This is a genomic window from Candidatus Thiosymbion oneisti, from assembly GCF_004359955.1.
GTDB classification, from domain to species: Bacteria; Pseudomonadota; Gammaproteobacteria; order Chromatiales; family Chromatiaceae; genus Thiosymbion; species Thiosymbion oneisti.
The window spans coordinates 1-57186 of sequence record NZ_SMSC01000002.1 but is presented as its reverse complement, the minus strand read 5'-3'; the positions used below and the strand labels follow the sequence as shown (position 1 = coordinate 57186).

Sequence of the window (57186 nt, the reverse complement as noted above, 5' to 3'; positions counted from 1 at the left end):
CCTGGCCTTCGGTCTCTACAAGGCGGCCAAATACTACTACTACCCCGGCTTTCACGAGCCGGGCACCACACTGGAGGCCATTATCAACCGGGCCGCCTTCGAGGCCCTGCCTGCGGATCTGCAAGCCATCGTGCTCAACGCCTGCAAGGTCGTGAACCAGGATATGTTGGCCGAGTACACTGCCCGCAACCCGGTGGCGCTCCAGACCCTGATCGAGAAGCACGGTGTAGCGCTGCGTTCCTATCCGGCCGATGTCATTGCCAAGCTGCACCGGCTTGCCAAGGAGGTAGTCTCCGAATTGGCGGAGAAGGATGCATTCTCGCGGAAGGTGTATGCCTCCTACCGGAAGTTCCTCCGGCAATCGCAAGCATGGAGCAACATCTCGGAGCTGGCCTATCTGCAGGCACGTGACCTGGGTTGACCGAGCACAGTTTCTGCCTGCTGGAGGGTGTCACAAAAGCCCGTCCGTGGACTGTTGCGGGCGGAAACGGAGTAACCTGATCTCCCGTTTCTTTTTTTCTTCTGCATCACACCAAGATACCAAGCCACAAAGGGGTATAAGGATTGAGAGAAGAACGCCAGAAATCGAGAAGAATCCTTCGTGTCTTTGTGGCTTGGTGTGAGAAAAGTAGAGGGCCTTATGGCCCTCCCCCCGCTGGCGCTGTACATTCACATCCCCTGGTGTCTGAGCAAGTGCCCTTACTGTGACTTCAATTCGCATCCCCTGCATGGCAGCATCCCCGAAACGGCCTATGTGGAGTGCCTGCTTCGGGACCTGGAGCAGGAGACAACCGACCTCGCTTCCCCTCGCCCTCTGACGAGTGTCTTCATCGGCGGCGGCACACCGAGTCTATTCTCCGGCACGGCGATTGCCAGGCTGCTGCAGGGTGTGCGCGACCTGGTCGAGCTGCCGGTAGACGCGGAGATCACGCTGGAGGCGAACCCGGGAACGACCGCTGCCGCACGCCTCGCGGCCTATCGGCAGGCCGGTGTCAACCGGCTCTCCATCGGTGCCCAAAGCCTCTCGGCGCGGCACCTGGAGCGGATTGCCAGGCTCCACGGACCCGAGGAGGTTCGCTCTGCGGTCGACCAGGCGCGACGGGCAGGCTTCGAGAATCTCAATCTCGATCTCATGTACGGCCTGCCGGCGCAATCGCTCGCCCAGGCCTACCGGGACCTCGAGGAAGCCCTGGCCCTAACGCCCGAGCACATTGCTTACTATCAGCTCTCCATAGAGCCCAATACCGCTTTCCACCGGGCCCCTCCGCCCGTTCCCGATGAAGACCTGATCGCCGACATGCAGCTGCAGGGGGCCACAATGCTGGCGGCGCGGGGATTCGAATCCTACGAGGTATCCGCCTATGCGCCGGTGGAGTATCGCTGCTGGCACAACCTGAACTACTGGCGCTTCGGGGATTACTTAGGGATCGGTGCCGGCGCCCACGGCAAGCTGACATTCCCAGCCCGGCAACGGATCGAACGCCGGTGGAAGCTGCGTGACCCGGCGGCCTACCTCGACCCCGCTAACCGGGACCGCTTGGTCAGTGGAAAACAGGTCCTGTCGGAGGCGAATCTGATCCTAGAGTTCGCCCTGAATGCCCTGCGGTTGTCGGAGGGCTTCGACGCACCGCTGTTCGAACGCCACACGGGGCTCCCTTTCGCTCGGATCGCCGATCGGGTCGGCAAGGCCCGCTCGGTGGGTCTATTGGCCCCGGAGCAGGAAGATCATCGGGTACGACCAACCGAGCTCGGACGCCGGTTCCTCAACGATCTCCTCCAATATTTCACATAGCAGGTGGCAACTAGTCCGAAGGTCCGCGCAGCGGACCCTACTATCCAGCTGATTCTCTCGTTCCCACGCGCTGCGTGGGAACGCGGAAGCTCCGCGCCGCGGAGTGTCTCGGAGCGGACCGCTGGGATGTTGCGGCCATCTAGCCTGTGAAAACCACTGGTTAGTGCAGATAACAACCGGAAAGAGAACCACGGATGAACACGGATCGACACGGATGGAGACAAATCCGTGTCTATCCGTGTCCATCCGTGGTTCGAGATAGCGAGGATTAGATCGTTTGTTAATTGAGAACATCCCCTAGCAATATCGATCGAAACTAGTGTAGTGCGCTGTAAATAGTAGAACTAACAAAGCCGCCCCTGGTCGGTTGTAGAGAGCCGATGCAGACAAGAGGCAGAGAATGCGAATGGCGCCGCGATCGATTTGACGCCCGACGCGCGCAATCGCCGCTTAAGTTCCAAACAGAATGGCGCACTACACTAGGTACTAGTCGCCCATGGGAACGCTGGGAACGCCGGCATCTTGCCGGCCAGGATTCGCCGGCAAGGTGCTGTTCCAACCTGCCTTCTCCGCGGCGCGGAGCTTCCACGTCCCCACGCGCCGCGTGGGGACGAGAAGCGATGACAAGAAGCTTGTCAATCCTGTGTAATCCTGCAAATCCTGTCCGATTGGGGTTTCGCCACGAAGCTCGAGTCGGGCTCTCGTGGGCTCAAAGCGATGCCCCGCTAGCGGTTGCAAAAGCCTAGGGTCGTGACTAGAATTCATAGCCTGATTACCGAGCAATTTAGTCGGATATGGCCTTGGGTCGAGATCCGGGCATCCAGCGCGGATCTTTACCGATCGCCGGCAAGCACATAGCACACCTCAGGAGACTACCTCATGGCACACGAACTGCCCGCACTCCCATATGACAAGAAGGCCCTGGAGCCTGTCATCTCCCAGGAGACCATCGAGTATCACTACGGCAAGCACCACCAAACCTATGTCACCAACCTCAACAAACTGGTGCCCGGTACCGAGTTCGAAGGCAAGAGCCTGGAAGACGTCATCATGAAATCCTCCGGCGGTGTATTCAATAACGCCGCGCAGGTGTGGAATCACAGCTTCTACTGGAGCTGTCTGAGCCCCAAGGGCGGTGGTGAGCCCTCCGGCGCCCTGGCCGGTGCCATCAAAGCTAAATTTGGTTCTTTCGACGAATTCAAGAAGCAGTTTACCCAGTCTGCCACGACCAATTTCGGTTCCGGTTGGACCTGGCTGGTGAAGGGTAAGGACGGTTCTCTGGAGATCGTCAATACCTCCAACGCCGGTACCCCCATGACCGAGGGTAAAACCGCCCTGTTGACGGTCGATGTCTGGGAGCACGCCTACTATATCGACTACCGTAATGCTCGCCCCAAGTATCTGGAGAAGATCTGGGAGATCGTCAACTGGGATTTCGTGGTGGCCAAGTACGCCGGCTGACGCGGTCGACCGGCCGTGGGGCACCTTGAAAACGTCAAGGTGCCTTCAACCCATGACAGATTCCACGGTCTGAAATTCAAGCGCCGACAGCCCATCGGGCGACCTGTTGTCGATTTCGTCTGCTTAAATCATGCAGAATGAGGCCGCAATCGGACCGTGAGCAGTGAACCTCGACAGGGCCTAACCTCCGTCCTGTAGCCTCGGGGTACGTACGAACTCGGCAAAATCCGGATTCGTCCATCCGGGCTGGGCCAGCCTTGCGGGAGGTGGTGACAGGCGGGAGGTATAGTCCATGATGGCGGATATATCCTCGGCGCTGAATCCTTTAATCTGCTCGACCATCTCCGCGTCGGCGTTACGCCGCTTGCCCTGCGCTATCCATTCGAACTGGCGGACCAAGTAGGGGTAGTGTTGGCCCTGGATGAGGGGTGCATGCTCGTCGGCTATGCCTTCTCCGTGTGCACCGTGGCATTCCAGGCAGTACTCCCGGTACAGGCGTTCCCCTTTTTCCAAATCCGTACCCGGTCCTACGCTGTTGTTCGGATTCATCGGCAACCGGCTGACATAGGCGGCCACGTCGGCAAGTTGCTGCAGACCCAGGACGTCCAACATGGTAAAGGGAAACATGGTGGGGGTATCCCGGTTACCTGCCCGGATGTCCGCCATCTGCTTGATGATCACGGGGTAGAGCTGACCGGCGATCTGGGGGTAGAGACCGTCAGCGGTCCCCCAACCCTCCGGTTGATGGCAGACCGCACACATCAGATAGATCTCCCGTCCCCGCTCCGGGTTAGGCGTAAGCCGTAGGGCCATCTCCGCGTCCTGGGCTGCGGTATTCGCATCCGACCGGGGCTTCGGTGCGGCCGCAACCCTCGTCACCGCCATGACCGCGGCACAGGTAAACAGGGTGCCGAACACCAAGGTCACGAGTTTGGACGGACCCATGGATCCATACCCCACAACAGAGAAGATTCGGGCTGGTAACTCTATACCAAGTTATTCTGGTATATAAATATAGATCGATTCAGGCTTGTGTCAAAGTCTGGATCCTCAATGCGCCTCTTCCCAATTTCTGCCTATCCCCAGGTCGACCGCCAAGGGCACCCGCAGCTTCGCCGCTGCTTCCATCTCCTTGCGGATGCGTTCTCCCGCGGTTTCCGCCGTTGCTTCCGCCACCTCGAACACCAGCTCGTCGTGGACCTGCATAATCATCCGCACCGCGGGCAGCTCGTCCCGGATCCATCGGTCCACCGCAATCATGGCCTGCTTGATGATGTCCGCGGCCGTTCCCTGCATGGGGGCATTGATGGCGGTGCGTTCGGCACCCGCCCGCCGGCCTTGGTTGCTATGGTCGATGTCGGTCAGATAGATGCGGCGGCCGAATAGGGTATCAACGTACTTGTCCCTGCGCCCTTGCTCGCGGATGTTTTCCATGAATTCCTTGACTTTCGGATAGCGTCGGAAGTAGAGGCCCACATACTCCTGGGCCGCCTGGCGCTCGATGCCCAGCTGGCGGGCCAAGCCGAACGCGGACATCCCGTAGATGAGCCCGAAATTGATGGCCTTGGCGGAACGGCGCTGATCGCCGGAGACCTCCTGGGGCGGTACACCCCAGACCTCCGCGGCGGTAGCCCGATGGATGTCCAGGCCTGCATCAAAGGCGGCCAACAGACGCTCGTCACCGGAGAGATGGGCCATAATGCGCAGCTCGATCTGGGAGTAGTCCGCTGCCAGCATGCAGTAGCCGGGCTCGGCGATAAAGGCACGGCGGATGCGTCGTCCGTCCTCGCTACGGATCGGGATATTCTGCAGGTTGGGATCGGAGGAGGAGAGGCGGCCGGTGGTGGCTACCGCCTGATGATAGCTGGTATGCACCCGGCCGGTGCGCGGGTTGACCATCTGCGGCAGCTTGTCGGTGTAGGTGGACTTGAGCTTGGCCAACCCCCGGTATTCCAGGATGAGTCGCGGCAGCTCGTGTCCCTGCTCGGCGAGTTGCTGGAGCACGGATTCGGAGGTCGATGGGGCCCCCTTGGGGGTCTTGGCGATGACCAGAAGCCCCTGTTCCTGAAAGAAGATCTCTCCGATCTGCTTGGGAGAACCCAGGTTGAATCTGCGTCCCGCTGCATCAAAGGCGGCTTGCTCCAAATCCTGCATACGCGCCGCCATGTCGGTGCTCTGGGCGGCGAATAAATCTGCATCCACGCCTACGCCGTTGCGTTCCATACGCGAGAGCACCGGTACCAGGGGCATCTCGATCTCCTGGTAGAGGTTCAACAAGGAGGATTCCGCCTGTAGCCGGGGAAACAGCTCCCGGTGCAGGCGCAGGGTGACGTCCGCGTCTTCGGCGGCATAGGGACCGGCCTGCTCCAGGGGGATCTGATCGAAGCTGAGCTGCTTGGCGCCCTTGCCTGCAATGTCCTCGAAATGGATGGTTTCCTGCCCCAGGTACTTCCTCGCCAGGGAGTCCATGTCATGGCGGGTAGCGGTACTGGCCAGCACATAGGATTCCAACATAGTATCTTGGACGATTCCTGCCAAGTGAATGCCGTGATTGGCCAGCACACTCATGTCGTACTTGAGGTTCTGGCCCAGCTTGGGCCGGTCCGGGTCCTCCAGGAGGGGCCTCAGGCGTTCCAGCACCCAGTCCCGGTCGAGCTGTTCAGGCGCTCCGGGGTAGTCATGGGCCACCGGGACATAAGCCGCCTGGTGCGGCTCGACGGCGAAGGACAGGCCTACCAGCGTGGCCCGCATGTAATCCAGGCTGGTCGTCTCGGTATCAATGGCGAAGAGGTCCGCGGATTTCAGGCGCTCGAGCCAAGCTTCAAGGGCCTGCTTCGAATATACGATCTCATACTCATTGTTCACTGCCGGCTCTGCGACCGGATGGTCATCCGCCTGATCCAGGTCGGATTTATCCCCCAAGGTCGCCAACAGGCGTTTGGACTCGAAGCGCTCGTACCAGCTACGCAAGCGATCCAGGTCAGGAGGGATGGGTGCCAGATCCTGGGGGCCCAGATCCAAGGGGAGATCCAGCTTGAGGGTAACCAGCGTTCGCGCGCGGGGCAGCCAACTAATGCTTTCACGCAGACCCGCTCCGAGCTTGCCCTTGATCTTGTCCGCGTTCTCGATCACTCCATCCAGGCTACCGAACTCGTCAATCCACCTAGCTGCCGTCTTAGGTCCACACTTGGGCACACCAGGGATGTTGTCGACACTGTCCCCCATCAGGCTCAGGTAGTCCACGATAAGCTCCGGCGGGACGCCGAACTTGGCGATGACACCTGCCCGATCGAGCAGGGTGTCGGTCATGGTGTTGATCAAGGCGATGCGGTCGTTGACCAGCTGGGCCATATCCTTGTCGCCGGTAGCGATCAGGGTATCCAGGTGCTCGGCCATGGCCTGCACCGCGAGGGTGCCGATGACATCGTCCGCCTCTACCTCCGGGACCACCAGCAGCGGCAGACCCATGGCGCGGATGGTCTCGTAGAGGGGCGTGATCTGCTCGCGCAGATCCTCCGGCATGGGCGGCCGGTTAGCCTTGTACTCGGGAAAGATCGCGTTCCGAAAGGTCTTACCGGCGGCATCGAATACCACCGCCATGTATTGGGGCCGGTAGTCTGTGCCGAGCTTGCGTAGCATATTGAGCACACCGATCGCTGCGCCGGTGGCCTCCCCCTTCGAGTTGACGAGCTTAGGTAGGGCATGATAGGCGCGGAACAGATAGGACGATCCGTCGACGAGGATGAAGGGATAGTGTTTGGTCATGAGTGGCTAGTGGTTAGTGGTTAGTGGTTAGTGGTTAGTTGTGGTTCGGAGTTTCACTCTCAACGAATTGAGCATCTTTGATATTTCTTCCAGCAGCAGGAGAATCTCGCTGATCTGTCCTGAGGTCACGTAGCCCAACCGTTGCGCGATTAGGGTTTGCGTCTCTACCTCTGCCCGGGAACCCTGAGCGATCGACAGGAAATTCAGGAAATCCGCCGTTGTCCTGCGCGCTTGTCCCTCCGCAATGTTCGAGGGAATCGATACCACCGCGCGCCGTATCTGACTGCTCAATCCATACACTTCCTCCTTGGGGAACGCCTTTGTCATTCGATACACCCGCTCCACCAGTTCCATCGATTTCTGCCATACCACCAAATCCTGATAGCTTTTTACCCTCCACTCGCCACTCATCACTCCCCACTCCTCAGGTCACGTCTTCGTCATTCGATACACCCGCTCTACCAGCTCCATCGATTTCTGCCATACCACTAAATCCTGATAGCTTTTTACTCTCCACTCGCCACTCACCACTCCTCCTCAGACCAAGTATAGGGTCAGGGGCTCGATCTCACGATAGACCAATGCCAGAGGGGAGTGGCGACTCAAGGTCAGGATGCGGGTACCGGATGGGTAAATGACGTGATAGGTTTGCAGCAAATGCAGGTCACTCGCGCCTTTCAATAGACCCATGACGGCGTCGAACTCGGGCCGGTCCTCCGTGCCGAACCGAAGCGCCGTATCGGCGATCCGGAGCCCTTCGGGACCGAGCTCGACCTGGGGCGGACCTGCTTCGCGGTTAGTCAGGAACAGGGGGCGGAGGAAAGCCTTGACCCGAGACGTCAATATCAATCCGATCTGACCCTCACCGAGCAACCACGAAAGGTCCCGTTTTTCGTCGAAGTGTTTGTCGTGATTACCGAATGCGGTTGCCCAACCATGGAAATAGGCGGCGTAACGACGGATCTTGCGTTCTGAGATCATAAGAATCGATTGACCGGAACCAGAAGCTTCTTGAGTCGAGCACCAGCGCCACAGGCCTCTCATCCTTTGACAGCGCCTGAAAGCCGACGACTAGTGCAGTCATTCTACCTTGTCACATCTCCAACAAAAGAAACAGATGACCTAGGAATAATCTGATCGGCGAATCCATATCAGTGAAAACAAAACTGCTGATGTTCCTTGCTTCCAAGTCCAGGGTTTCGCAGGTCTCCAAATCACTGAGACTACCGAATGCCGAGTTTTAATCAATTCAAAAGGCGGTTGCAGGAATGTCTGCAACGACTTCGGGAACCGCATGCCGTGAGACTGCTCTCGGCAAATAGGATCGGGTTTTGCAACACGACCGGATATAATTACACACTTCGAGGAAAAGCCGATCCGGTCGGTTCTTTTCATCCTACATGGGTCCCTCCACTTCCCAAGGTACCCTCCAACACCGGATTCATGAGAGTCGACGTTGATCACGAAACCAGAAGGCTTTATTACATTTCAGGACCTCATCTTCACCTTAGAGCGCTTTTGGGCCGAGCGCAGCTGTGTTGTCATGCAACCCTATGACATGGAAGTCGGGGCCGGTACCTTCCATCCGGCGACCTTCCTTCGCTCCATCGGTCCGGAGCCCTGGAGAAGCGCCTACGTCCAGCCCTCACGACGCCCTACCGACGGAAGATACGGGGAGAACCCGAATCGCCTGCAGCACTATTACCAGTATCAGGTCGTGCTGAAACCTTCACCCTTGGACATCCAGGACCAATATCTGGATTCACTCCGTACCTTAGGAATCGATCCACTCGTCCACGACGTCCGCTTTGTCGAAGACAATTGGGAGTCACCATCTTTGGGCGCCTGGGGACTCGGGTGGGAGGTCTGGCTCAACGGCATGGAGATAACCCAGTTTACCTATTTTCAGCAGGTGGGAGGACTTGACTGCCGGCCCGTTACAGGAGAGATAACCTATGGGCTCGAGCGCATCGCCATGTACCTGCAGGGAGTGGAGAGCCTATATGATCTCATCTGGACCAGCACCAATGACCGCACGGTGACCTATGGGGACGTCTACCATCAGCATGAGGTCGAACAATCCGCGTACAATTTCGAGCATGCCGATATCGATTCCCTATTCCGACAATTCGATACCTGTGAGGAACAGGGCCGACACCTGATCGACACAGGGCTTCCACTTCCCGCGTATGAGCAGGTACTCAAGGCATCTCACACCTTCAACCTACTAGACGCCCGCAATGCAATTTCCGTAACCGAGCGGCAGCGCTTCATCCTGCGCATCCGTACCCTAGCCCAGGCAGTAGCCCAAGCCTACTATGACCGACGGGAGGCCCTGGGCTTTCCCATGGCACAAAAAAGCTGAATAACGGAGGCGATTTATGGAAGAGACACATGACCTCCTGGTAGAGATCGGCACCGAGGAGCTTCCGCCGAAACCCTTACAGGTGCTGTCAGAGGCCTTCAAGAAAGGATTGGAGGATCAGCTGCGGAAACATGAGCTAGGATTCTCATGGATCGAGCCCTTCGCCACACCACGTCGCCTGGGGCTACTCGTCCGGGAGTTAGCAACACGCCAACCGGACCAAGAGATCGTACGCAAGGGCCCGGCCCTACAGGTCGCATTCGATACTCAAGGCCAGCCTACAAGAGCAGCCTCCGGCTTTGCCCGCTCCTGTGGTGTCTCAGTCAAGGAGCTACAGCAGGAAGAAACGTCAAAGGGTGCCTGGCTGGTATTTCGCCAGGTCCAACAGGGCCGGAATACTATGGATCTAATCGTCGATATGACGGCAAAGGCATTGGAGGCGCTGCCTATCCCTAAGCGGATGCGCTGGGGTGAACAGGACGATGAGTTCGTTCGCCCGGTTCACTGGGTGACTATCGTCTTCGGAGAAGACCCTGTAGAAGGACGGCTATTCAGCATCAATGCTGGTCGCCTAACTCGGGGCCATCGCTTCCAGGCTCCGGTAGCCCTCCCCATTCCATCCGCCTCCCAGTACGCTGAGATTCTCCGCACCCAGGGAAAGGTCGAGCCGAGCTTCTCGACGCGCCGGGAAATGATACGCAACCAAGTACAGGCACTAGCCGAAGATGCCAGTGGTCAAGCTATCATGGAAGACGACCTGCTCGATGAGGTCACCGCACTCTGCGAGTGGCCATATGCAATTATGGGTGCTTTCGATGAAGGCTTTCTGGAGATGCCATCGGAAGTCCTCATAGAGACCATGCAGAAGCACCAAAAGTACTTTCCCCTAGTCTCCTCCAATGGCAGGTTATTGCCGCACTTCATCACCATCAGCAATATTCAAAGTCGGGATCCTGCTCAGATACGGGCCGGAAATGAACGTGTCATTCGACCTCGATTCTCAGACGCAGCCTTCTTTTTGGAGCAAGATCTAAAGCAACCCCTCCAAGCGTTCGAACCTAAGCTGGAGAAGGTCATATTCCAAGAAAGGCTCGGGACGTTAGCGGAAAAATCGGCGCGTCTTGGCCGGATTTCCGGGCAGATCGCAAGTCTTCTGGGTATAGACCAAGGACTAGCAATCAGGGCCGCTCAGCTCGCTAAGTGTGACCTGGTAACCCAAATGGTTCTCGAGTTCCCCGGTCTACAGGGCACCATAGGCCGGTACTACGCCTGGAAGGCGGGGGAGAATCCCTGTGTAGTCTCCGCCATGGAGCAACAATATCTGCCACGCCGCGCCGGGGACGAGCTTCCTCAATCAGATTGTGGCCTGGTTCTGTCGATCGCCGACAGGCTCGACACACTCGTGGGTATCTTCGCGATTGGTCAACGTCCAACGGGTGTCAGGGACCCTTACGCATTGCGTCGAGCAGCGATTGGCTTGCTGCGAATCCTTATCGAGACCCCTTTGTCACTCGATCTAAGAGAGATCCTCAACTTCTCATCGGAAACGCTCAAGGACAAGGTCGATACAAAAGGGATCGTTGCAGAAGTCTTCGAGTATTGTATGGAGCGCCTCAAGGGTTATTATCTGGATCAAAACATCAGGGCGGATATCGTCGATTCGGTATTGGCAGTGAATCCCACGGTACCAAGCGACATCCACCGTAGGATCCTTGCGGTGGAGGACTTCCGATCACTTCCCGAAGCAGCAGCCCTAACAGCCGCCAATAAACGCATACGCAACATCCTGCGCAAGCACTCGGAGAGCATACCTGAACGGATCGATACCAACCTACTACAGGATGATGCGGAACGACGCCTGGAAGCAAGGATCACATCCCTAGCGTCCGGCATCTCACCATTCCTCAAGACCCAAGACTACAAGGGCATCTTGAAGATGCTGTCGGAATTGCACAATGACATCGACACCTTTTTTGACAAGGTTATGGTAATGACCGAGCAATCGGATCTAAGACGTAATCGGCTCACACTTCTGCGAGATACCGAAGCCCTCTTTTTAAAGGTCGCAGACATATCGTTTCTGAAATCTGAGTTTCATAAACAAGATTAATTCAACCGCTGCACAGTATCTTGCCGATGAGTAGAAATATGCAGGGTATCAAGCTCGTGGTCCTCGACAGGGACGGCGTTATCAATCAAGATTCCGACGACTATATAAAAACACCAGAGGAGTGGATACCCATCCCAGGTAGCCTCGAGGCGATCGCTAGGCTTAACCACACAGGATATCGAGTTATCGTGGCAACAAATCAATCAGGCCTGGGTCGCGGTTACTTCAGCATTGATACCATCAATACTATACATCGCAAAATGCGACGGGAGCTCTCGGTATTCGGTGCGCAGATAGAAGCCATCTTCCTTTGCCCTCACACCCCCAACATAAATTGCCGTTGCCGTAAACCACTTCCTGGTCTCCTTGAGGATATTGCAAAGCGACTACGGATCAACATGGCAGGAGTACCTATGATTGGTGACTCATTTCGGGATATTCAGGCAGCAGCTGCAGTAGGTGCCTCACCATTACTCGTTTTAACCGGAAAGGGACAAGCAACCGTTGAAGAACACATGGATGACCTAACCGGTATACCTATCCACAAGGATCTTTCCACCGCCGTAGATGCACTCCTGGCTGGCTGAGAGCTGCAAGCATGGTTACACTGAGATCAATCTTGTATATGCTGTTCCTGTCGATCACCATTATCCTGTATGGATTGCCCATCGGTATCTTTGGATGGATCCTACCCTACAGGCTGGTTTCAAAGGTCAGCCAACACTGGGGGAAGATCAACCTCCAAGCACTGAAGTTGATCTGTGGGCTCGGTTATCAAGTACAGGGTAAGGAAAATCTACCATCCTCTACCTGCATCGTTCTCTGCAAGCACCAATCGGCGTGGGAGATCATCACGTTACGTGCCCTACTACCACCAGAGAACACTTGGGTGGTAAAACGCGAGCTCTTATGGGTACCTTTCTTCGGATGGGCCCTTGCGGCCCTTCGACCAATCACGATCGATCGTGATAATGCCCGCCGCTCTCTGCAAGAGCTACTCAATCAGGGTAAATACTGGCTGGATAAGGGGCGCTGGATCACCATCTTTCCGGAAGGCACACGGGTTACTTCCGGCAAAAGACAGCACTACAACAGAGGTGGAGCCATGCTAGCAAGAAAGACAGGCTATCCAGTGCTGCCTATTGCCCATAATGCGGGAGTATTCTGGCGGCGTAGGGACCTAAAGAAGTACCCAGGGGAAATTACCTTGGTTATTGGAAAACCGCTGAATCCCGAGAGACTTTCTGCGACCGAGATAAGCCGACGCGTCGAGGAATGGATCGAGGGAACCGTAGCGGAGCTGCCACGTAGAGGCTTACGGTAATACCCCCGGAGATCAAATATCGACGTTTTCTGCATCAAGCGCATACCGTTCAATAAACTCCCGGCGAGGCTCTACCTGATCCCCCATCAGGGTGGTAAAAACCTCATCCGCGGCGATTGCATCCTCAATAGTCACCTGCAAGAGCCTCCTCGTTTCAGCGTTCATAGTCGTTTCCCAAAGCTGATCGGGATTCATTTCGCCAAGACCCTTGTAACGCTGAATATGATAGCCGCGCCTTACTTCCTCGATCAGCCACTCAAGACCCTCACCAAAGCTTCCAATCATCCTCCGCTTACCACCACGGGAAACATAGGCCCCTGGCTCTACCAATCCGTTGAGCTTGTCCCCAACGGCAGTAATACGGGTATAGTCCGCACTGCGAAAAAAATCGATCGATAAGTAGCTAGTCTCTGGAATCCCGTGGTACAGGCGAGTAAACACCAGACCAGGGTAACCTGCTTCATCAGGTTCTAATCGCTTGACAGAAAACCTTTCACCAGAGCCGGACTTAGCATTCAGATACCCCTGGAGCTGAAATAGCCAACCGGTGAACCCTTCCACATCCATCAAGGTTTCCACGTCAATTCGCTGCAAAGAAAGCAACGACTCTAAAAGAGCCCGGTCATAGCGCGTAGAAAGCCTTGCAATGATACCTTGGTAGACCTGATAGTCCTTTGCCAACATCTCAAAAGCGGTATCGGCCATAGGCGGAGCATTCCCCGACACAAAGAGCTGAGCATTATCTAGTGTCGCCTGCAGCAGGGCCCCATCTAGCTCTGCATCATCGAGCAGATAGAGTTCTTGTTTCCCTCTCTTAATTTTATAGAGCGGCGGCTGCGCAATATAGATATGTTCGCGTTCTACCAGCTCCGGCATTTGACGATAGAAAAATGTCAACAATAGTGTTCGGATATGGGCCCCATCTACATCCGCATCGGTCATTATGATTATCCGGTGATAGCGCAGCTTATCAGGATCATAATCTTCGCGACCTATTCCACACCCTAAAGCGGTAATGAGCGTGCCCACTTCCGTAGAAGACAGCATCTTGTCAAAACGTGCCTTCTCTACATTGAGGATTTTACCCTTGAGGGGAAGAATCGCCTGAAACGCCCGATCACGCCCTTGCTTAGCAGAACCGCCAGCAGAATCTCCCTCAACCAGATAGAGCTCGGACCTTGTAGGATCTTTCTCCTGGCAGTCCGCAAGCTTCCCTGGCAGTCCCGCAACATCCAAAACACCCTTGCGTCGCGTCATTTCCCGGGCCTTCCGTGCCGCCTCCCTCGCACGTGCCGCCTCGAGCATTTTATTTGCAATCGTCTTGGCTTCAGTTGGATGCTCTTCAAGAAACTCAGTTAGATGCTCGATCAACAGCCCCTCAACAACAACCTTGACCTCGGAAGAAACGAGCTTTTCCTTCGTCTGGGAAGAGAACTTGGGGTCTGAAACCTTCACAGATACGACAGCCGTAAGCCCCTCACGGGCATCATCACCAACTGCCCGAACCTTATGTTTCTTCACCAGCTCCTCTCGATCGATATACTGATTAAGCGTCCTAGTCAGACCAGCCCGAAAACCAGCCAAATGAGTTCCACCATCCTGCTGGGGAATGTTATTCGTATAACAGAAAATCTTCTCCTGAAAAGACTCATTCCACTGCAACGCAATCTCCACAAGGATACCCTGGCGTTCTGAAAGAAAAGAAAAAACCGTGGGATGGATCGCAACCTTGTTGCGATTAAGATGCTCTACAAACGCCTGTATTCCGCCCTTATACTCAAAGCAATCTTTACGCCCCGTACCTTCCTGCACCAGTGAAATCCTGACACCGGAATTGAGAAAGGAAAGCTCCCTCAGGCGTTTTGCAAGAATGTCATAGTGAAATCCCAGGTCTGAAAATATCTCTCCAGACGGCCGAAACCGAATCTCCGTTCCCGTTCCATCACACTGGCCAACACTCTTCAGAGGATAAAGCGGTTCCCCCAACTTGTATTCCTGTATATAGAGATTACCACTACGGCGTACACGCATGGTGAGATGCTCGGACAAGGCGTTAACAACGGATACACCAACTCCGTGCAGACCACCGGAGACCTTGTAGGAGTCAGCATCGAATTTACCGCCAGCATGGAGAACCGTCATGATCACTTCAGCAGCGGATCGATTTTCCTCAGGGTGAATATCTACCGGGATACCGCGTCCGTCGTCCACAACGGAGACAGAATCATCCGCATGGAGGGTAACGATGATATCGCTGCAATGCCCTGCCAGAGCCTCATCGATGGAGTTATCGACCACTTCGAAAACCATATGATGAAGGCCAGTTCCATCATCCGTATCACCAATGTACATGCCGGGCCTTTTTCGAACAGCATCGAGACCCCGTAGAACTTTTATACTCGATGAATCGTAGCCCATAGAGGAAACCCTCATAAAAAAAGAGAACCATAAAGGGTTCCCAATATTAGACAACCGGAGGTGCCGGAACATTTTGTTCCACGTGGAACACTTAGAACAGCACTGTCCAGCGCTACTTGATGCGTAACTATCTAGGACCCCTTGCCAAACCGTAGGTTACCTGTGTAGCGTAGCCCCACACCTGACCAGTGCGTCCCAACCCGCTCTCTGGAAAGCTCTGACAACAAGCTGACTCAACTGCGTGTGCTGGTTGCGGAGCAGGCCATACTCATTGAGCACCAGGGCGAGCGCATCCACGAGTTAGAAGCGCGCATCCAAACGCTCGAAGCACGGCTGGCCCAGGATAGCCACAACTCCAGCAAGCCGCCATCCTCGGACCCGCCGTTCCAGAAGCTGCCACCCTGCTCGCAACGTCAACCTAGCGGGCGCAAGCCAGGTGGTCAAGCGGGTCGGCGTGGGGTACCACCCGTTCCTTGGTCGACAACCCTGATCAGCGCATCATTGTCCCATTGACGGGGACCTGCGCATGCAGACGCGGCTGCACTGAGCTCACCGCCAAGGTGCTACCGGAGCAACGCTAAGTGGTCGAGGTAGTAATCCAGCGCGAGGTCACCGAGCATCGCATCGTTGGCGGGACCTGTGCCTGCAGGCGCGTGCAGCGCAGCACCTCCCCCAAGGGGACCACAGCCCCAGTCCAGGATGGATCAAACGTATCGGCGTTTGCCGTCTACATGACCCAATACCAGTTATTGCCCTACCAGCGTACCGCCGAGGTGCTCAATGAACTGGCCAGCATTACGATCGCACCGGGTACCCTCCAGCGTGCCGCACAGATGGCCACTACCCACCTGGCGGCGCCGGTTGTAGCCATCCGCGGCGCCCTCGTCACCGCACCGGTCACGTATACTGGTGAGACTGGCCTGCAGGTAGACGGCACCCGGCACTGGTTGCACGTGCTCAGCACCGCGTGGCTGACGGCCTATTTCCCCTACCCCAAGCGCAGCGCCGAGGCGCTGGATGAATTCGGCCGGTTAGCGCAACTCGTCGGCATACTCGTCCATGACCACTGGTCGGCCTATGAGCGCTACCCCTGTTTGCACGCCTTTTGCAATGCCCATCATCGGCGTGAACTCACCGCGATCGCCGAGCCGATTCCAAGCCAGCGCTGGGCAACCAACATGATCACGCTGTTATGCGAAGCCAACGCCCAAGTGAGGGAAGCCCGCGCCCACGGGCCTCGCGGCATTGCCCGCTGCCGACAGCAAGCGCCTGCAGACTCGCTACGACACCATCCCCACCACCGCCGAAGCCTATAATCCGCGTCGTCCCCGCTCCTCTGGTACCCGCGGGCGGGTCAAGCAATCCCCGGCCTATAACCTCATCGCGCAGCTACGACAACACCGCGATGAAGTCCTGCGTGTTATCACCAACCTGCGTGTTCTCTTCGACAACAACCAGGCCAAACGCGACATCCGCATGCCCAAGCTCAAGCAGAAGGCTTCCGGCTGCTTCCGCTCCACGACCAGCATGGAAGCGTTTACCATCATCCGCTCCGACCTCTCAACCTTACACAAACAGTCTGCCCACATCTTCCAGTCACTCGTCCTGACATTCCAGGGTAGCCCTCCGACGCCTCATCATCTGTAGCTGCTAAGAGGCTGTCTAAAAAGGGCCGCAGACCAGAGTCAGGAGTAGGCTGGGTTAAGGAACGAAACCCAGCGTTTACAGGCCAGCTGGTTTGCTGGGTCTCGTCCCTCGACCCAGCCTACCGATTTAAAATCAATGGCTTAGTTTTTAGACAGCCTCTAAGGTCCACACGGACCATACCGTAGGTTGCGTTAAAACACCACCATTACAGGAGATCAGCAAGTCCCCGCGCTAGGCAGGACAGCACAGGCAGGCATTCTAAGGGTAGGGGGTAGGCGCTCACCACATCCTACACGCAAAGCAAAGCTTCCGTGAGCAGGTAGCTACAACGGCTGAAGACCGGCAGCTGAAAGCAGCTTGTTACTCACGCGCATCCAAATCCTCTGAGTAACATCAAAGTCTCATCGGCATTACCACAAACGTCTCCCTCTCCTTACCTTTATTCCGCAGAATCACGCTACCGTCTGAATCTTTAAACCCAATCTCGACTTCATCTTCTTCCAGAACATTCAGTATATCTATCAAGTACCCAACATTGAACCCAATGACCATCGGCTCTTGAGAATAGGTTATCTCCAGCTCTTCCTCTGCTTCTTCCTTTTCCGGATTCTGCGTTTGAAGCCTGAGCTCTCCCTGATCCAAACTGAACCTCACCCCTCGATACTTTTCATTCGACAAAATCGACGTCCGAAACAGCGCCTGTTTCAGTGTATCTCTATCAACATAGGCAATTCGTTCCGGCGCTGGCGGTACTACCCGCTCGTAATCCGGATAGCGGCCATCAACAAGCTTCGATGTCACCAATACATCTCCTATGACAGCTCGAAACATCTTCTCCGAGATTTCTATCTGAACTCTCTCATTTGCATCCCCCCCACCAAGCAGCCGGTTCAGCTCCAATACTGTCTTCCTCGGAAGGACGATCTGCATTCCTTCCTCAACTCCCAGCGGTAGCATTTCCTCCACCTTAGCCAGACGATGACCATCAGTTGCAACTGCTACCAACCTATCCGATTTCAGCTCCAGAAGAAGACCATTCAAATAATAGCGGACATCTTGATGTGCCATTGCAAACGCCGTTTTCTCGAAGAGATGTTTCAGCGTTTGCCGCTCAACATCGACATTCTGCATCCCTTCATTTCTCTCCATAACTGGAAAATCACTTGCCGGCAAGGTACTCAACGTAAAACGACTCCTTCCCGCAACCAAAGATGCGCGATTTTCTTCTACCTTCAACGCTATTCCCGTTCCCTCGGGTAATGCCCTGCAAATCTCGATCAGCTTCCTTGCCGGTAGTGTTATCTCTCCCGACTGCTCAACCGTCGAACCGGACTTCGCATGGACTTCTATTTCCAAGTCGGTTCCGGTAATTTGCACGGAATCGTCCTCCGCCGATATCAGCAGATTGCCAAGTATTGGGAGCGTCTGCCGTCGCTCCACGACTCCTCCTACCTTTGTGAGCGCCGGCATCAGGGTCTCTCGATTCACATGTATTTTCATTATTATATCCCCTGTATATTGATATATTTATAGTTAATCTTGTGGATAACTGAACAGATCTCTTTTTTCTTTTGCTTTCAGTTTGTTATCAATAAATGTACTATTGAAATCTCTTGTGATTCCCTGTTTATAATCTGTGGATTTATCCACAAGGTTCCGTTGTCAAAAGTTGCTCACCGGTTATCCACATCAAACCGTCAGGGTTCGCAACAGGTTTTTGTAATCTTCTTCAATAGTTATGTCACTTTCACGTAACTCCTTGATTTTTTTTGTTGCGTGGATCACCGTGGTGTGATCCCTTCCTCCAAAGGCACTGCCGATTTCAGGCAGGCTATGTTTGGTCAGCTCCTTAGTAAGTGTCATGGCAAGTTGGCGAGGTCTGGCGATCGATCTACTTCGTTTGTTGGAGGTCAGATCCGCAGACCTGATTTTGTAGTATTCCGCAACTGTCTTTTGAATGTTCTCTATGGTTACCTGCCTGTCTTGAGCAGCCAGCATGTCTCGAAGTGCATTCCTGGCAAACTCGAGGTTTATTGGAATACCGGTAAACTGTGAGTTTGCTACTAAGCGTCGTAATGCCCCCTCGAGATCTCGGATATTCGAGCGGACATGTCTCCCGACAAAGAAGGTAACGTCTTCCGGTAAGTCGATACCGATGTGGATCGCCTTATTTTGCAGGATGGCTACACGTGTCTCCAAGTCCGGAGGTTCAATCGCAACGGTAAGACCCCAACCGAATCTTGACTTTAATCTTTCTTCCAGCCCATTGACCTCTTTCGGGAACCGATCGCTTGATAACACAATCTGTTGTTTGGATTCGAAAAGGGCATTGAAGGTGTGAAAGACCTCTTCTTGTGATCGTTCCTTACCCGCGAAGAACTGGACATCATCGATAAGCAGCGTATTGACGGTTCGGTAGCGTTTTTTGAATTCCTCGATCCGATTATGCTGTAGGGATTTCACCATCTCAGTGACAAATCGTTCTGAGTGAAGGTAGGCTACATGTGCTGAGGGATTGTTATCCAACACCATATTTCCGATTGCATGCATTAGGTGGGTCTTTCCTAACCCGACACCTCCGTATACAAATAATGGGTTGTATACAGTCCCAGGGTTGGTGCCTATCTGAATCGATGCTGCCCTGGCTATTTGGTTCGATTTTCCTTCGACAAATGTGTCAAACGTAAACTCGGGGGTCAGGTTGCTTGCGGAGCGGTGTTCCCGGGACTTCACCTGAGGTACGAATGTATTTCCTCCCTTGGTTTCTGTTGGATCGCTAGGTCGTTGTAAGGTGCCGATCTCAAATAGGATTGTGTGGGTTTTCCCACCGCTCAGGTGGGAGCAGACCTCTATGATCCGTTGCTCATAGTGTTGTATGACCCAATTCCTTACGAAGTGGTTAGGGGCGTACAGCTTGAGCTGACCATTCTCTTCAGTTGCCTGGAGGGGGAGTATCCAGGTATTATACTCAGTTGTCGTCAGATCGCCTTTGAGGCGGGAGGCACATTGATTCCAGATTCCCACGGATATTCGATCTCTCTGTCTATAAGCCTGTTACTGGTGGAGATCCGCAGAAACCTGTATCGACTTTCAGTATATATCGAAGGATCTGCGGATTGTATGCCCGCATCGTGAAGATGGAAGTTTATATCGGTTTCCGTTACTTATCCACAAGCGTGGACCCCTAGAAAAGATTGCGGGAGATCTGTTTTTCCCTTAACCTGTTGTTTTTATTAATGTACTAGAGGCATTTTTAGGAAAAATGCTGGTTGTCGTTGACCTTACGGCCACTGAGAAAATATAATTCGAGCCTTTTCCAATCAGGTCACTTAGCGGCGAGTGAGCACTATGCTCCTTGAAATCGACAAATGAAAAGAACCTTCCAGCCAAGCCGGCTAAAGCGTGCCCGGACCCATGGTTTTCGTGCACGTATGTCTACTCGCGGTGGGCGTAAGGTACTAGCGGCGCGTCGTGCAAAGGGGCGTGCGTGTCTCTCAGCCTGATCACCAGGGCCCTCAGAGGAGTCCCCCTCAGAAGAGTCCTATAGATACGTGCTTTCCACACCAGGCGCGCCTAAGGCGATCAGGGGATTTTCGGAGTCTGTTTGCCCAACCGGTGACGTCGACTGATTCCTGCTTCGCGGTTTTCGCTCAGCGCAATGGTCGTAAACCGGGACGCCTGGGGCTTGCGATTTCAAAGAGATACGCTCGGCGGGCCGTTGACCGGAGCCGTATGAAACGCATTGTGCGTGAAAGCTTTCGTCAGCATCGCCATTCCCTGCAGGGTATTGATTTGGCAGTGCTCTGTCGTCCCCATGCCGTAACCTTGCCGAACAGCCGGCTCTTCTCCTCCCTAGCTGCACACTGGAAACGGGTTCGGGAACGATTATGCGTGGTCTGTTAGTTGGTCTCCTCCGTGGTTACCAATATTTAATCAGTCCGTTACTTGGGAGCCACTGTCGCTTCTATCCAAGCTGTTCCCATTACGCCGTTGAGGCGATTGAGACCTATGGGGCGCTGCGGGGTACCGGGTTTGCTTTGCAGCGCCTGCTGCGGTGTCATCCCTGGCATCCTGGTGGATATGATCCGGTCCCAGGAACATCCGACGATACCCCCCATGGTTAATCTGCGTCTCCTGTTATTCTTTGCGCTTGCTGTCGTCCTGCTACTGATCTATCAGGCATGGATGAAAGACTATGGACGTCCTGTTGTCCAGTCTGAGGCTGCACAGCAACCTCCTGTCCTGACTAAGGAGACCTCTGAGGTGGATGGTACCCCGGATATCTTGGAGATACCGGATGCGCCTACGCCGGCAGTGGCTGCCACACCTGTCCCATCCGTGCAAGCGGTGGGAAATGAAGACCTCATTCGCGTAGAAACCGACTTGTTGAAATTGGAGATCTCACGGCGGGGTGCCACTATCACCAGCGCTTGGCTGAAGGATTATGCCGTTGTAGCGGAGGATTCGGGAACCAGGTTCCGGCTGTTCAAGCCGAGTCCACCGAACATGTTCATCGCCCAATCTGGGCTCCTAGGGGGCAAGCAAGGGCAGTTACCAACACATCAGGCAACCTTTTCCAGTGCTCGCGACCACTTCATCCTTGGACCGAATGAAAATGAGCTGATTGTCGAACTGCTCTGGACCCACCCCTCTGGGGTTGAGGTAAAGAAGCGTTATAGATTCCAACGGGGCAGCTATGTCGTTCGACTTGTGCAGGTTATGACCAATAACACCGGCTCATCGCTGGCGATTCGCTCTTATGAGCAACTCCAAAGGACCGAGCTGGTTGACCCGAATGCCTCTCAGTTCATCTATACCTACACAGGAGGTGTGTACTACAGCCCGGAAGATAAGTATACCAAGGAATCCTTCGGTGACATGCGGGACAAGAAGCTGCAGCGCGTTGTTTCTGATGGCTGGATTGCCATGATCCAACACTACTTTATGTCTGCCTGGATTGCGCCTAGCGGCACCCTGGAAACCTTCTATACCAATGTCCTCAATGGGTCCCGCTATATCATCGGTAAGTACTCCGAGCCTGTGACGCTGCCTCCCGGTGTTACGCACAGCTTTGAGAACCGTCTCTTCATAGGACCCAAGTTGCAGGATACCCTTGTATCCATTGCACCTGGGCTGGAGCTTGCAGTCGATTATGGTTGGCTGACCATCCTGGCCCAACCTATCTACTGGTTACTCAGCAAGATTCACGCGGTGGTCGGTAACTGGGGTTGGGCCATCATTATCCTCACTATCCTGATCAAAGCGGCCTTCTATAAGCTGTCCGAGACCAGCTATAAGTCCATGGCCAACATGCGCAAGATGACGCCACGGATGCAGGCCCTCAAAGATCGATATGGAGATGATAAGCAACGCCTGAATCAGGCTATGATGGAGCTTTATAAGAAGGAGAAGATCAATCCCCTCGGCGGTTGCTTGCCAATCCTGGTGCAGATCCCTGTATTCATAGCCCTCTATTGGGTCTTGCTTGAGAGCGTTGAGCTCAGGCACGCGCCTTTTGCACTCTGGATCAATAACCTATCCAGCCCCGACCCCTACTTCGTGCTGCCCCTGGTCATGGGTGTCTCCATGTTCATTCAGCAGAAGCTCAATCCAACACCCCCGGACCCGATCCAGGCCAAGGTGATGATGAGCCTCCCTTTTGTTTTCACCATCTTCTTCGCCTTTTTCCCTGCCGGGCTTGTACTTTACTGGGTGGTTAATAACATTCTGTCCATTGCTCAACAATGGCATATTACCCGTAACGTCGAGAAAGCGGCGGCTAAGGCCAAGGCCTGAAGTAACTGTTTCGGTCTCCAGTTCTATTCCGGCAGGGATTGCCCGGATCCAGATGCTATGGATGGCAAAAACAGTCTAGAATGGGCAGTCTTTGCTACTTGGGGGAAGAAAGAGATGTGTCAAAATGTACGTAACTCGCTGGGGTAGGAACACACGATAGAAGAACTCTATTAAAGTTATTTGCAATTCGAGAATTCAGAAGATCGAATAGATGCCAGATTCTTGTTTCCATTGCAACTCGAGCAGTTCAACTCGTAAATGGAGCAACTAATCCTGCGGATGCTTTAATCGGAGATCTTGAAGCGGTACTTATAGTCGCAAATATGACTGATTGTCGTGGTCGAGGCCCATATTTTGCGGGAAATATTTCAGGGGCTTCCGGTTTTAAGCGCAACTTACGGGACCCCTATAATCAAGTGCAGCATGCTGTTGCTGGAATTGTTATAGGCTACCGACACGGATGGGTTGGGCATCATAAAATAAGGGTAATGGGAATCACTTTTCTCGGCAAATGAACGCAACTTGGTAGGTCGGGGTAGGCGCGCCTTGCGATTCGGGCATGGGCAACCGAGGCGGAACGCGCCGTAACCCGACATCCAAGGCTGGCCCGTGGCATCTTGTGTCGGGTTACGGCGCGTCCAAATCCTGGGACTTGACTGAACACCGAAGCACGCGCCTAGCCCGACCTACTATTCCGTGAAATGGCCGCAACACAGTCTCATCCCGAGCGGAGTGAGGGATCTTAAGATTCCTCGCTATGCTCGGATGATAGGTTTTCTCGTTCCCACGCGCCGCGTGGGAACGCGGAAGCTCCGCGCTGCGGAGAAAAGGTGGAAAGGCGGGATGCGCTACGCTTTCCCGCCCTACTATATGAATCAGAAGTAGGGTGATGTATTTGAAAGACTGATAGAATTTATTGAAGGATTGGAAACCGTGTTGTAAAGACGCCTGATAAGCCCATAAACCCGAATAACAAAAGGTTTGATAGGAAGCTCATCATACACATTAAGCGCTGCCTGGAAAGCGAGCATTGAATGGTACGGAGGCTTCTTAATTGGACTGTGAATAATGAATGTCAACGGCCCTTAATAGTTGCTGTGGCAGCACGGAGACCATAACGGCCATCGCTACACCGCCGGGCATTGGTGGTGTGGGTATTGTTCGTGTCTCCGGGCCCCTAGCTTCAGTTGTAGCTGAAGGTCTGATTGGCCGCGTACCTAAACCACGCTTTGCGACTCTGGCTGACTTTCATGCCCAGGACGGCGAGGTCATTGACCAGGGTATCGTCCTGTTCTTTCCTGCCCCCAGATCCTTTACCGGCGAGGATGTTTTGGAGTTGCAGGGACATGGAGGTCCGGTGGTCCTGGATCTACTCCTGCAACGTGCCCTGGAGCTGGGTGCCCGTCCGGCTTGCCCCGGTGAATTCAGTGAGCGGGCATTTCTGAACGGCAAGCTCGATTTGGCCCAGGCGGAGGCCGTGGCGGATCTAATTGAGAGCACCACCGAGGTAGCTGCGAGATTGGCTGGCCGCACCCTGCAAGGAGAGCTTTCGCGTCGGGTCGAAGGTCTGCTTGAAGGGATCGTTCATCTGCGTAGCTTCGTGGAAGCGGCCATCGACTTTCCTGATGAGGAGATCGACTTTATCGCCGATCCACAAGTCGAAGCCGATCTACAAGACCTGATCCATGATGCAAAAGGCTTGCTCACCAGCGCCCACCAGGGTCACCTGATCCGTGAGGGACTCGACCTGGTCATCGCAGGTCCCCCTAATGCCGGTAAATCGAGCCTACTCAATGCCCTTGCTGGGGTCGATGCCGCGATCGTCACTGATATCCCCGGCACGACCCGGGATCTGCTACGCCAGCAGATCCAGATCGGCGGTATGCCCCTGCACATCATCGATACCGCCGGGCTGCGCCCCGCACGGGACCCTATCGAGCAGGAAGGCGTTCGCCGTGCCCTTGAACAGATCGAGCAAGCCGATCATGTCCTTTGGGTCTTTGATGGGCAGTCCGACCCGGACCATAGGGACTTCGATGTAAGTAGGCTACCGGCCCATGTTCCCCTTACCTATGTGCGTAACAAGATCGATCTGACCGGAACCCCTGCGGGTCTCAAGCAGGGGCCTTCAGGACCGGAGGTTGCAATCTCCGCCCTTACGGGTGCCGGGGTGGATGTCCTATGTGAACACCTCAAGGCGATCTGCGGTTTTCCGGCATCCACCGAGGGCGTGTTTATGGCCCGAAGGCGTCATCTGGATGCCCTGGATCGAACGTTGGTTTGCCTGGATTCCGCGTTGGAGCTGCTGAGGCAGGCCCCTGCTGTGGAGCTGGTAGCGGAGGATCTGCGTCAGGCCCAGCGGGCCCTTGGGGAGATTACCGGAGAGTTTACGCCGGACGATCTGCTGGACCGGATTTTTTCCGGCTTTTGTATCGGTAAGTAATAGCTGTGGCCTCGATCCTGGTCCGGTCAGCTTGAATGTCGATATGACCAGTGGAGCTCAAGGCATGAAGGGCTTGTAACTGAAAAGATCCCGTAACTTCTTGCGCGCCCTTTTCATTTCGCTACGGGAAGCGGTTGTTTGGCACACATCCGCGTGGGACGGGACGTCCGGGAGCGCCGAGTCGTAAACACAGAAGGCACGCTCGCTATTCCCGTGCGTTAATCCCCGGATCGAGTCCACCCCGCCGGTCACAATTCCGAGGAACTCCCGATCGGTCTTTCCCTGGGCGTGATCTCGGGCCAGCTTGTTCTCGCCGATGGTTCTGATCCGCGTGTTCGTTGCGTGCGCCATGCGCTGAACCGAGAGCCCTTTGTCCTTGGCATCGGAAAAGGCGGCCTCTGTCACCTTCCCTGTTTTTTCATCGGTATGCAATGGGGAGTAGATCAGGCGGGCAACTTTCTCCGGGTTATCGACAGGACCGGGGGAATGGATACTGACGCTTTCGGATTCGCAGGAGCATCCGGGCCTGCTCTTCGATATTTGGCTGCAACGATCGTTAGGCACCCCCGCCTCTTGGAATACCTCTCGACAATCCATGGTAGTCAGAAATCATCGACGGTCATCACGATGACCTCCGCGAGGCGAGGAGGTAATGTTTGCGCGACTGGAACCTGGTCTTCTCCGTTTTCCTCGTCCGCGGAATCGGCGATGTAACAGTAGTAACCGCTGCCGTCGAAATCGATGCTTGCATAGCAGCCGTTGCCCTCCCAATAGAGACTGATCACGCCGGAGCCACTAATCATCGGCTTCGGTAGAGGGAATGTCGAAGGGAATTGCAGCAGAAAGCGTGCCGAATCCATTACCGTCGCCATGCTTGCGGTTTTTCCCCCGTAACCGTCCCAATTGTCAGGAAGACTTTGATATTCAGCAAGCTGTAACAACAACGCTTCTTTGGAATCGACTTTTACAGCAGAACTCCTTGTTATCCATCGAGTGTCCTGCTGCGTGCCGAAGCCTTGTTCAGGAATCACCGGAAACAACGAAGTTAGGACACCGCCGTATCGAGTGTTCTGCCACATGCTGAAGTCTTGTTCAGTGAAGATGGAGGTCAAGTCTCTAATCGAGCTGCTTCGATCCGAAGCTACCCCACACCCCTCATCTACAGGTGCGGTCCCACCAAATGAATAGTCATAGTTCAGCCTGGAAGAAGACAAAGTGGAGAAGGTTGGCGTAATTAGGTTCATTGTTGCCCTCCAAGGCCGATCCGTTCGCACACGGTGTCGTTTAGAAGCTCGCCCAGCAACTCTTTATTGGCCTTGTGAAGTTCGACCATATGATGGTGTAACCTGCTGCCATCGGCAGGCTCGAGTAATGAAGACTCATCGGTGGCTGGGCTATCAAGTAACGCACGGTGCGCAGTTGTTATCTGGATAAGACACTCGTTATTGACATCCACTACATCGACGTTGACATTATCAAGCCTGCGGTGGGCCGTTGGCGCGGCGAGCTGCTTGAAAAAGCCGTGATGGGAATTCCACAAGCCTTCCAATTCAAACACGTGCGCAGGGACGAACCGAGACCCTTCTCGCAACAGATGGCTTGCCCGAAATTGGTCACACGCGCCTGTTACCCGAAACTGATCGATATATTGAAGCCCGATCGCGGAGATTCCCCGTTCCTTGGCAAGAATGGGAACAAAGGGTGTCAATAGCTCCAACGCCTTGCGCCAAATATCGTTCCAACGGGTATAGATATGGCAGCTGACCACGAGGAAATTTTTCCGGACAACAAGTACCCATGCCTGTTGGCCGTTCGGTTGTAGGGCATCGAACATAACGCCCGCAAGTCGCGGTTTGGCTGGAGCCTGTCGCTCGGGTTCTACCGGATCAACGACGACATCAAATAATATCTCCTCTTGCTTGAGTACTCGAGGTAGTTTATCGCGTACTCTGGGATGCAGTGCCATCAGGAGTGTCAGAATGTCTTCCCGTAAGGGATCCCGCCACTCCAGGGCGAAGGATACGGTCTTGATGGCATGCCGATCCGCTATGGGAACAACGGTCACCATGTTTGGACCTACTTGGTAAATAATGTTTACAAAATATGTTAGCAGCAGAGACCTATGATGTCATTGTAGTCGGTGGCGGGCACGCGGGGACGGAGGCGAGTCTCGCCGCGGCGCGCCTCGGGGCGCGTACCCTGTTGCTTACCCACAACATCGAGACCATCGGCCAGATGAGCTGTAACCCGGCCATCGGGGGTATCGGCAAGGGCCATCTGGTCAAAGAGATCGATGCCCTCGGTGGACTGATGGCCCGTGCGACCGACGTAGCGGGGATTCAGTTCCGCATCCTCAATGCCCGTAAGGGTCCTGCCGTGCGTGCGACCCGTGCCCAGGCCGATCGTATGCTTTACAAGACGGCGGTACGGCGGGCACTCGAGTGTCAGGAAGGTCTGGACCTGTTCCAGCAGGCGGTGGACGACCTGTTGCTGGAGGATGGGCGGATCGCCGGTGTTCTCACCCAGATGGGCCTGACCTTCCGGGCATCTACCGTGGTGTTGACGGTCGGGACCTTTCTCGGGGGCCGCATACACGTCGGCCTTACGAGCTATGAGGGAGGACGCGCCGGAGATCCGCCCGCCAATGCCCTGGCCCGTCGGTTGCGTGAATTTCCTTTCCGGGTTGAGCGGCTCAAGACCGGGACCCCGCCTCGTATCGATGGGCGCAGCATCGACTACTCGGTGCTCCAGGAGCAGCCCGGTGACGATCCTGTGCCCGTCTTTTCCTTTCTCGGCCAAGCACAGGACCATCCGCGTCAGGTGAGCTGCCACATCGCCCGTACCAACGCTCACACCCACGAGATCATCCGCGCGGGTCTGTCACGCTCGCCTATGTTTACCGGGGTAATCGAGGGGACCGGGCCACGCTACTGCCCTTCGATCGAGGACAAGGTCGTGCGTTTCGCCGCCAAGGATTCACACCAGATCTTTATCGAGCCCGAGGGATTGCAGACTCGTGAGCTTTACCCCAACGGCATCTCCACCAGCCTGCCCTTCGATGTGCAGCAAGACCTGGTCCGCTCCATGCATGGCTTTGAACAGGCCCGTATCACCCGCCCCGGTTATGCAATCGAATACGACTTCTTCGACCCCAGGGACCTCGAGTGCTCGCTCCGGACCCGTTTCATCCCAGGGCTCTTTTTTGCCGGTCAGATCAATGGCACTACCGGCTATGAAGAGGCAGCGGCCCAGGGCTTGCTGGCCGGACTCAATGCGGCCTTGCAGGTCCGGGGCGATGAGCCTTGGTGCCCCCGTCGGGACCAAGCCTATCTGGGCGTGCTGGTGGATGACCTGATTACCCAGGGCACCAAAGAACCCTACCGTATGTTCACCAGTCGGGCCGAATACCGACTACTCCTGCGTGAAGACAACGCCGACCTGCGCCTGACCGAGACCGGCCGCCGATTGGGCCTGGTGGGGGACGAGCAGTGGCGGGCCTTCGAGCAGAAGCGTGAGACCATTGAGCGTGAACGTGCACGGTTGAGGGATACCTGGGTGCGTCCGCACGACCTTGACCCGGATCTGCTCCGCGAGACCCTTGGCGATGACCTCCGTCGCGAGAGCCGGGCACTGGATCTGCTCGCAAGACCTGGAGTGACCTACCACTCGCTCATGCGTCTACCCGGACTTGGTTCGGGCGTGGTGGATCCCAAGGCAGCGGAGCAGCTGGAGATCCAGTGTAAATACGCCGGTTACATCGGTCGTCAGCGTGAGGAGATCGACCGCCGGCAGGCCCAGGAGGCCCTATGTCTGCCTGCCGATTTCGACTTCGAGCACATCCGGGGCCTGTCCGCGGAGGTACGCGAGAAGCTGATCAGGGTCCGACCTGCGACCATCGGTCAGGCGGCCCGTATCCCCGGAGTTACCCCGGCAGCGGTCTCTCTACTCTTGATCCATCTGAAGCGGTGGTCGGGATAACTTGATTGATGTAGGGTTCGCTGTGTGGACCAGCTGGGTGATTTGGATTATTTTTCCTATACTCAATTCTGCCCATTGCCTCGTTGAGCACGGCACCAGCTTCGGTGTTCGGCTCGCTTTCCGTGCGGAATCTCGTTGAGACGGTGTGTGGTAAAGATCCACTCTAGTACCTAGTTTCGATCGATTCTGCTAGTTTTGGCGCCGGAGCGTGAAAGCCAAGCGTGTGAGCAAGCAGATACTATGAACTTGCAACATCGGTCAAAACTAGGTACTAGTATCCCGTTTCAGCAAAATTTTCCGGTAAAACCAGCGCTGTCATCTCGACCGAAGGGAGAGATCTTTAGCGAAGATACAACCATAAAGTCACAAGATTTCTCGCTTTGCTCGAAATAACAGGGATGGTTTTAACAGAAATTTTTTGTGAAACGATGTACTGGCTCGACAGGCCGGAAGCCGGTGACTGGTAGCTGGTAGCATCTTGTTGAGCGACATTCACGCGACTGAATAAGGGGAAAACCCATGGGATACAGAGGACCAGGACCGCTCGGAACGGATTACAACAACCCCATCCGTGAGCCGGGGGACTTCAACTTTGGCGGGTCAAGCTCCCCATGGTCCTCGGGTATTCGACAGGTACCGCTGGATCGTGACGACATCATTTTCCTTGTCGACTATATCGTCGCTGAGATGAACACCAATGCCCATAGTCCTTTTACAAAGGGCCTGGCCGCGCTCAACCGCTTTCCCCCCGATGACTGCATCGAGGATATCGGCAAGCTGCCGCCCGAGATGCAGCGGGTGCTGGCTGTCCTCGACCTGAGTGGCCTGCTTGCTCGGTGTGTGGGTAAACATCTTACCAATCGTAAGCTGGCATTGATTCTGTGGGCCGAGAAAGTGAAGGACAAAGCCGACTGGGATCATAAGCCCATAATCAAGCGCCGGTTTCCTTCGAGTATTTCGTGTTTCAACGATGAGCATCTATACGGCCATCATGTCTACAATCATGACATTTGGTCCAATATCCACTATGGATATGTCGGCATGGCCGCCGGATTCTCCGAATGGGAGTTGATTCTGGGCGCCGCCGTCGCACATGTCAGATCGAGATGGAATAATGCGGAGTTATTCGAAGAGCATCTGGATATTATCCTTGAAAAGCTCGGGGATAACCCGATGACCTGGGACGACCCAAAAGACAAGGCCGCAATCAATGTGGGCATCCGGCTCTACCAGTACCGACCCGAACGGGTAACCGTGCGGGACCTGATGGGCGAGGTCTGGTTCTCCCGCAACTCCCTTGCTATCCGACCCTATGACCCACGGTTTGACCGGGTTACATACTGAATTGCTTTTCAATTTCGGTCGCGACGGCAGACATACCACTTGGGCTCGAGCCTCTCGACCAGTACGCCGCCTCTAGAACAGGTATTGTGAACATCGTTCGGGTTATCCGTGGAGATATACACCAACGGCAGAAAGTAATCGTCGATGATGAACTCTATGACCAACTCATTGGAATAGAAGTCACGGTATGCCCCGGCCAACTCATATAAGGGTGACTCCGGTAAGCGGAATCCCTTTTTATCGGTGTCCTGGAGCTCGCTGGCGGACGAGTCGGCAAGTGCGATGAATTCGTCACGGTGAAGATAGAATGCCCTTGCCGTTTTCGAAGGTATCCACATTCCCGAGGACTTGACGACCAGCATGATGGCCAGGGGCAGGAAGCTAATGACATGGGGCCGTTCTCTTCTTATCAACCACCTGAACAGGGATACAACCACAACGATGATGCTCAGGATAAAGAGAGCAGCATCAGCGAGTATCACCAATATCGTAATCAAAAAGTATAAAGAGAATTCGATGGAGAACCAGGGGTGTATAAGTAGTATATGGAAAATCTGGAGGGGAACCCATCCGATTACGAGTATCAGCAGCAGCTTAGGGGCTTTGTTGGCGCTTTTTCTCATTTCTCTGGTCATCTGTGGAAGCCCCTGGAGTCGTTTCCTCGCCAAGACTCTGATGATTGCATGAATACCGATCCCGACGGTTGATCGATCAGATAGGGATGCCGGCACGCCGCCATCCCTGGCGGCTATTCCATCCGATTTTGCTGGTTGTCATTTCAACCGAACTGAATGCCTTTCAATTCCAGTCACGGAGACAAACATACCACTTGGGCTCGAGCCTCTCGATCAGTACGCCGCCTTCGGAACAGGTATCACGAACATCGTCTGGATTATCCGTGGAGATATACACTAACGGCAGAGAGTAGTCGGCGACGATGAACTCTATGACCAATGCCCCGGAAGGCCATGTACGGCCAGCCACGGCCGATTCATATAAGGGCGATTCCGGTAAGTGGCATCCCAGTCTATCAGCGTTCTGATGTTCGTTGACGAATGGATCGGCAAGCTCGATGAATTCGTCTCGGTGATGATAAAAGGCCATTTCCGTTCTCGAGGGTATGTGGATTGGCAAGAAATAGAAGACCAGCATGATGGCCAGGGGCAGGAAGGTAGCGACATGGGGCCGTTCTCTCCTTATCAACCACCTGAACGATGACAGGGTCACAATGACAATGTTAGAGACCAGGAGGACAACACCAGCGAGTATCACCAGTATTACAATCAGAAAATCAGAAAAAAATCCGATGGAGATCCAGGAGCTCAAGATCAGCCTGGCGAGAATGTAGAGGAGGACCCATCCAACCACGAGTATCAGCAGCAGCTTAGGGGTTTTCTTGGTATTTTTTTCCATTGTGATTCAAACTATTTCGTGGCCTTATTGAGGCTAGGTGAAAGGGAAACTACGAATCACGCGCATCGACGCGAATGTTCCGTAGGTACGGAATTTGATTTGCGCGGATTCGTGTGATTCGTCGTTTTCTTTCGTTTACTAGGGCTTGAACAATTGTTGTGAATGCCGGATGGTGTACTGATGTCCGACCGAGGGGCAGTCCGGACGCGATTGACGGCGGGTCTCGAACAAATGGGCATCGCCCTGAGCGGCGACCGGACCGACGTCATGGTCCGGTATCTTTTGCTTCTCCAACGCTGGAACCGGGCCTACAATCTGACTGCCGTGCGTGCACCCTTGGAGATGGTCTCGAAGCATCTGCTCGATAGCCTGTCCGTGCTCCCGTACCTCTACGGCGATAAACTCCTCGATGTGGGGACCGGTCCCGGCCTGCCGGGTATCCCGCTTGCGATCGCCGCGCCGGAGCGGACCTTTTATCTGCTCGACAGTAACGGCAAGAAGGTCCGGTTTCTGCACCAGGCAGTGATGGAGCTTGGACTTATGAACGCCGTTGTGATTCAAGCCCGGATGGAAGCGTATCTCCCAGGGAGGGAATTCGCTACCATTGTCAGTCGGGCGGTAGCCTCGGTGCCTGATCTCTTGGGCCTGATGGCGCGCCTGCCCGCGCGTCCCATACGCCTTCTGGCAATGCAGGGGAAGCGACCGGCGGGCACCGAGCTCCGAGGGTTGGAACCGAGCCCGGACACCTTAAGCGTTCACCCGATTGAAGTGCCCTTTCTCAGTGCCGAACGCCATCTGATCGAAGCGCATTACAACTGAAACTATGGTACGGACGATCGCCATCGCTAATCAGAAGGGCGGTGTAGGCAAGACCACCACCGCTGTCAATCTGACCGCCTCCTTGGCCTCCATGGGGCGCCGCATACTGCTTGTGGACATGGATCCCCAGGGTAATGCCACCATGGGTTGCGGCGTGGACAAGAACAGCCTGGCGAGCTCCGCTTGTGACCTCATGCTCGGGAACCGGGTCTTCCGGGAATGCCTCGAGCACATCGAGGAACCGGCGCCCGGCTTCGACCTGCTGCCCGCCAACGGCGACCTGACCGCCGCTGAAGTCGGGCTCATGCGTTCACCCCAGCGTGAACGGCGGTTGGCCCACCTGTTGTCCGAGTCGGGAGAGGACTACGAGTTCATCGTCATTGACTGCCCGCCGTCGCTTAATATGCTGACTGTCAATGCCCTGGTGGCCGCGCAGGGTGTGCTGATTCCGATCCAGTGCGAATATTACGCCTTGGAGGGGCTATCGGCGCTCCTCCAAACGATCGACCAGATCCGCTCGAATCGCAATGGTGCACTGGCGATCGAAGGTATCCTGCGTACCATGCACGATCCGCGCAACAACCTGGCCAACCAGGTATCGACCCAGCTGATCACCCATTTCAAAGATCAGGTTTACCGTACCATCATCCCGCGCAACGTCCGACTCGCCGAGGCCCCGAGCCACGGTCAGCCGGCCATGCTCTATGATAAGACCTCCAGCGGCGCGGTCTCCTATCTGGCCCTGGCCGGCGAGATCCTGCGCCGACAGGAGAAACGCCATACCACGGCCGTGGGAAAACCGGTCGCGGGACCATAAAGAGAGGCTAGATCCAACCCATGTCTACGAAGAAAAAGGGCCTCGGTCGTGGCCTGGATGCACTGCTCGGCGGAATACCGGAGCCGGAATCCGGTGCCGGTGCCGGGGATGGTGAGACAGAGACGGAGGGGGAGGTCCCGGTAGTCTCGGAGGTTACCAGCCTTCCGATCGACGTGATTGCGCATGGACGCTACCAACCCCGACATGAGTTCGACCCGGACAGTCTGCGCGAGCTGGCGGACTCCATCGCCGCCCAGGGTGTGATTCAGCCTATCGTGGTGCGCCCGGTCGGTGCCGGACGTTACGAGATCGTCGTTGGGGAGCGGCGTTGGCGGGCCTCCCAGCAAGCGGGCCTCACGGAGATACCCGTGGTGGTACGGGAGGTAGACGAGCAGTCCGCTATCGCCATCGCCCTGATCGAGAATATCCAGCGGGACGACCTCAATCCGCTGGAAGAAGCAGGGGCCCTGGAACGCCTGCTGACCGAGTTCGAACTGACCCACCAACAGGTTGCGGAAGCGATCGGGAAGTCCCGCACCATGGTGACCAATCTGCTGCGCCTGCTGGAGCTGAACGACGACGTCAAGCAGTACCTCCGGGACAAGCATCTGGAAATGGGGCATGCGCGGGCGCTCCTGGGGTTGCGTGGACCGGGGCAGAGCGAGGCCGCTAGCCGGGTCGTCTCCCACGGACTGTCCGTGCGGGAGACCGAGAAGCTGGTGCGCCGCCTGCAGGCAGCGGGTCAGGATCAGCCCGCGACTGTAGCCTCCGAGCCGACGCAGGACCCCGATATACGGCGACTGCAGGACGATCTCGGTGAACGGCTCGGGGCCCAAGTCCGGATCAGGCACGGCAGCCGGGGTACGGGCAGGCTGGTCATCGCGTACAACAGCCTTGACGAGCTCGATGGGATCCTTGCTCATATAAAGTAGGGTTATTGTCATGCAGATTCGGCGATCTGCCGAGGGCGAAGTCCTACTCATATCGCTCGGCCTTGGTGGCTTCCATCTAATGTCTAACGAGTAGGATCTTCACGGAAGAGTTAGCCGCAAATCAACGCAAATGGACGCAAATAAACACAACGGGATGGAGAGCCGTCGATGATGGCAAGCCGATTCCGGCCGATTTGCGTTCATTCGCGTTCATTTGCGGCAAAAACGACTGGTCATCATGGTGCTCGACATCGGCCCCCGAGGAGACATTTACAAATGACTGCGAACGTTCAGATCATCGAGCGTGATGGCGTACCCGAGTACGCAGTCACACCCTACGAGGAATATGAAGAGCTGGTCCGGCTGTCGGAACAGATGCAGGACATCCAGGCCTACGACACCGCCATGGCAGATGCCGGAGAGACGGTGCCGCATGCAGTGATGCAGCGCCTCGTAAATGGCGATTCACCCCTGCGTGTTTGGCGTGAGTACAGAGAATTCACACAGGCCGCACTGGCCCAGAAGGCCAGTATCGACAAGACCTACCTCTCGCAGATCGAGACCGGGCGCAAGCAGGGCTCAGTCGCGGCCTTGGCGCAACTCGCGTCCGCACTCTCCGTGGATGTGGATGATCTGATCGATCCCGGGATGTTGGACGGACTGGAGCGTGTAGGCTGATCGCGTTGGATCATCGGTTAGACTTTAGCTCATACCCAGTAAGAGAATCCACCACCGATGTCGACCGTCACCGTTTCCGATAAGCCCGCGTAGGTCGGGTAAGGCGCGCCCGTTGTAACCGCGTTGGCCGCGGTGATTGGCGCGCCGTCACCCGACGCAAGATGGCAAACTACGCCGTATCGAGTGGCGGCCGTTGGGTGGTAGCCATCCCGTCGCCCTGGCCTGCCCCGACCTACGCGAGCTACGATATGCTTGCTCGGTGATCAAGAGCTACCGCGACAAAGCAACACGCAAGATCGCCGAAAGGCTGCGTTCCCGGCGACTTCCGGGCGACATTCAACAGCGTGCCATGATGCGCTTGGAGCGCATCAATGCGGCGGAAGCACTCGACGACCTTCGCGTTCCGCCGTCGCACCGGCTCGAAGTCTTGCGCGGAGACCGTACCGGTCAGCATAGCATTCGCATCAACGATCAATGGCGTATTTGCTTTGAATGGCGCGATGGCCACGCCTATGACGTTGAGATTACCGACTACCACTGAAACCGTACCCACCATGACCGAGCAGCTTCCTCCGAATCACCCCGGTCGCCACTTGGCCGAGTTTCTCGACGAGTATGAGTTGACCCTTTACCGACTGGCCAAGGATATCGGCGTGCAGCCAACCCGAATCGATCAGATTGTGAAGGGAAAACGCAGCATCACAGCCGATACCGCGTTGCGCCTGGGACGTTTTTTCGGCACGACGCCGGCGTTCTGGATGAATTTGCAGACCAACTACGACTTGGTCATTACCGGCGCCGAGCTGGGGGATTCACTGACAGGTAAACCCTGACCGGTGACTTCCGTCACGCCGCAATGATCCGGAACTCTGTTGCTTTGGCGACTGGACGCACATGTCGTTTTTCGCGCCGCATGTTGACAATACCGTAATTGGACAGGGTCTTCAGCGTGCGAGAGAGACTTCCAGACTTGCGACCCGTAGCCTTCGCTAAAGCAGAGATCGATTCCGGCTTCATTTCTGCGATCAGCTTCAGCAGTGCGCGATTTTCGTCGCTCAGAACCTCGGCAAGCGACGCCATCGAAGTGAACCAAACCTTGGGTTCTCCCGGCTTGGGCCTGTACTCGCCACGCGCGATGGCCGACATCCGCGCACGGATCTTCTCTTGCGGCATGATACCGATCACAATGGCCGTCACCGCCTCATAACCTCCCGCAACATGCGGTCGACTTCCGCGAATTCGATTCCGGAACCCCTATGCATGGCTCATCGTATCAGCCGCTAGTGACGTTCGCCAGGACCGTAGGTTGGGGTGAGGGACGAACCCCAACGATTTGTTGGAGTTCGCAAGCTTGCCCCAACCTACGAGCTGCCCCACGGTAACGTTAGGATTTCCCGGCGTCGATTTCGGTGATCGCGATGGATCGACCGGTACTTCCGAATGGAGTGAGCGATGGATAAGACAAAGGAATCCATCACCGATATCAACCGTCACCATCTCTGATAAGGGCCAAGTTGTTATCCCCACGACGATCCGCCGCCGACTCGGCATCGCTCCCGGCAGCAAGCTGGACTTCGAGCTGGAGGGAGATAGCATCCGCATCCGGCTGGGCAAGGCTATTCGCCCATCGCGGGTCGAGGACGGCTATGGGTTGCTGCGCTACGAGCGGCCCGGAGAACGGCGGCTCGCGGACTTCGATGTCGCAGCAGCCATGCGGAACCAAGATGCCGGTGGAGCCAGGGATCGGGATGATGATTGCCCTTGATACCAACATCCTCGCTCGCTTCTATATCGACACACCGGCGTTCTACGCGTTGATGCGGTTCGCGGCTTGCCCCCTGTCTACTCTCTTGTCCCATCCCTGGAAGATCGGTAGGCTGCACAGGCAGGCGTTCCTGGGGTGGCCGGCAGGCGCTCACCGCATCCTACGGGCTAACGTTATGCGCCAAAGTAGGAACATGAGAACAGCATCATCAGAGAGGGAATAAATGCCAACCTTTGCTGAAGCGAAATCGAACTTCGATACAGAGTACGGAAAGGCAAAGGAATTTGCCGCCTCTCTTGTCCCTGTTGATGGAAAAACCAAGAAGAATATTTCCATCCACAATGCCGAAGGGGAAGCCCTGGAAGAGTTCTATAAATGGCAGTTCATTTATGGGCTCATTTATAGCGGCCTTTACGCCAAGGACTATATTGGAACCGAGGTTCGCTTCCCGAAGGGTAACAAGGCATCCGCCCCGCTTCGTCTCGACGGGGCTATCTTTGATGATCCGGCGTGGCTCGATCACTACGACGACTATTGGCAGCAACGCCGCTCGCGGGACCTTGAATGGCTCAACGCGCACCTTCTCGCCGTGATCGAATTCAAGCGCGATGACAAGGAGATCGAGAAAGTCTTCAGCGGACAGATTAAACCCGCGATGAAAGAAAAGGACCCTGCCATTGCTTATGTACTTGGCATATATTACGACCGCGAGCGCCTCTACCTTTTCCACCGCCGAGACGGGTTATTCCTCCGGTATGACGAAGCCAAGAACCAGAAAGGCAAGAACAGCAAGGTAGGCGACCTTTCCCTTCATCTGCCAGACCCTTACATCTATATCCCCTCCTTCGGTGATCTTCACAACCGAGTCCATCGCCCCGCTCAGATTGACCGCAGTCGTCGCGCCTATACTGAACTCGATGTAATCACCTCTATAGCCACTGTCCAGCTTCAAACCGCCCTCTCCGAGGTCTTGCGTACCCTCGACAAGGCCGGACTTGTGAACCAACGCGGCTATCAAATCCTCATTGAAACCTTCGCTCTCAAAATCTTTGACGAAAAGCGCAATGAGAAATACCCAGAGAAGAAACTGGAGTTTTTCATCACGAACTCCGAGGTGGTGTTTCATGCTCTCAGCGACAGGCCAATTCAGGATTTCATCAAACGCATGAAAGGCATCCGCGACGAAGCTGCTGACCAGTATCAGAAAATCCTCAACGCCGACGCCACCATTAACTGGAAGAACGCCAACCACGTAAGGGCCGTTGTCGCCGTTTGTCATGCCTTCCAGGACTTCTCCTTTATCAAGTCTGCTAACAGCGACCTTTATCAACTCGTCTTTTACAACTTCGCGAACGCCTTCAAGCGCGACGAATCCGCGCAATTTCTCACGCCCCTCCCTGTGATTGACTTCCTCGTGAAAATCGTCAACCCGCGCGATGGCGAAACGGTCATTGATCCCTGCTGCGGCATAGCCGATTTCCTCTCCCTCTCGTTCGTCAACGCGTCGCGAAAGGACAAGGCCTGGCAGCTCGACGATGCCAATATCTATGGCGTGGATCTCGACGAAAACATGATTATGCTCGCCACGCTCAATATGCTGCTCAACGGCGATGGCGAGGCCAAACTCCACTACCGGCATACCCCCGGCTCGATTCTCACGAAATTTGCCAAAGGCAATCCGCCCGTCCTTGTGGACCTTATTCCCGACCGCCACAAGTCCGGCGCCTGGCGCGACTGGGCCGACAATACCCGCCTCATGCGGTTCGATGTCGTCCTCACCAATCCGCCCTTCGGCGAAGATCGCGCATACCGGCCCCGCAACGACCAGGAACGCCGCATTATTGAAATGTATGAGACATGGAATCTATCAGGCGGGGGCGACAACATTGACCTTGGCGTTGTCTTCCTCGAAAACGCCTATCGAATTCTCAAGCCGGAAGGCCGTCTCGGTATCGTCCTTTCCAACTCTATCGCCTCGATTAACCGCTGGAGGCAAGTGCGCGAATGGCTCATGGACCGGATGCGGATTGTCGCCCTTTTTGATCTTCCCGCGAACGTCTTCGCCGAGACGGGGGTTAACACAACCCTTGTCGTCGCCTACAAGCCCAAGAGTTCCGCCGTACTCGAGAGGCTTGTGGAATCGGACTATTCCGTCTTCACGCGCGACATCCGGCGCGTCGGCTACGAGAAGCGAACCAGCAAGCGCAACGTTTTCTTCAATCCCGTCTATCGCATGGATGAAACCACCTTCGAGGTGATGACCGACATTGAAGGCAACCCCATCCTCGACGAGGATTTCACCCAAACTATCGCCGACTTCCGGCAATGGTCGCTCGGGCAGGAAGAAACCCTTCAGCGCCTATTTTGCAAGGAGGCGTGAGCGATGGACTATCTGCGTGTCCCACGGGAAGTCAGACTTAGCGAAATCCACGCCCGCGATGCAGCTTGGTCGCCCTCCATGTACCGCCAAGTGATTATTCCCAACGCCAATGTCAAACGAGTGGAAGACCTTCTCATTTGTTCCAAGCCTTTCGAAAAAGGGGTTGAGCCAGGTTCTATAAATTACCTGCAGCGTTCTACCCATTTCTTCATCCGAACAAAGGCGCTTCAGAATCATAGTTACCTTCTGTATCCGAAAGGCGACACTATAATGCCGATTAGCCCGAGAGTATTTGAAGATCCCTTGTCAAGTCCCGCCAGATTATAGACACGTTTTTTGAACAGATTGGGTTGTTTTTGGTACCAGCTTTTCATGGTCTTCGCGGAGGGTTCTGGTTGGAGAAGTAGCCTTCCCTCCTTGACCGACGGCGATATACTCATGTCTAAGGATTCCAATGTTGGCGAGTGTGCGATAGTGGCTGGCGACCGCTGGCGAAACCACATGTTCAGCAGTGGAATCGTTCGTCTGCACCCGGCTGCGAATCGATATTATTTCTTTGCTTTTCTGAAGCATCCTCTATTCAAGACTCAACTTCTTGCACTGTCCCCGCGCGGCGCGACAATCACGCATGCCAAGACGCTATGGCTCGACTGCCTGATACCCTTCCCGAACCAGCTCGACGCAGAGCGCGTCATTGGCTATGTCTCAGCACTCATGCAAGCTATCGTCGAAAAGGAAAAGGCTATCCGGGAGAAATCGGATTTGATTCACAACCTCATCCAAGCAGAATTGGAGGGGAACCAAACGAAACGGCAGTTCCAGTATTTGTATCCTTCGATCTCCGAGCTTTCATCTCGCCGACGATTTGATGCCGTCATCTATGATCAGGAGTATAAGTCGAAGATCTGGCTTGTAGAAAACTATGCACATGGCAGCGAGACACCACAACAGGCAGGATTCACGGTAACACCAGGGCCAAGCCTTGAAATCAAGATCATTCGCACACGGATTGATTCGGAGACCTATCGCCCCGGTTACCACACGCTCATCCTTCCCAAAAACATTTCAGCCTATGGAACAATGAACGTTCTTCCATACCTGGGCACTGCAAAAAAACTCCCATTATTGAAGCGGGGAGATATCATTTTCGGCGAGGCGGGTTTCCAGAAAGGGCGTTCTATCGTGTTGCTTGATAATTGGCCGAAATGTACCACCAATGCACATGGCCTATATGCCCGCCGCTCCGATGGGGATCTTCAAAAAGCTATCTACTTCCGCTGCATCTTCAACTGGTATCGTACCATGCGTTTGATAGACATCATGGCGGTTGGTGGTTCTGGCGGCCATTTCTCGCCCGAATATTTTGATTACGTGCGTATTCCCAAGTTTCCCGAGGATAAGCAGGCAGAGATTGCGCGCTTGTATCATCACGTCGCACCGCAGCCCCCGGTAAAACCAACGCTCGACACCTTTGTAGACTGGCACCGCCGCTGGAATGCTGGATTGGGCATCTGGGAGCTTGACCGCGAGATGAAAGCCCTTCAACGCACCCTCTCAGTAGTGCAAGAGCAAATCATCGAAGGGAAGACGGTGAAGGTTCCACTAAATGGCGGAATAAAGGCATAAAGGGGCCAGGCTCAAATACCGCGCAGGGTTACAGCTCAGGTTTTGTGCCGCGGCAACGAGTATGTCGCTTGCCAGGACACGACCCTGGCACCCGAGCGTTTCGTGTTCGGGAAAGGAATTTGCGAACGCGCCGCTCGAAGTGTCGGGTCGTACCAGCGCAAAGCTCATGCGTCGTCGGCATCGAGGGCACGCATCAACGCATCCGCATCCTCGCAGCAGTTCGTTCGACCGACCTCGAGGTCCACTAGCGACACACGCAGTGCTCCCTTGCCGCCTCCTGCCGAACCTGTTGCAGCTCGGCAAAGGCTGCCTCAGTGAACACCACATAGCTCGGGCGCTTGTTCTTGATGATGTGGACAGGCCCATCGCGTAGCGTTTCGTCGACAGCGGATATCCCACGACGCTTGATCTCTTGGGCCAGAATGCTGTTCATGTCCGCTTTTATGTACTGATTTTGATACCGAGTCGAGCACAGGCTAGGATACCTGTCAAGGTCATCCCGGTACTACAAGCGTCGTTACCCGCGGCCTGATCAGCGCGGGAAATTGGGGACGTATCACGAAAGGGGGAATTGAGGACAAATACCGGCTCTTCCAACAGGGCAAGCACAGCATCCGCGTGTTGGTGCAAAATGGGTGTTCTTTTAATTATTTTTTACTTTTAACTAAGGTTCACCTATTAGCTCTTGGCAAACAAATGGAGCATACATATCCAAGTGTTGACATCTATGCAACTTGATAAATGACCGGCCTGTATTCGGGTAAAGGAACCGGCTTACCGTTCAATTTTGCAGTCTTCAACCAGCTTTCCTTGGCTGTCAACACTTCCGCCAGGGCTTTATTCTGCGTTTCACCAAAAGCGGAGCATGCCTTTAAATCCGGAATGTCAGCGATATATCCCTCGTCCTCTTCGCTATAAAAAATATTGATGTGGTAATCTTTCATCATTCTTGCCCGATATGAAGGTTGTGGATTTCTATCAATTGTAACAGTTGCTTGATTTGATATGGTTTTGCTTTTCCCTTGACATTTTGGAGAGGCTCTTTATGGATTCCGGACTGCTTTGGAGTGCGCCGGCAAAGCGGCGCGACCGCATCGAACCTCAGCCACGGGAGATACCAGCGGCGTTTGCCGAGAATCCGGGCTCTCGAGGTTCCACCCGCGCCGCGGCGACGGCGCTTTCCCCTGGTCGCAACACCTTTACCTCGGCGAATCCAAAGCGGCGGCAGGATTGTGCCACTTGGGCCGACCCCCCACTTATGCCCAGCACTGTAAATTCCGGTAAACATCGGGGTTAGGTTGCCGCCGCACTCCAAAAGGTCCGGTGGTCCCCTTCCATGATTGTTGGCAGTCCGAAATCCATAAAGAGCCACGCAGGATTGCGTTGATCCGGGTCTGGTAGCCTGGACCCTAGCCTTTGAGCCAGTCCGGTAAATCCTGATCCAGGTGCAGATAGATACCCTTTTTGGGCTTGGGCATCCGCAATTCGGCCTTTTCCCAGAAAGCTTCGTCAGTTTCCGGGATATCCGAGTAGTCGATATCCTCGTCCCGGAGGACTTCAATCTGTTTTAAGCGTTTTTTTGAGAGAGTCATAGTAAATCTTCCTTTCCCGACGGTTGGCCTTGCGCGCCGATATCAGGCAGGTCCTCTCACCACGCCCTGTGTGAACACCACCAGCGGTGCATCCGGCGAGAGCAGGCCAAGGCTGATTTCACGCACTTCGCCGTAGTCTTCGCGGTCATCAACCCTGGTCAGAACGGGACCATCGAACATGCGCCGGGCCTCGCCAAAGCTAATTCCATGCTTCTTATGGTTCGCCCGTTCCTTTTCCTTGAATCAAGCTTGGCCCTCGGCGGTGATGGGTGCTATCATGCCATCATTCTTGGCTGAATGATGGCATAGACGATGGTTCGAATGCAGGTCCAACTCAGCGAGCAGCAAGTCGAGATGCTGCGTGGGCGAGCGGCCCGTGAGCATGCGTCGGTGTCCGAACTGGTTCGCCGCGCCGTGAACGCCTGGATCGGGAACCAGCCGGAAACGAGCCCTTCTGAGCGCTGCCGCCGTGCGATCGAAGCCACGGGCAGGTTTGCCTCCGACAAACAGGATGTCGCCGAACGGCACGACGAGTATCTCGCGGACGCCTTCGGTCAGTGATTTTCATCGATACATCGGCGTTCTACGCGATCTTGGACCGCGATGACCGGGCACACGCTAGGGCACGAGTAACCTGGGCAACTGTTCTGTCACCCGCAAGTACGACAGCGCTGATCACCAGCAATTACGTGCTGGTGGAGTCGTTTGCACTGATCCAGGCGCGGCTTGGTGTCAGTGCGGTCCGTGAGTTCAACGACGCCATTCTACCCGTTGTCGTATGTCGGTGGGTCACTGAACAGGATCACGCTGCGGCCGTCAATGCCGTGCTGACTTCAGGTCGCCGTGACCTGAGCTTGGTCGATTGCAGCAGTTTCCAAGTCATGCGCCGGCTCGGTATCCACCGCGCCTTTGCGATCGACCGGCACTTCCGAGAGCAAGGCTTCGACCTGTTGCCTGAGATCACAGCCGAAGGCCGTTAAAGCACTGTGTCATTGACGCTTAGAGGCTGTCTAAAAAGGGGCCGTAGGTGGTAGGCTGGATCGAGGGATGAGACCTAAGCAAACCAGGTTTCCCGTAAACGCTGGGTTTCGTTCCTCAACCCAGCCTACCGACTACTCTGGCCTACGGCCCTTTTTTAGACAGCCTCTGAGCGCTGATGACGCCCTATCCGCCTACGGCATCCGCCAGCTTTGGTAGACCTCCGCTGAACGGACACGCCGACCCCTCGGTGCCGCAGACCAAGATGCGCAAGAAAGGCTCCGGGCCCATGAGCGATACCCCAGCCAGTGCCGATTGCCTTGACGTCGTCCTCCGGTACCACCAGCGGACGAAGCATCACATTGGCCATTACGCGCGCTCGCTGGGATTCACGGATTGGGCCAATCCGCCCGACCCCTTCCGTCGCTTCGAGGGTGCCCCGCTGTTGCGCCTCGTGCGCCCCGTCGATGACCCTGGTCCGACCTATATGACGCGCTAGTCGATTATGACGCGCTAGTCGATGATACATGGCTGCAGACGTTGGAGACGTACCAGCACCTTGACCGGGCGTGACTGCCTGTCCCTAAGACAAAGGGCATCACAAGATCAGATCTTTGGAGTGCGCCGGCAAAGCGGCGCGGCTTGGTCGGACCCGAGCGGTATGCGGTGCCATCGGTATCTGCCGGAGACCTGAGCGCTGCGTTTCACCCGCGCCGCGGCGACGGCGCTTTTCCCTTACTCGGGGGTAAGCACAAGGTCAAATCCAAAGCGGCGACGGATATGTGCCACTCAGCTAACGCTACGGTCACACCAGGTTCCGTGGGTTTTGGTAACTACCAGGGTAAAAGGCTGCCGCCGCACTCCAAATCCGGAAGTTTCGGTTGCAACAGGTAATGTTGCGGTGCATCATGCCGATCGGAGTTTGACGGTGTGATTGACAGTCCATATACTGCGCCGTCGGTAGGGCATTATCCCCTTGAACAGAAAGAAGAACCGATGCAACAGCAGGGTGCGCAGCGGGCCAAGGGCGTCCTGATCGCACAGCTTGCCCTGGTGCCCATCCTGACCGTTACCGCCTTGCCCTTTGGCCTGTCTGTTGCCTTGTCGGTCCTGATCGGGGCCACCGTGTGCCTGGTAGCGAATTCAGTCTTTGCCTTCCAGGTCTTCCGGCAATACCAGGCCCGGGACCCGCAGTCACTCGTGGCGCGGTTCTATGGCGCGGAGCTTATCAAGTTGTCCTTGGCCTTAGGGCTGTTCTTCGTTGCCTTCGTGACGATCGAGGGTTTGAGCTGGCCCGCCTTGCTCGGTGCCTATTTCGCCGTACAAGTGCTGTCCGCGGTTTTCGTGCCCGATTGGGATGCCCGCCAGGGTGACGAAAAGAACACGTGAGAGATAATCGATGGCTTCTTCCGAAACGCTCACATCCCAAGGGTACATCAAGCACCATTTGACCAACCTCACCTTTGGGAACCATCCGGAGCATGGCCTGACTTTCGCATCCTCCGCGGAAGAGGCGGCGGAGATGGGCTTCTGGGCCGTTCACGTCGACACCATGTTCTTCTCGATCCTGCTCGGCGGCTTGTTTCTCTGGTTCTTCAAGAAGGTCGCAGACAAGGCCACGGCCGGGGAACCGGGAGGGGCTCAGAACTTCGTGGAGTGGATCGTCGACTTCGTGGAAGACAATGTCCGCGGCTCCTTCAGCGGCAAGAATTCCCTGGTCGCCCCCCTGGCGCTGACCATCTTCGTCTGGGTCTTCCTGATGAATCTCATGGATCTGTTCCCGGTCGATCTCATTCCCTACTCGTTCCAGGCCTTGGCCTCCCTGTTCGGCGCGGATCCCCACCATGTGTTCCTGAAGATCGTTCCTACCACCGATCCGAACGCCACCTTCGGGATGTCGCTGACGGTGTTCTTCCTGGTGGTCTATTACAGCATCAAGATGAAGGGCGTCGGCGGGTTCCTCGGCGAGCTGACACTCCAGCCGTTCGGCAAGTGGGGACTGCCCGCCAACCTGATGTTGGAGGGTATCAACCTCCTCTCCAAGCCTGTCTCCCTTGCCTTGCGTCTGTTCGGAAACCTCTATGCCGGCGAGATGATCTTCATCCTGATCGCGCTCATGTACGGCCACGCGATCGTCATGAGCATCGGTGGTGGCCTGCTGCAGATCGGATGGGCCATCTTCCATATTCTGGTCATTACGCTACAGGCGTTCATCTTCATGGTGCTGACCATCGTTTACCTGGATATGGCGCATCAGCAGCACCACTGAACGACCGATTTCAACCTTCTCTCACCCACTCTACAGGGGGAAACCATGGAGCTCGCACAAGCAATCGTTTACATCGCAGCCGGTCTCATGCTGGGTCTGGGCGCCCTCGGCGCCGCCGTCGGCATCGGTGTCCTCGGTGGTCGCTTCCTCGAAGGTGCCGCGCGCCAGCCCGAATTGATCCCGATGCTCCGCACCCAGTTCTTCATCGTCATGGGTCTCACCGACGCCCTGCCGGTCATCGCGATCGCCATGGGTCTGTACCTGATGTTCGCTGTCTGACGCAGATCCGACCTGCCCCCTGGGCACGGACCAAAGCTCTCGTCCCCTGCGAGGCCACGGCATGAATATCAATCTGACGCTAGTACTCCAGATGATCGCGTTCGCGGCATTCGTCTGGTTCTGTATGAAATTTGTGTGGCCGCCTATCGTCAACGCGCTGGCGGAACGCAAGACCAAGATCGCCGAGGGGTTGGCGGCGGCCGAGCGCGGCCATAAGGAACAGGAGCTCGGCGCGCGGCGGGCCACCGAGCGGATAAAGGAGGCCAAGTCCAAGGCCGCCGACATCGTAAGCCAGGCCCAAAAGCGGGCCACCGAGATCATCGACGAAGCGAAACAGGACGCCCGGGAAGAAGGCGCTCGGTTGGTCCACGCGGCGCAGGCCGAGATCGACCAAGAGGTCAACCGGGCCCGCGAGGAGCTGCGGGAAAAGGTCGCGGTCCTGGCGGTGGCGGCGGCGGAGAAGATTCTAGAGAAGGAAATCGACCCGGCCGCTCACGGTGCCATCGTCGATTCCTTCGCAAAACAGATCTAAGGCGTGCCCATGGCCGGAGACATCACGACAATCGCACGGCCCTACGCCGAAGCTGCCTTCGCACGGGCCCGGGAGAGCGAGCAGGTGGACGCCTGGGGTGAGGCCCTGGCCACCCTGTCAGCGATCGCCGCCGATCCCAGGATGGCGGAGCAGATCGGCAATCCGAACCTGCCGCGCGAGCGGCTGCGCGACGCCATACTAGAGATTGCCGGCGAGGTCGTGCCATCGGAAGTCCGCAATCTGGTCTCGCTGCTGGCGGCGAACAATAGGCTCTCCACACTTCCCGAGATCGCTCGCCTCTTCGAAGCACTCCGGATCCGGCATCAGGGCGTCCGCCGGGTGCAGGTCTTAAGTACCTTTGAGCTAGGGGAAGATGCGCGGAGAGACCTTGCCGCGGCGCTCGAGAAGCGGCTGGGGGCCGAAGTGGAGATGACGGTCGAGACCGACCCGTCCCTGATCGGCGGCGTCCAAATCCGGGCCGGGGATCTGGTGATTGACGGGTCCGTGCGCGGCAAGCTGCACAAGCTGGCCACCGAATTGCAATTTTAACGGGAAACCGCCATGCAACTGAATCCATCCGAAATCAGCGGTCTAATCAAGCAAAAGATCGAGCAATTCGAGCCTACGACCGAGGCCCACACGGAAGGCACTATCGTCAGCCTGACCGACGGCATCGTCCGCATCCACGGCCTGTCCGACGCCCAGTACTATGAAATGCTGGAGTTCCCCGAAAATACCTATGGGTTGGCGCTGAACCTGGAACGCGACTCCGTGGGTGCGGTGGTGCTCGGCGAGTACACGCACTTGTCGGAAGGCGACTGGGTACGTTGCACCGGGCGAGTACTGGAAGTTCCCGTCGGTGAGTCCCTGTTGGGTCGCGTCGTCGATTCCCTGGGCAACCCCCTCGACGGCAAGGGTCCGATCAATGCGACCGCGACCTCTCCGATCGAGAAGGTCGCCCCCGGCGTCATCAGCCGCAAATCGGTGGACCAGCCGGTGCAGACGGGCCTGAAATCCATCGACGCTATGGTACCCATCGGTCGGGGCCAGCGTGAATTGATCATCGGTGACCGCCAGACGGGCAAGACCGCTGTGGCCATCGATACTATCATCAATCAGAAGGACACCGACATCAAGTGCATCTATGTTGCCGTCGGCCAGAAAAACTCGTCGATCGCCGGGATCCAACGCAAGCTCGAAGAGCATGGCGCCATGGATCACACCATCATCGTGGCCGCAGGTGCCTCAGACTCCGCCGCCATGCAGTACATCGCGCCCTACTCCGGCTGCGCCATGGGCGAGTACTTCCGCGACAAGGGTGAAGATGCGCTAATCATCTATGACGACCTGACCAAGCAGGCCTGGGCCTATCGGCAGGTCTCCCTGCTACTGCGCCGTCCGCCGGGCCGTGAGGCCTATCCGGGCGATGTCTTCTACCTGCACTCGCGCCTGCTCGAACGGGCCGCGCGGATCAACGCGGAGCATGTGGAACAGCTGACCGACGGTAAAGTCAAGGGCCGGACCGGCTCCCTGACCGCCCTGCCCATCATCGAGACCCAGGCCGGTGACGTGTCCGCCTTCGTGCCCACCAACGTCATCTCCATTACCGATGGGCAGATCTTTCTGGAGACCGACCTGTTCAACGCCGGTATCCGTCCCGCCATCAACGCCGGGCTATCGGTATCCCGCGTCGGTGGTGCCGCCCAGACCAAGGTCATCAAAAAGCTCGGCGGCGGCGCGCGACTGGCGCTAGCCCAGTATCGGGAGCTGGCCGCCTTCTCCCAGTTCGCCTCCGATCTGGACGAGGCCACGCGCAAACAGCTGCAACGCGGTGAACGGGTGACCGAGCTCATGAAGCAGGTCCAGTACGCACCCCTGAGTATCGGCCAGATGGCGGTCTCCCTGTTCGCCGCCAACGAGGGCTATCTGGACGACCTGGAGGTCAACAAAGTCGTGGATTTCGAGCACGCCTTGCAGACCTATATGAAGACCAGTCAGTCGGACCTCCTCGCCAAGATCGACAAGACCGGCGATTACGACGAGGAGATCGCGGACGCCCTGCACGCGGCGATCAAGGATTTCAAATCGAATCACACCTGGTAAACGGGTAACAAAAACTGATCCCCGGATCCCGGTGGGAGCACCGGGGAACAAGTAGGCTATACCGGGGGCCACGGAAACCGGATACTATTGAGATCGCGATCGGCAACGCCATCGATTGCATGTTAGCTGCCAGAAGGGATGGGGGCAGGTGTAGCATTGATGTACATTCAGGTGCGGATATGCTTCGAAGCTAGACCTCGCCCCGTGCCTTTCTTCCTGCTCCTTCTCGCGCAAAAACAAGGCGGAGTTTGCCCACTCTTCCATCGGGACTGAATGGCAACTGAAATTACCCGGTATTTCGCTTGAGAAGGTTTCTGGTACATTCGCACTGCCTACGCTATGCGAGCAAAAAGGCAATAAGTGTCAAGACTAGGGTCCGACGTAGCCACGACCTGTCAACTTGAATGATTCTGAAATCATGACTTGGAGACAACAAATGCAAATTGAACCGACTGCACCATCGTTGCGCAAAGCATTGCAGCATGTGTTGCTTGCCGTACTCGTAGTCGCAATCAGCGCCTGCGCGACGCCTCGCTATGACGCCGGATACGAAAAGAGCGTCAAGGCAACGGCAAGTGCATTAAACGTCTTCTTCGTTACCAGCAAGAACAAAACCGGAAACATTGCTTATAAAAATGTGGTCAAGGACTACAACAAGGTCGAAGCGATGTTCGACGACATGTTGCTCACCGCGAGACTGCTTCCAAATTACCAAGGTATCGCTGGCAAAGTAGAGGGCGCTAGAAACCGCTTCCTTGAGATTCGCCAGGAGCACAAAGAAGAGAAAGTGCTGAAACCGGGTTATTTTCAGGTTGCACAAGATAATTTCGACGTCCAGTTTTATGATCTTCTGATGCTGGCAGGGGAGGGGGTGCTCCCGAAGTAGGTGGCTAGGTCGTTGCCAATTTGGCAATACGCCTTGCGCTAATCTTCGCGACTCGTCTCGTTCAACGATTGCAAACAGGTGAACAATTATGGCAGACATCAACATTAAGGAACTAGGCTCCGACATCATCAATGCGCTGGTTCCTCATGTAATTTCGGGTAGCCATACGCTGGCAAATTACAAGTTTCATCGCGCTAAACTCGTTGCCGAATTTACCGAGAGCATTGCCAAGCAACTGAAAGCTGGGCACATCTCTGAGAAGAATGCAAGAAATTTCCTGCGCGACCGAGAACGCTTGGAAATCGACGCATTGGAGACAAGCGACATTATCGAGACGTCGACCAGAGTGAAAGCTGTCGAGGCCTTAATGAAGGTGGTGCAGGGAGCAATCAACAGCGCAACGGGACTTTCCATCAGCATTTTTTGATGAATCCTGTGCTGTGTGCCCCGGTTGTCAACCGGGAGCGACGAGCAAGCTCGTAGTTGGTTGGGCAAAGCCGCAGGGACGCGGTGTGCCCAACAAAATATGTGTTGGGCACATCGCGCCATCCCTAGCGTGCTTTTGCCCAACCTATCCTGCTAAGCCGTTAGCGAAACAATAGAAAATAATCAAGTGAACAGAAGAATATGCCGGAAATAAGCAGATTTTACGGGATAATCATCTCGATATTTTACGATGAACACAATCCTCCTCATTTTCATGCTCGTTATGGAAAGAACAAAACGGCGATAGATATAAGAACATTGGAAGTGTTGGAGGGAAAAATTCCGCCTCGTGCTTTAAAAATGGTAAAGGAATGGGCATCCCGACACCAACAGGAACTTATGCGCGCCTGGAAACTTGCGCAAGGCAACAAACCGCCTGAAAAAATTTCGCCCTTGGATTAGATTAGAATGGAGGGAAAACAATGTCATATGACGTAGTTTCGGCTATCTATGAAGGTGACTACAGAATTGCGCTTACCTTCGACAATGGGAAAAAAGGAGTTGTCGATTTCTCCGAATACCTCTTAAAAGGTGGAGTTTTTGACCGTTTTAAGGATATTGATTTTTTCAAAGATTTTTCGGTAAACGATGAATTAGGCACACTCACATGGCGGAATGATATTGATATTGCGCCTGAAAAGCTCTATTCAAAGGCTACTGGAGCGCCACTGCCTGACTGGATGGAATTATAGGTATTTTCGCTAACAGATCATTCCAAATGATATGGCATATAGCGATTTTAAAACGCTTGAGCAAGTGCATGAGGAGTTAGGGCTCGTCATACAAGGCGATAATAATTGCTATCAGCATATCCAACCCGTTCAACTCACGGAGTGGTTCGTGAAAACCATGGACCTGGCATATACAAAAGCCATTCGAATCAACACGGAAAGCGCACGGCAAGCCCTGATCGTCGATAATGTGCTCATTGAGCTTGAACAACATGTGGCGATTAGCTTTTTTCTGGAGAATACATTTAATGTGGATAGTGAGAAGGGTCTCACAGGGAATCCTGACGGGATTATCAGTAAAAGTACCAACCAACTGTATATCACATCACCGGTGGTGGTCCTGGTGGAGGCCAAAAGATCGGATTTAGGCAATGCTTTGCCACAATGCCTTGCTGAAATGGAAGCCGCCAGAATCTTCAATGAGCGCCGCGAGAATCCTGTTTCTCCGGTCTATGGGGTGGTCACTGACGGTGTTCTCTGGCAATTTGTGTCACTCGAAAACAATATTGCGACTATCGATAGTAGATTATACCCTTTCGAGGGCGGCAGTATGATTGTCGGCATTCTGAAATTTTGTGTGGAGAATAGTCGTTAAATCACCGGCATCAAGAACACGTAGGATGAGGTGAGTGCCTGTCTGCCCCAGGGACGGGGCAGAACCGCATCTTCGCGGTGGTGTATGCCCAACGGCGGAACAGTCCGGATTTGATTGAGTATAGGAAAAGATAACCGATGCGGTTTACGGCCTGCCCCTTGTCCGCTATATCTGGTCCATCTCCGGGGTGGGTAGGTAGGGCGACACGGACGGTTCCTAGGGTGGTGGGCAGACGCTTACCACATCCTACGTTGGCTTTGCGCGGCTCCAATTGCCCCCTTGACGAGGGTGTCGAAAAAGTCATTTCGAACCACAGAGAACACGGAGATAAGGAATCGGCCAATTCTCTCCGTTCTCTGTGTCCTCTGTGGTTTAAACTTCACAGATTGGCAGCTGACGCCACTGTTTTTGCGACCCCCTCCTTAAGGGAGGGGGAAAAATGATGCAACCGGCAATTCAACCGACTCTCTATGAATCCCTCGAGGCCCTGCCTGAAGGTGTGACCGGAGAGATCCTGAACGGACAACTCCATACGCAACCACGGCCTTCCTTCCCCCATGGGTTCGCCGGTTCTGCGTTGGGCGCCGAGTTGTTCAGCGCTTTCTATAAGGGGAACAGAGGTCCGGGCGGTTGGTGGATTATCGATGAGCCGGAGCTCCACTTCGTCCGCGATGTCGAGGTGACCGTACCGGATGTGGCGGGTTGGCGGCGCGAGCACATGCCGACACCCCCGACAGGCCACCGCATCGAGGTCGTTCCCGATTGGGTATGCGAGATCCTGTCTCCATCCACCAAGAGTAAAGATCGTGAGATCAAAATGCCGCTGTACGGACACTATGGCGTACAGTACGCTTGGCTGGTCGATCCGGCTGAGTGCACGTTGGAGGCGTATCGGCACGACGCCGGCGTCTGGTTGGAGATCGGTCGCTTTGCCGGTACCGATCGGGTTGTGGCACCACCCTTCGAGTCGGTGCCCATCGACCTGGAAGGCCTGTGGTTGCCCACACGGCTTGCTTCAGTCAGGTAGATTGGGGTTCGTTCCTCACCCCAATCTACGCTGCTGAAACTTGCGGATCAGGCAAAGCGGTATGACTCGGATTATGGTCGCCCTCAGGCCTTGAATACATACAAAACCTGGGATCACAAAATGGCGTTCACGGATTTTAAATCTATTGCACAAGTTCAGGAAGAATACAACATAAGCACAAAGCCGGGATAGCTACTACTGATTTGAATAAAGTGTTTGGGGCAATCGGGTATTTACTCATGCAGCCTATCGTCTGACAATCGCATTCAGCCGACCGTTTTCCACTATGCTCCAAACGGCGGCTGATGCCTGACGTTGGGCGGAATACAAACGAGATCAGCTGGGAATTCTTTTTTTGTCGCAAATGAACGCTAATAAACGCAAATAATTAATACAAATAGACCAAAGATAGAGAGTGGTCAGCCGAGTAAGGCTGAACGCCAACGAGTCTGCCGGAAAGCATTTGCGTCCATTTGCGTTTATTTGCGGATAAATCTTCACGGCTGACAGCCAGGAGCCGAACGACATGGCCGGCGCGAAAGAGATACGCACCAAGATCGCCAGCATCAAGAGCACCCAGAAGATCACCAAGGCCATGGAAATGGTGGCGGCGTCCAAGATGCGTAGGGCGCAGGAACGGATGTCCGCCTCCCGCCCCTTCGCTGAGAAGATGCTGCAGGTGATCGGGCACCTGCGTCACGCGACACCGGAATACCGACACAGCTTCCTGGCGACCGAGCGTGAGCGCAAGCGCATCGGTTATATCGTGGTCGCTTCCGACCGGGGCCTGTGCGGGGGTCTGAACGGCAACCTGTTCCGGGGCATCGTGCGGGAGCTCAAGGAGCAGAAGCAAGCCGGCGTCGAGACCCTATTCGCCACCATCGGCAACAAGGCGCTTGGTTTCTTCAAGCGCTTCGGCGGCGAGGTCTTGGCCCAGGTGACGCACCTGGGGGATCGGCCCCACATCGAGGACCTGATCGGCATCGTCAAGGTGATGCTGGATGCCTACGACTCCGGCAAGATCGACGCCATCTATATCGCGGGCAATATGTTCATGAACACCATGACCCAGCGACCAGAGATCCGGCAGCTGGTGCCGATCCGGGCCGAGGATACCGAGATCGATGAGACAGTCCGCCATCACTGGGACTACATCTACGAGCCGGACGCCAAAACGGTACTCGATGCCCTGCTCATGCGCTATATCGAGTCCCTGGTCTACCAGGCGGTCGTGGAAAACGGGGCCTGCGAGCAGGCCGCGCGTATGGTGGCCATGAAATCCGCTTCCGACAACGCCGGGGGTCTCATCGATGAGCTGCAGCTCGTCTACAACAAGGCCCGCCAGGCGGCGATCACCCAGGAGATTTCCGAGATCGTCAGCGGCGCGGCCGCGGTTTGATCGGATTCGAGGCGACGGGTGGCTAGCAGGCTATTTCACCTAATTTCTCTAATTGTCATTTCGAGCAAAGCGAGAAATCTTGAGGCTTATGTGGTTTTCTTATCGCCAAAGATCTCTCCCTTCGGTCGAGATGACGAGGAGTGTTTTACGATGAAATTTTTGGTGAAACGGGATGCTGGTATCTTAAGCAAACGCCTGAACATGTATCGAGACGCCGCGATGCGGCAAGAGGAGACACTATGAGCTCGGGTAAGCTGGTGCAAATCATCGGTGCCGTGGTGGACGTAAAGTTTCCCCGTGGCGAGATGCCGAAGGTCTATGAGGCGTTGACGATCGACAAGGTCGGCCTGACGCTCGAGGTACAGCAACAGCTCGGCGATGGCATCGTGCGCACCATCGCCATGGGCTCCACCGACGGTCTGCGTCGCGGCTTGGTTGCCGCCAGCACCGGCGCGCCCATCAGCGTCCCGGTCGGTATCCCCACCCTGGGCCGCATCATGGATGTCTTGGGCGAGCCCGTGGATGAAAAGGGTCCGGTGGAGTCCGAGGAACGGTGGCCCATCCACCGCGCCGCGCCCAAGTTCGAGGACCAGGCGGCCGCCACCGAGCTCCTGGAGACGGGCATCAAGGTCATCGACCTCATCATGCCCATCGCCAAGGGCGGCAAGGTCGGATTGTTCGGCGGCGCCGGCGTCGGCAAGACGGTCACCCTGATGGAGCTGATCCGCAATATCGCCGTGGAGCACTCCGGTTATTCGGTGTTCGCGGGCGTCGGCGAACGTACCCGCGAGGGTAACGACTTCTACCACGAGATGATGGAGTCCAACGTCCTCGATAAGGTCGCCTTGGTCTACGGCCAGATGAACGAGCCTCCGGGCAACCGGGCCCGCGTCGCCCTGACCGGCCTCACCATGGCCGAGTACTTCCGCGACGAAGGCCGCGACGTCCTGATGTTTATCGACAACATCTATCGCTACACCCTGGCCGGTACCGAGGTCTCCGCGTTGCTCGGGCGCATGCCCTCGGCCGTGGGATACCAGCCGACCCTGGCCTTGGAGATGGGCCTGTTGCAGGAACGCATCACCTCCACCCGGACCGGCTCCATTACCTCCTTCCAGGCGATATACGTGCCCGCGGACGACCTCACCGACCCCTCGCCGGCCACCACCTTCGCCCACCTCGACGCCACCTTGGTGCTGTCGCGGCAGATCGCGGAGTTGGGCATCTACCCGGCAGTGGATCCCCTGGACTCCACCAGCCGTATCCTCGATCCCAACGTAGTCGGTCAGGAGCACTATGAGACGGCGCGCTCGGTCCAGGGCACCCTACAGCGCTACAAGGAGCTCAAGGACATCATCGCCATCTTAGGTATGGACGAGCTGTCCGACGAGGACAAGCTGATCGTTGCCCGGGCGCGCAAGATTCAACGCTTCCTCTCCCAACCCTTCTTCGTGGCGGAGGTCTTCACCGGCTCGTCTGGCAAATATGTGCCCTTGAAGGACACCATCGCGGCCTTCAAGGCCATCGTCGGCGGCGAGTACGACCGTCTCCCGGAGCAAGCCTTCTACATGGTGGGCGGAATCGACGAGGCCGTCGCCAAGGCCGAGAGCATGTAACGCCGGGAGGATTCCCATGGCAATGACCGTTCATGTCGACATCGTAAGTGCCGAGGGGGCCATCCACTCGGGACTGGCGACCATGGTGTATGCGCCGGCGGAGATGGGGGAAGTCGGCATCTCGCCCCGTCATACGGCCTTGATAACCCGCCTGAAACCAGGTGACGTCCGGGTCGAGTCCGAGAACGGGGAGATGGAGCACTTCTATGTCTCCGGCGGCATGCTCGAAGTCCAGCCACGGGTGGTGACCATCCTGGCGGACACTGCCATCCGCGCCCGCGATCTGGACGAGGCCGCGGCGGTGGATGCCAAACGACGCGCGGAAGACGCCCTGGTCGGAAGGACCGCCGAATTCGAACACGCCCAAGCCCAGGCAGAGCTCGCAGCGGCCGTCGCCCAGCTGCGCGCAATCGAGAAGCTGCGCAAGCTGAAAGGCGCCTGAGTGTAGGCGGAAAATTCCTCACCCCTACGGGTCTGCCACTGAGCGTGTGGGTCGGGTCAGGGCCGCCGAGTAATAAAAAAGATATAAAGCAATCGGTTGTGTCGTTTGAACCGCTTAAGATGCCGAGCGATTTTCTGCGTCCGCTGTGTCTTAAGCGGTTCATCGCCAAGGTTGTAATCTTGAGACCTCGCCGCGTCATTCCGGCAGGGATTGCCGGAATCCGGTGCCATGGAGGGCGACCACAGTCGGGCTCTGAACCATCCTTGCCCGCTGCAAGCAAGCCACGCCGGTCGCTGTGCTCACCGTATCTACACCCTCGAAGCAGCTGCTCCAGAATTGGGCGGCTTGCCTGGTGGCGGTAGACGGGAATCAAGCCCCGTCCCTACAAAACAGGGGTCCTTCTGATGTAGGGCAAACCGACCTTGCCAGATGGCCTGTCTACCCTACCTTAGGTAAGCGGACAGGTCCGCTGGGGCTATGTTTTCCGAGAGCTTATGTGACTTGCCCTGGAGTCGATGGCCTTGGTTGCCTTTACGCCACAGGTGAGCCTGATCTGTGACTTTTTGCTCTTCATGTTGTTTTTCGGTTGACTCTTTGTTTTTCTCATGCTACTTTCTAATTCAGGCTATGTGCTTAAGGCTATGAAAGTGCTGCCTGTCACCGAGTTGTTGTTGTGGAATCGGCAACTCAGCGATAGCGCAACGGGTGACAGTCCAATAGGCGCGTGGCTTCGTTTAGTTACAGATGCTCTCGACTACCGATAACATTGAGCAAGTAGAACGAGCAGGATACTCAATTGAGAAGAACTAGACCGACTGATCGGTACTTCAGTGCTGGGGTCGTCGGCTCAATCCGTGAACGGAAGCATTCGCCGCAGATCGGCGTGGCTGAACGCAAGGGCACTGGAACCCTCGGTGATGGCGAGCCGATATCAGCCAATTTGCGTTCAATAGGTTATCGGTACTACTGCATGTACTAAATGTTACGCGCCTTGCCTCATATCCTGGAAGATTCCGGGGATAGCTTGATGCGCACGTGAAATGGCTGTAGCATCCAAAAGGTTACGAACCTACATGGCTGATTGTGTTCGCTAATCTACCCGAGAAATTAGGAGACTTGACTGATGAAGACATTGCGTAAAACACCCCTGAGCCTCGCCGTCGCGGCGTCGCTGGGCATGGCCGGCTTGGCCTTTGATGCCGGTGCGGTCAATCTGGCGACGGACGGTATCGGAGAGGTGGCCATCGCCCCTTATTACACCACCCGCAAGGGCTGGATGACCTTGATCAACCTGACCAACACCGAATCCAAACCGATCGTGGTCAAGGTCCGGATCCACGAGGGTCGCAATACCCGTGACGTACTCGACTTCAACGTT

The 57186-nt window shown here is 55.7% G+C and carries 61 protein-coding genes and 2 pseudogenes (1 of these 63 only partly in view); 46 read left to right on the top strand and 17 right to left on the bottom strand.

The genetic code is table 11. From position 1 onward, the window contains the following. From E1958_RS01270 to E1958_RS21805, 4 genes are all read left to right on the top strand, one after another. Positions 1-421, top strand: the end of a protein-coding gene (locus E1958_RS01270; RefSeq protein ID WP_133510258.1) for a TRAP transporter substrate-binding protein. The gene continues 665 nt to the left of window position 1, outside the view; 421 of the gene's 1086 nt are visible here — the last part of the coding sequence; its start codon lies off the left edge, out of view; it ends in the stop codon at positions 419-421. A 219-nt stretch (positions 422-640) separates the two neighbouring features. Further along, positions 641-1792 (top strand): radical SAM family heme chaperone HemW, encoded by a 1152-nt coding sequence (hemW, locus tag E1958_RS01265; protein ID WP_133510257.1) that lies wholly within the window; start codon positions 641-643, stop codon positions 1790-1792. 879 nt (positions 1793-2671) lie between these two features. Beyond that, complete coding sequence (locus E1958_RS01260; RefSeq protein ID WP_133510256.1) at positions 2672-3253, top strand: superoxide dismutase; 582 nt, start codon at positions 2672-2674, stop codon at positions 3251-3253. A 15-nt stretch (positions 3254-3268) separates the two neighbouring features. Next, a complete protein-coding gene (locus E1958_RS21805; RefSeq protein WP_133510255.1) occupies positions 3269-3394 on the top strand; it encodes a DUF559 domain-containing protein in 126 nt (41 codons plus the stop codon). Positions 3395-3433: 39 nt separating this feature from the next. On the opposite strand, the gene E1958_RS01250 is transcribed toward E1958_RS21805, so the two are convergent. From E1958_RS01250 to E1958_RS01235, 4 genes are all read right to left on the bottom strand, one after another. Further along, entirely contained in the window at positions 3434-4198 is a 765-nt protein-coding gene (locus tag E1958_RS01250) for a c-type cytochrome (RefSeq protein ID WP_207787702.1), read from the bottom strand. 105 nt (positions 4199-4303) lie between these two features. Further along, a complete protein-coding gene (gene polA, locus E1958_RS01245; RefSeq protein WP_133510254.1) occupies positions 4304-7018 on the bottom strand; it encodes a DNA polymerase I in 2715 nt (904 codons plus the stop codon). A 27-nt stretch (positions 7019-7045) separates the two neighbouring features. Next, on the bottom strand, positions 7046-7429 hold the full coding sequence (locus tag E1958_RS01240; RefSeq protein WP_089723994.1) for a four helix bundle protein: 384 nt from the start codon (positions 7427-7429) through the stop codon (positions 7046-7048). A gap of 126 nt (positions 7430-7555) precedes the next feature. Then, positions 7556-7999, bottom strand: coding sequence for a hypothetical protein (locus tag E1958_RS01235; protein ID WP_133510253.1), 444 nt, complete (start codon positions 7997-7999; stop codon positions 7556-7558). 475 nt (positions 8000-8474) lie between these two features. On the opposite strand from E1958_RS01235, the gene glyQ reads away from it, so the two are divergent. From glyQ to E1958_RS01215, 4 genes are read left to right on the top strand one after another with little or no spacing between them, the layout of a single operon-like run. Continuing rightward, on the top strand, positions 8475-9383 hold the full coding sequence (gene glyQ, locus E1958_RS01230) for a glycine--tRNA ligase subunit alpha (protein WP_133510252.1): 909 nt from the start codon (positions 8475-8477) through the stop codon (positions 9381-9383). A 16-nt stretch (positions 9384-9399) separates the two neighbouring features. Beyond that, positions 9400-11493: a glycine--tRNA ligase subunit beta gene (glyS, locus tag E1958_RS01225; RefSeq protein ID WP_133510251.1), complete on the top strand. Its 2094-nt coding sequence runs from the start codon at positions 9400-9402 to the stop codon at positions 11491-11493. A 38-nt stretch (positions 11494-11531) separates the two neighbouring features. After that, positions 11532-12080, top strand: a complete 549-nt coding sequence (gmhB, locus tag E1958_RS01220; protein ID WP_207787701.1) for a D-glycero-beta-D-manno-heptose 1,7-bisphosphate 7-phosphatase — start codon at positions 11532-11534, stop codon at positions 12078-12080. Positions 12081-12118: 38 nt separating this feature from the next. After that, a complete protein-coding gene (locus E1958_RS01215) occupies positions 12119-12817 on the top strand; it encodes a lysophospholipid acyltransferase family protein (RefSeq protein ID WP_243448387.1) in 699 nt (232 codons plus the stop codon). Between the two features lie 12 nt (positions 12818-12829). Here the strand turns inward: E1958_RS01215 and gyrB are convergent, their stop codons facing one another. Then, positions 12830-15235 (bottom strand): DNA topoisomerase (ATP-hydrolyzing) subunit B, encoded by a 2406-nt coding sequence (gene gyrB, locus E1958_RS01210; RefSeq protein WP_133510249.1) that lies wholly within the window; start codon positions 15233-15235, stop codon positions 12830-12832. A gap of 243 nt (positions 15236-15478) precedes the next feature. Between gyrB and E1958_RS21110 the strand changes: the two genes are divergently transcribed. The 3 genes from E1958_RS21110 (at position 15479) to E1958_RS21570 (ending at position 16882) form a co-directional block, all read left to right on the top strand. Further along, complete coding sequence (locus tag E1958_RS21110) at positions 15479-15748, top strand: DUF6444 domain-containing protein (protein ID WP_165741796.1); 270 nt, start codon at positions 15479-15481, stop codon at positions 15746-15748. Between the two features lie 68 nt (positions 15749-15816). Next, complete coding sequence (locus E1958_RS21575) at positions 15817-16551, top strand: IS66 family transposase (protein WP_133510248.1); 735 nt, start codon at positions 15817-15819, stop codon at positions 16549-16551. Further along, on the top strand, positions 16481-16882 hold the full coding sequence (locus tag E1958_RS21570) for an IS66 family transposase (RefSeq protein ID WP_133510247.1): 402 nt from the start codon (positions 16481-16483) through the stop codon (positions 16880-16882). Before E1958_RS21575 ends, E1958_RS21570 begins: the two co-directional genes overlap by 71 nt. A 393-nt stretch (positions 16883-17275) precedes the next feature. On the opposite strand, the gene dnaN is transcribed toward E1958_RS21570, so the two are convergent. Both dnaN and dnaA read right to left on the bottom strand, forming a co-directional pair. Further along, a complete protein-coding gene (gene dnaN, locus E1958_RS01195; protein WP_133510246.1) occupies positions 17276-18382 on the bottom strand; it encodes a DNA polymerase III subunit beta in 1107 nt (368 codons plus the stop codon). A gap of 189 nt (positions 18383-18571) precedes the next feature. Beyond that, the gene (dnaA, locus tag E1958_RS01190; protein ID WP_133510245.1) at positions 18572-19906 is read right to left on the bottom strand and encodes a chromosomal replication initiator protein DnaA; all 1335 of its coding nucleotides are present in this window, start codon (positions 19904-19906) and stop codon (positions 18572-18574) included. 344 nt (positions 19907-20250) lie between these two features. Between dnaA and rpmH the strand changes: the two genes are divergently transcribed. From rpmH to mnmE, 5 genes are all read left to right on the top strand, one after another. Then, positions 20251-20385, top strand: coding sequence for a 50S ribosomal protein L34 (gene rpmH / locus E1958_RS01185; protein ID WP_089729485.1), 135 nt, complete (start codon positions 20251-20253; stop codon positions 20383-20385). Beyond that, positions 20354-20785, top strand: a complete 432-nt coding sequence (rnpA, locus tag E1958_RS01180; RefSeq protein WP_341765477.1) for a ribonuclease P protein component — start codon at positions 20354-20356, stop codon at positions 20783-20785. The genes rpmH and rnpA overlap by 32 nt, the downstream gene beginning before the upstream one ends. Then, positions 20770-21006: a membrane protein insertion efficiency factor YidD gene (yidD, locus tag E1958_RS01175; RefSeq protein ID WP_089729482.1), complete on the top strand. Its 237-nt coding sequence runs from the start codon at positions 20770-20772 to the stop codon at positions 21004-21006. Before rnpA ends, yidD begins: the two co-directional genes overlap by 16 nt. Next, on the top strand, positions 20999-22678 hold the full coding sequence (gene yidC / locus E1958_RS01170; protein ID WP_133510244.1) for a membrane protein insertase YidC: 1680 nt from the start codon (positions 20999-21001) through the stop codon (positions 22676-22678). Before yidD ends, yidC begins: the two co-directional genes overlap by 8 nt. 1072 nt (positions 22679-23750) lie before the next feature. Next, on the top strand, positions 23751-25121 hold the full coding sequence (gene mnmE, locus E1958_RS01165) for a tRNA uridine-5-carboxymethylaminomethyl(34) synthesis GTPase MnmE (RefSeq protein ID WP_133510243.1): 1371 nt from the start codon (positions 23751-23753) through the stop codon (positions 25119-25121). A gap of 57 nt (positions 25122-25178) precedes the next feature. On the opposite strand, the gene E1958_RS01160 is transcribed toward mnmE, so the two are convergent. From E1958_RS01160 to E1958_RS01150, 3 genes are read right to left on the bottom strand one after another with little or no spacing between them, the layout of a single operon-like run. Continuing rightward, positions 25179-25685 carry a hypothetical protein gene (locus E1958_RS01160; protein ID WP_133510242.1) on the bottom strand — a complete coding sequence of 169 codons (507 nt, stop codon included), beginning with the start codon at positions 25683-25685 and terminating at the stop codon, positions 25179-25181. Positions 25686-25723: 38 nt separating this feature from the next. Then, positions 25724-26365, bottom strand: coding sequence for a hypothetical protein (locus E1958_RS01155; RefSeq protein WP_133510241.1), 642 nt, complete (start codon positions 26363-26365; stop codon positions 25724-25726). Beyond that, complete coding sequence (locus E1958_RS01150; protein ID WP_133510240.1) at positions 26362-27189, bottom strand: TIGR04255 family protein; 828 nt, start codon at positions 27187-27189, stop codon at positions 26362-26364. The genes E1958_RS01155 and E1958_RS01150 overlap by 4 nt, the downstream gene beginning before the upstream one ends. A 35-nt stretch (positions 27190-27224) precedes the next feature. Between E1958_RS01150 and mnmG the strand changes: the two genes are divergently transcribed. Both mnmG and E1958_RS01140 read left to right on the top strand, forming a co-directional pair. Further along, entirely contained in the window at positions 27225-29099 is a 1875-nt protein-coding gene (gene mnmG / locus E1958_RS01145) for a tRNA uridine-5-carboxymethylaminomethyl(34) synthesis enzyme MnmG (RefSeq protein ID WP_133510239.1), read from the top strand. A 519-nt stretch (positions 29100-29618) separates the two neighbouring features. Next, positions 29619-30443: a polymorphic toxin type 44 domain-containing protein gene (locus tag E1958_RS01140; protein WP_133510238.1), complete on the top strand. Its 825-nt coding sequence runs from the start codon at positions 29619-29621 to the stop codon at positions 30441-30443. An 8-nt stretch (positions 30444-30451) separates the two neighbouring features. On the opposite strand, the gene E1958_RS01135 is transcribed toward E1958_RS01140, so the two are convergent. Then, entirely contained in the window at positions 30452-31174 is a 723-nt protein-coding gene (locus tag E1958_RS01135; RefSeq protein WP_133510237.1) for a hypothetical protein, read from the bottom strand. A 67-nt stretch (positions 31175-31241) separates the two neighbouring features. Then, complete coding sequence (locus E1958_RS01130) at positions 31242-31856, bottom strand: hypothetical protein (protein ID WP_133510236.1); 615 nt, start codon at positions 31854-31856, stop codon at positions 31242-31244. Positions 31857-32036: 180 nt separating this feature from the next. On the opposite strand from E1958_RS01130, the gene rsmG reads away from it, so the two are divergent. The 6 genes from rsmG (at position 32037) to E1958_RS01100 (ending at position 35935) form a co-directional block, all read left to right on the top strand. Beyond that, on the top strand, positions 32037-32675 hold the full coding sequence (rsmG, locus tag E1958_RS01125; protein ID WP_133510235.1) for a 16S rRNA (guanine(527)-N(7))-methyltransferase RsmG: 639 nt from the start codon (positions 32037-32039) through the stop codon (positions 32673-32675). Positions 32676-32679: 4 nt separating this feature from the next. After that, positions 32680-33492 carry a ParA family protein gene (locus E1958_RS01120; RefSeq protein WP_133510234.1) on the top strand — a complete coding sequence of 271 codons (813 nt, stop codon included), beginning with the start codon at positions 32680-32682 and terminating at the stop codon, positions 33490-33492. A gap of 20 nt (positions 33493-33512) precedes the next feature. Beyond that, on the top strand, positions 33513-34424 hold the full coding sequence (locus tag E1958_RS01115) for a ParB/RepB/Spo0J family partition protein (RefSeq protein WP_133510233.1): 912 nt from the start codon (positions 33513-33515) through the stop codon (positions 34422-34424). Between the two features lie 276 nt (positions 34425-34700). After that, complete coding sequence (locus E1958_RS01110) at positions 34701-35102, top strand: helix-turn-helix domain-containing protein (protein WP_133510232.1); 402 nt, start codon at positions 34701-34703, stop codon at positions 35100-35102. 259 nt (positions 35103-35361) lie between these two features. Beyond that, positions 35362-35643, top strand: a complete 282-nt coding sequence (locus E1958_RS01105) for a type II toxin-antitoxin system RelE/ParE family toxin (protein ID WP_133510231.1) — start codon at positions 35362-35364, stop codon at positions 35641-35643. A gap of 13 nt (positions 35644-35656) precedes the next feature. Beyond that, positions 35657-35935: a HigA family addiction module antitoxin gene (locus E1958_RS01100; RefSeq protein WP_133510230.1), complete on the top strand. Its 279-nt coding sequence runs from the start codon at positions 35657-35659 to the stop codon at positions 35933-35935. 13 nt (positions 35936-35948) lie between these two features. Here E1958_RS01100 and E1958_RS01095 read toward each other — a convergent pair whose 3' ends face one another. Then, complete coding sequence (locus tag E1958_RS01095) at positions 35949-36299, bottom strand: HVO_A0114 family putative DNA-binding protein (RefSeq protein WP_133510229.1); 351 nt, start codon at positions 36297-36299, stop codon at positions 35949-35951. Positions 36300-36453: 154 nt separating this feature from the next. Between E1958_RS01095 and E1958_RS01090 the strand changes: the two genes are divergently transcribed. The 4 genes from E1958_RS01090 (at position 36454) to E1958_RS01075 (ending at position 40873) form a co-directional block, all read left to right on the top strand. Next, positions 36454-36867: an AbrB/MazE/SpoVT family DNA-binding domain-containing protein gene (locus E1958_RS01090; protein ID WP_207787794.1), complete on the top strand. Its 414-nt coding sequence runs from the start codon at positions 36454-36456 to the stop codon at positions 36865-36867. A 223-nt stretch (positions 36868-37090) separates the two neighbouring features. Further along, positions 37091-39247: an HsdM family class I SAM-dependent methyltransferase gene (locus E1958_RS01085; protein ID WP_133510228.1), complete on the top strand. Its 2157-nt coding sequence runs from the start codon at positions 37091-37093 to the stop codon at positions 39245-39247. Between the two features lie 3 nt (positions 39248-39250). Further along, on the top strand, positions 39251-39574 hold the full coding sequence (locus E1958_RS01080; RefSeq protein ID WP_133510227.1) for a hypothetical protein: 324 nt from the start codon (positions 39251-39253) through the stop codon (positions 39572-39574). Positions 39575-39685: 111 nt separating this feature from the next. Next, on the top strand, positions 39686-40873 hold the full coding sequence (locus E1958_RS01075) for a restriction endonuclease subunit S domain-containing protein (protein WP_133510226.1): 1188 nt from the start codon (positions 39686-39688) through the stop codon (positions 40871-40873). 244 nt (positions 40874-41117) lie between these two features. On the opposite strand, the gene E1958_RS01070 is transcribed toward E1958_RS01075, so the two are convergent. From E1958_RS01070 to E1958_RS01055, 4 genes and pseudogenes are all read right to left on the bottom strand, one after another. Beyond that, on the bottom strand, positions 41118-41306 hold the full coding sequence (locus E1958_RS01070) for a hypothetical protein (RefSeq protein ID WP_424945057.1): 189 nt from the start codon (positions 41304-41306) through the stop codon (positions 41118-41120). Positions 41307-41598: 292 nt separating this feature from the next. Beyond that, positions 41599-41820 carry a type II toxin-antitoxin system HicB family antitoxin gene (locus E1958_RS01065; RefSeq protein WP_207787840.1) on the bottom strand — a complete coding sequence of 74 codons (222 nt, stop codon included), beginning with the start codon at positions 41818-41820 and terminating at the stop codon, positions 41599-41601. 462 nt (positions 41821-42282) lie between these two features. Next, complete coding sequence (locus E1958_RS01060) at positions 42283-42465, bottom strand: 3-oxoacyl-ACP synthase (RefSeq protein ID WP_133510224.1); 183 nt, start codon at positions 42463-42465, stop codon at positions 42283-42285. A gap of 42 nt (positions 42466-42507) precedes the next feature. Continuing rightward, positions 42508-42690, bottom strand: a pseudogene (locus tag E1958_RS01055) (BrnT family toxin); the annotation flags it as partial. Between the two features lie 87 nt (positions 42691-42777). Here E1958_RS01055 and E1958_RS01050 point away from each other — a divergent pair. The 18 genes and pseudogenes from E1958_RS01050 to E1958_RS00965 form a co-directional block, all read left to right on the top strand. Next, entirely contained in the window at positions 42778-43026 is a 249-nt protein-coding gene (locus E1958_RS01050) for a ribbon-helix-helix protein, CopG family (RefSeq protein ID WP_133510223.1), read from the top strand. Next, positions 43023-43445, top strand: a complete 423-nt coding sequence (locus tag E1958_RS01045) for a type II toxin-antitoxin system VapC family toxin (protein ID WP_133510222.1) — start codon at positions 43023-43025, stop codon at positions 43443-43445. Before E1958_RS01050 ends, E1958_RS01045 begins: the two co-directional genes overlap by 4 nt. 928 nt (positions 43446-44373) lie before the next feature. Continuing rightward, positions 44374-44832 (top strand): ATP synthase subunit I, encoded by a 459-nt coding sequence (locus E1958_RS01040; protein ID WP_243725214.1) that lies wholly within the window; start codon positions 44374-44376, stop codon positions 44830-44832. 10 nt (positions 44833-44842) lie between these two features. Beyond that, positions 44843-45712 (top strand): F0F1 ATP synthase subunit A, encoded by an 870-nt coding sequence (gene atpB, locus E1958_RS01035; RefSeq protein WP_089728965.1) that lies wholly within the window; start codon positions 44843-44845, stop codon positions 45710-45712. A gap of 45 nt (positions 45713-45757) precedes the next feature. Further along, complete coding sequence (gene atpE, locus E1958_RS01030; RefSeq protein WP_089728967.1) at positions 45758-45991, top strand: F0F1 ATP synthase subunit C; 234 nt, start codon at positions 45758-45760, stop codon at positions 45989-45991. 61 nt (positions 45992-46052) lie between these two features. Next, complete coding sequence (locus tag E1958_RS01025) at positions 46053-46523, top strand: F0F1 ATP synthase subunit B (RefSeq protein WP_089728969.1); 471 nt, start codon at positions 46053-46055, stop codon at positions 46521-46523. Between the two features lie 9 nt (positions 46524-46532). After that, positions 46533-47072: a F0F1 ATP synthase subunit delta gene (locus E1958_RS01020; RefSeq protein ID WP_133510221.1), complete on the top strand. Its 540-nt coding sequence runs from the start codon at positions 46533-46535 to the stop codon at positions 47070-47072. 12 nt (positions 47073-47084) lie between these two features. Further along, the gene (gene atpA / locus E1958_RS01015; protein ID WP_133510220.1) at positions 47085-48626 is read left to right on the top strand and encodes a F0F1 ATP synthase subunit alpha; all 1542 of its coding nucleotides are present in this window, start codon (positions 47085-47087) and stop codon (positions 48624-48626) included. 436 nt (positions 48627-49062) lie between these two features. Continuing rightward, on the top strand, positions 49063-49512 hold the full coding sequence (locus E1958_RS01010) for an MBL fold metallo-hydrolase (protein ID WP_133510219.1): 450 nt from the start codon (positions 49063-49065) through the stop codon (positions 49510-49512). An 88-nt stretch (positions 49513-49600) separates the two neighbouring features. Next, the gene (locus E1958_RS01005; RefSeq protein WP_133510218.1) at positions 49601-49939 is read left to right on the top strand and encodes a hypothetical protein; all 339 of its coding nucleotides are present in this window, start codon (positions 49601-49603) and stop codon (positions 49937-49939) included. A gap of 200 nt (positions 49940-50139) precedes the next feature. Further along, positions 50140-50400: a DUF4160 domain-containing protein gene (locus tag E1958_RS01000; RefSeq protein ID WP_133510217.1), complete on the top strand. Its 261-nt coding sequence runs from the start codon at positions 50140-50142 to the stop codon at positions 50398-50400. 20 nt (positions 50401-50420) lie between these two features. Then, positions 50421-50690, top strand: coding sequence for a DUF2442 domain-containing protein (locus E1958_RS00995; RefSeq protein WP_133510216.1), 270 nt, complete (start codon positions 50421-50423; stop codon positions 50688-50690). A gap of 148 nt (positions 50691-50838) precedes the next feature. Further along, positions 50839-51324 carry a hypothetical protein gene (locus E1958_RS00990; protein WP_133510215.1) on the top strand — a complete coding sequence of 162 codons (486 nt, stop codon included), beginning with the start codon at positions 50839-50841 and terminating at the stop codon, positions 51322-51324. A gap of 439 nt (positions 51325-51763) precedes the next feature. Next, entirely contained in the window at positions 51764-52351 is a 588-nt protein-coding gene (locus tag E1958_RS00985; protein WP_207787842.1) for a Uma2 family endonuclease, read from the top strand. Positions 52352-52877: 526 nt separating this feature from the next. Further along, positions 52878-53750: a F0F1 ATP synthase subunit gamma gene (gene atpG, locus E1958_RS00980; protein ID WP_133510214.1), complete on the top strand. Its 873-nt coding sequence runs from the start codon at positions 52878-52880 to the stop codon at positions 53748-53750. A gap of 239 nt (positions 53751-53989) precedes the next feature. After that, positions 53990-55366, top strand: coding sequence for a F0F1 ATP synthase subunit beta (gene atpD / locus E1958_RS00975; RefSeq protein WP_133510213.1), 1377 nt, complete (start codon positions 53990-53992; stop codon positions 55364-55366). Between the two features lie 16 nt (positions 55367-55382). Next, positions 55383-55808 (top strand): F0F1 ATP synthase subunit epsilon, encoded by a 426-nt coding sequence (locus E1958_RS00970; protein ID WP_089729755.1) that lies wholly within the window; start codon positions 55383-55385, stop codon positions 55806-55808. Positions 55809-56931: 1123 nt separating this feature from the next. Further along, a pseudogene (locus E1958_RS00965) lies at positions 56932-57186 on the top strand (hypothetical protein); the annotation flags it as partial.

Coding starts and splice junctions, on each gene's coding strand:
- E1958_RS00995 (WP_133510216.1), top strand. CDS start 50,421: ATGTCATATGACGTAGTTTCGGCTATCTATGAAGGTGACTACAGAATT.
- E1958_RS01150 (WP_133510240.1), bottom strand. CDS start 27,189: ATGGTGACCGTTGTTCCCATAGCGGATCGGCATGCCATCAAGACCGTA.
- E1958_RS01075 (WP_133510226.1), top strand. CDS start 39,686: ATGTCTAAGGATTCCAATGTTGGCGAGTGTGCGATAGTGGCTGGCGAC.
- E1958_RS01000 (WP_133510217.1), top strand. CDS start 50,140: ATGCCGGAAATAAGCAGATTTTACGGGATAATCATCTCGATATTTTAC.
- E1958_RS01060 (WP_133510224.1), bottom strand. CDS start 42,465: ATGACTCTCTCAAAAAAACGCTTAAAACAGATTGAAGTCCTCCGGGAC.
- atpG (WP_133510214.1), top strand. CDS start 52,878: ATGGCCGGCGCGAAAGAGATACGCACCAAGATCGCCAGCATCAAGAGC.
- E1958_RS01080 (WP_133510227.1), top strand. CDS start 39,251: ATGGACTATCTGCGTGTCCCACGGGAAGTCAGACTTAGCGAAATCCAC.
- yidC (WP_133510244.1), top strand. CDS start 20,999: ATGGTTAATCTGCGTCTCCTGTTATTCTTTGCGCTTGCTGTCGTCCTG.
- E1958_RS01025 (WP_089728969.1), top strand. CDS start 46,053: ATGAATATCAATCTGACGCTAGTACTCCAGATGATCGCGTTCGCGGCA.
- E1958_RS01140 (WP_133510238.1), top strand. CDS start 29,619: ATGGGATACAGAGGACCAGGACCGCTCGGAACGGATTACAACAACCCC.
- E1958_RS01050 (WP_133510223.1), top strand. CDS start 42,778: ATGGTTCGAATGCAGGTCCAACTCAGCGAGCAGCAAGTCGAGATGCTG.
- E1958_RS01215 (WP_243448387.1), top strand. CDS start 12,119: ATGCTGTTCCTGTCGATCACCATTATCCTGTATGGATTGCCCATCGGT.
- E1958_RS01120 (WP_133510234.1), top strand. CDS start 32,680: ATGGTACGGACGATCGCCATCGCTAATCAGAAGGGCGGTGTAGGCAAG.
- E1958_RS01070 (WP_424945057.1), bottom strand. CDS start 41,306: ATGAACAGCATTCTGGCCCAAGAGATCAAGCGTCGTGGGATATCCGCT.
- E1958_RS01110 (WP_133510232.1), top strand. CDS start 34,701: ATGACTGCGAACGTTCAGATCATCGAGCGTGATGGCGTACCCGAGTAC.
- E1958_RS01130 (WP_133510236.1), bottom strand. CDS start 31,856: ATGGAAAAAAATACCAAGAAAACCCCTAAGCTGCTGCTGATACTCGTG.
- yidD (WP_089729482.1), top strand. CDS start 20,770: ATGCGTGGTCTGTTAGTTGGTCTCCTCCGTGGTTACCAATATTTAATC.
- E1958_RS01250 (WP_207787702.1), bottom strand. CDS start 4,198: ATGGGTCCGTCCAAACTCGTGACCTTGGTGTTCGGCACCCTGTTTACC.
- E1958_RS01260 (WP_133510256.1), top strand. CDS start 2,672: ATGGCACACGAACTGCCCGCACTCCCATATGACAAGAAGGCCCTGGAG.
- E1958_RS01010 (WP_133510219.1), top strand. CDS start 49,063: ATGCAAATTGAACCGACTGCACCATCGTTGCGCAAAGCATTGCAGCAT.
- rsmG (WP_133510235.1), top strand. CDS start 32,037: ATGTCCGACCGAGGGGCAGTCCGGACGCGATTGACGGCGGGTCTCGAA.
- E1958_RS01235 (WP_133510253.1), bottom strand. CDS start 7,999: ATGATCTCAGAACGCAAGATCCGTCGTTACGCCGCCTATTTCCATGGT.
- E1958_RS01100 (WP_133510230.1), top strand. CDS start 35,657: ATGACCGAGCAGCTTCCTCCGAATCACCCCGGTCGCCACTTGGCCGAG.
- E1958_RS01065 (WP_207787840.1), bottom strand. CDS start 41,820: ATGATGAAAGATTACCACATCAATATTTTTTATAGCGAAGAGGACGAG.
- atpB (WP_089728965.1), top strand. CDS start 44,843: ATGGCTTCTTCCGAAACGCTCACATCCCAAGGGTACATCAAGCACCAT.
- atpE (WP_089728967.1), top strand. CDS start 45,758: ATGGAGCTCGCACAAGCAATCGTTTACATCGCAGCCGGTCTCATGCTG.
- E1958_RS01020 (WP_133510221.1), top strand. CDS start 46,533: ATGGCCGGAGACATCACGACAATCGCACGGCCCTACGCCGAAGCTGCC.
- polA (WP_133510254.1), bottom strand. CDS start 7,018: ATGACCAAACACTATCCCTTCATCCTCGTCGACGGATCGTCCTATCTG.
- E1958_RS00970 (WP_089729755.1), top strand. CDS start 55,383: ATGGCAATGACCGTTCATGTCGACATCGTAAGTGCCGAGGGGGCCATC.
- E1958_RS01240 (WP_089723994.1), bottom strand. CDS start 7,429: ATGAGTGGCGAGTGGAGGGTAAAAAGCTATCAGGATTTGGTGGTATGG.
- mnmE (WP_133510243.1), top strand. CDS start 23,751: ATGTCAACGGCCCTTAATAGTTGCTGTGGCAGCACGGAGACCATAACG.
- gyrB (WP_133510249.1), bottom strand. CDS start 15,235: ATGGGCTACGATTCATCGAGTATAAAAGTTCTACGGGGTCTCGATGCT.
- glyS (WP_133510251.1), top strand. CDS start 9,400: ATGGAAGAGACACATGACCTCCTGGTAGAGATCGGCACCGAGGAGCTT.
- atpA (WP_133510220.1), top strand. CDS start 47,085: ATGCAACTGAATCCATCCGAAATCAGCGGTCTAATCAAGCAAAAGATC.
- atpD (WP_133510213.1), top strand. CDS start 53,990: ATGAGCTCGGGTAAGCTGGTGCAAATCATCGGTGCCGTGGTGGACGTA.
- E1958_RS01085 (WP_133510228.1), top strand. CDS start 37,091: ATGCCAACCTTTGCTGAAGCGAAATCGAACTTCGATACAGAGTACGGA.
- hemW (WP_133510257.1), top strand. CDS start 641: ATGGCCCTCCCCCCGCTGGCGCTGTACATTCACATCCCCTGGTGTCTG.
- E1958_RS01155 (WP_133510241.1), bottom strand. CDS start 26,365: ATGAACCTAATTACGCCAACCTTCTCCACTTTGTCTTCTTCCAGGCTG.
- E1958_RS01115 (WP_133510233.1), top strand. CDS start 33,513: ATGTCTACGAAGAAAAAGGGCCTCGGTCGTGGCCTGGATGCACTGCTC.
- dnaN (WP_133510246.1), bottom strand. CDS start 18,382: ATGAAAATACATGTGAATCGAGAGACCCTGATGCCGGCGCTCACAAAG.
- mnmG (WP_133510239.1), top strand. CDS start 27,225: ATGTTAGCAGCAGAGACCTATGATGTCATTGTAGTCGGTGGCGGGCAC.
- E1958_RS00985 (WP_207787842.1), top strand. CDS start 51,764: ATGATGCAACCGGCAATTCAACCGACTCTCTATGAATCCCTCGAGGCC.
- gmhB (WP_207787701.1), top strand. CDS start 11,532: ATGCAGGGTATCAAGCTCGTGGTCCTCGACAGGGACGGCGTTATCAAT.
- rpmH (WP_089729485.1), top strand. CDS start 20,251: ATGAAAAGAACCTTCCAGCCAAGCCGGCTAAAGCGTGCCCGGACCCAT.
- E1958_RS01005 (WP_133510218.1), top strand. CDS start 49,601: ATGGCAGACATCAACATTAAGGAACTAGGCTCCGACATCATCAATGCG.